This is a genomic window from Micromonospora sp. GCM10011542 (assembly GCF_042650685.1).
Classification (GTDB): Bacteria; Actinomycetota; Actinomycetes; order Mycobacteriales; family Micromonosporaceae; genus Micromonospora.
Map to the genome: position 1 here is coordinate 55,361 of NZ_JBHSBO010000050.1, position 56,053 is coordinate 111,413.

Annotated in this window: 53 protein-coding genes and 1 pseudogene (2 of these 54 cut by a window edge); 25 read left to right on the plus strand and 29 right to left on the minus strand. The window is 73.3% G+C overall.

Annotated features, from left to right (window positions below; all coding sequences use genetic code 11):
- Positions 1–349 carry the 3' portion of a hypothetical protein gene (locus tag ACFOW4_RS18605; RefSeq protein WP_377529360.1) on the plus strand. The gene continues 167 nt to the left of window position 1, outside the view, so only the last 349 of its 516 coding nucleotides appear in the window; its start codon lies beyond the left edge, outside the window; it ends in the stop codon at positions 347–349.
- A gap of 31 nt (positions 350–380) precedes the next feature.
- Here ACFOW4_RS18605 and ACFOW4_RS18610 read toward each other — a convergent pair whose 3' ends face one another.
- Positions 381–527, minus strand: coding sequence for a hypothetical protein (locus ACFOW4_RS18610; RefSeq protein WP_377529361.1), 147 nt, complete (start codon positions 525–527; stop codon positions 381–383).
- A gap of 26 nt (positions 528–553) precedes the next feature.
- Here ACFOW4_RS18610 and ACFOW4_RS18615 point away from each other — a divergent pair, with 26 nt between their 5' ends.
- Positions 554–811, plus strand: coding sequence for a hypothetical protein (locus ACFOW4_RS18615; RefSeq protein ID WP_377529363.1), 258 nt, complete (start codon positions 554–556; stop codon positions 809–811).
- 67 nt (positions 812–878) lie between these two features.
- Positions 879–1,589 carry an ANTAR domain-containing protein gene (locus ACFOW4_RS18620; protein ID WP_377529364.1) on the plus strand — a complete coding sequence of 237 codons (711 nt, stop codon included), beginning with the start codon at positions 879–881 and terminating at the stop codon, positions 1,587–1,589.
- Positions 1,590–1,601: 12 nt separating this feature from the next.
- On the opposite strand, the gene ACFOW4_RS18625 is transcribed toward ACFOW4_RS18620, so the two are convergent.
- From ACFOW4_RS18625 to ACFOW4_RS18640, 4 genes are all read right to left on the minus strand, one after another.
- Complete coding sequence (locus tag ACFOW4_RS18625) at positions 1,602–2,309, minus strand: ANTAR domain-containing protein (protein ID WP_377529366.1); 708 nt, start codon at positions 2,307–2,309, stop codon at positions 1,602–1,604.
- A gap of 262 nt (positions 2,310–2,571) precedes the next feature.
- Positions 2,572–4,872, minus strand: a complete 2,301-nt coding sequence (locus ACFOW4_RS18630; protein WP_377529367.1) for an FtsX-like permease family protein — start codon at positions 4,870–4,872, stop codon at positions 2,572–2,574.
- Complete coding sequence (locus tag ACFOW4_RS18635; RefSeq protein ID WP_377529369.1) at positions 4,869–5,570, minus strand: ABC transporter ATP-binding protein; 702 nt, start codon at positions 5,568–5,570, stop codon at positions 4,869–4,871. The genes ACFOW4_RS18630 and ACFOW4_RS18635 overlap by 4 nt, the downstream gene beginning before the upstream one ends.
- Entirely contained in the window at positions 5,567–6,091 is a 525-nt protein-coding gene (locus ACFOW4_RS18640) for a PadR family transcriptional regulator (RefSeq protein ID WP_377529370.1), read from the minus strand. Before ACFOW4_RS18640 ends, ACFOW4_RS18635 begins: the two co-directional genes overlap by 4 nt.
- A gap of 143 nt (positions 6,092–6,234) precedes the next feature.
- Here ACFOW4_RS18640 and ACFOW4_RS18645 point away from each other — a divergent pair, with 143 nt between their 5' ends.
- Positions 6,235–6,807 carry a GNAT family N-acetyltransferase gene (locus tag ACFOW4_RS18645; RefSeq protein ID WP_377529372.1) on the plus strand — a complete coding sequence of 191 codons (573 nt, stop codon included), beginning with the start codon at positions 6,235–6,237 and terminating at the stop codon, positions 6,805–6,807.
- Here the strand turns inward: ACFOW4_RS18645 and ACFOW4_RS18650 are convergent.
- Positions 6,778–7,353 carry a TOPRIM nucleotidyl transferase/hydrolase domain-containing protein gene (locus ACFOW4_RS18650; protein ID WP_377529375.1) on the minus strand — a complete coding sequence of 192 codons (576 nt, stop codon included), beginning with the start codon at positions 7,351–7,353 and terminating at the stop codon, positions 6,778–6,780. The two genes, ACFOW4_RS18645 and ACFOW4_RS18650, sit on opposite strands and share 30 nt — an antisense overlap.
- Before the next feature lie 105 nt (positions 7,354–7,458).
- On the opposite strand from ACFOW4_RS18650, the gene ACFOW4_RS18655 reads away from it, so the two are divergent.
- Positions 7,459–7,872 carry a type II toxin-antitoxin system Phd/YefM family antitoxin gene (locus ACFOW4_RS18655; RefSeq protein WP_377529377.1) on the plus strand — a complete coding sequence of 138 codons (414 nt, stop codon included), beginning with the start codon at positions 7,459–7,461 and terminating at the stop codon, positions 7,870–7,872.
- Between the two features lie 37 nt (positions 7,873–7,909).
- On the opposite strand, the gene ACFOW4_RS18660 is transcribed toward ACFOW4_RS18655, so the two are convergent.
- The 4 genes and pseudogenes from ACFOW4_RS18660 to ACFOW4_RS18675 form a co-directional block, all read right to left on the minus strand.
- Entirely contained in the window at positions 7,910–8,977 is a 1,068-nt protein-coding gene (locus ACFOW4_RS18660) for an ABC transporter ATP-binding protein (protein WP_377529379.1), read from the minus strand.
- Positions 8,974–9,799 (minus strand): annotated as a pseudogene (locus ACFOW4_RS18665) (ABC transporter permease); the annotation flags it as partial. The pseudogene ACFOW4_RS18665 and the gene ACFOW4_RS18660, both read right to left, overlap by 4 nt.
- 4 nt (positions 9,800–9,803) lie before the next feature.
- A complete protein-coding gene (gene modA / locus ACFOW4_RS18670; RefSeq protein ID WP_377529380.1) occupies positions 9,804–10,598 on the minus strand; it encodes a molybdate ABC transporter substrate-binding protein in 795 nt (264 codons plus the stop codon).
- Positions 10,595–11,011: a molybdopterin-binding protein gene (locus ACFOW4_RS18675; protein WP_377529382.1), complete on the minus strand. Its 417-nt coding sequence runs from the start codon at positions 11,009–11,011 to the stop codon at positions 10,595–10,597. Before ACFOW4_RS18675 ends, modA begins: the two co-directional genes overlap by 4 nt.
- A gap of 251 nt (positions 11,012–11,262) precedes the next feature.
- On the opposite strand from ACFOW4_RS18675, the gene ACFOW4_RS18680 reads away from it, so the two are divergent.
- A complete protein-coding gene (locus ACFOW4_RS18680; protein WP_377529384.1) occupies positions 11,263–12,306 on the plus strand; it encodes a zinc-dependent alcohol dehydrogenase family protein in 1,044 nt (347 codons plus the stop codon).
- Positions 12,307–12,417: 111 nt separating this feature from the next.
- On the opposite strand, the gene smpB is transcribed toward ACFOW4_RS18680, so the two are convergent.
- Positions 12,418–12,909 (minus strand): SsrA-binding protein SmpB, encoded by a 492-nt coding sequence (gene smpB, locus ACFOW4_RS18685; RefSeq protein ID WP_377529386.1) that lies wholly within the window; start codon positions 12,907–12,909, stop codon positions 12,418–12,420.
- Positions 12,910–12,992: 83 nt separating this feature from the next.
- On the opposite strand from smpB, the gene ACFOW4_RS18690 reads away from it, so the two are divergent.
- On the plus strand, positions 12,993–13,811 hold the full coding sequence (locus ACFOW4_RS18690) for an NAD(P)-dependent oxidoreductase (protein ID WP_377529388.1): 819 nt from the start codon (positions 12,993–12,995) through the stop codon (positions 13,809–13,811).
- Positions 13,812–13,833: 22 nt separating this feature from the next.
- Here the strand turns inward: ACFOW4_RS18690 and ACFOW4_RS18695 are convergent, their stop codons facing one another.
- Positions 13,834–14,211 (minus strand): DUF302 domain-containing protein, encoded by a 378-nt coding sequence (locus tag ACFOW4_RS18695; RefSeq protein WP_377529390.1) that lies wholly within the window; start codon positions 14,209–14,211, stop codon positions 13,834–13,836.
- A gap of 131 nt (positions 14,212–14,342) precedes the next feature.
- Entirely contained in the window at positions 14,343–16,580 is a 2,238-nt protein-coding gene (locus ACFOW4_RS18700) for a hypothetical protein (protein WP_377529393.1), read from the minus strand.
- Positions 16,581–16,724: 144 nt separating this feature from the next.
- On the opposite strand from ACFOW4_RS18700, the gene ACFOW4_RS18705 reads away from it, so the two are divergent.
- The 3 genes from ACFOW4_RS18705 to ACFOW4_RS18715 are packed head-to-tail and all read left to right on the plus strand — an operon-like array spanning position 16,725 to position 20,364.
- Complete coding sequence (locus tag ACFOW4_RS18705; protein WP_377529396.1) at positions 16,725–18,392, plus strand: FAD-dependent oxidoreductase; 1,668 nt, start codon at positions 16,725–16,727, stop codon at positions 18,390–18,392.
- Positions 18,389–19,828, plus strand: a complete 1,440-nt coding sequence (locus ACFOW4_RS18710; protein WP_377529398.1) for an ATP-binding protein — start codon at positions 18,389–18,391, stop codon at positions 19,826–19,828. Before ACFOW4_RS18705 ends, ACFOW4_RS18710 begins: the two co-directional genes overlap by 4 nt.
- Positions 19,825–20,364, plus strand: coding sequence for an RNA 2'-phosphotransferase (locus tag ACFOW4_RS18715; RefSeq protein ID WP_377529402.1), 540 nt, complete (start codon positions 19,825–19,827; stop codon positions 20,362–20,364). Before ACFOW4_RS18710 ends, ACFOW4_RS18715 begins: the two co-directional genes overlap by 4 nt.
- Before the next feature lie 9 nt (positions 20,365–20,373).
- On the opposite strand, the gene ACFOW4_RS18720 is transcribed toward ACFOW4_RS18715, so the two are convergent.
- The 6 genes from ACFOW4_RS18720 to ACFOW4_RS18745 form a co-directional block, all read right to left on the minus strand.
- Positions 20,374–20,892, minus strand: a complete 519-nt coding sequence (locus tag ACFOW4_RS18720; protein WP_377529404.1) for an NUDIX domain-containing protein — start codon at positions 20,890–20,892, stop codon at positions 20,374–20,376.
- A gap of 131 nt (positions 20,893–21,023) precedes the next feature.
- Positions 21,024–21,668, minus strand: coding sequence for an SRPBCC family protein (locus tag ACFOW4_RS18725; RefSeq protein ID WP_377529406.1), 645 nt, complete (start codon positions 21,666–21,668; stop codon positions 21,024–21,026).
- Positions 21,665–22,030 carry an ArsR/SmtB family transcription factor gene (locus ACFOW4_RS18730; RefSeq protein ID WP_377529407.1) on the minus strand — a complete coding sequence of 122 codons (366 nt, stop codon included), beginning with the start codon at positions 22,028–22,030 and terminating at the stop codon, positions 21,665–21,667. Before ACFOW4_RS18730 ends, ACFOW4_RS18725 begins: the two co-directional genes overlap by 4 nt.
- Positions 22,031–22,058: 28 nt before the next feature.
- Positions 22,059–24,152, minus strand: coding sequence for a xanthine dehydrogenase family protein molybdopterin-binding subunit (locus ACFOW4_RS18735; protein WP_377529409.1), 2,094 nt, complete (start codon positions 24,150–24,152; stop codon positions 22,059–22,061).
- Complete coding sequence (locus tag ACFOW4_RS18740; RefSeq protein ID WP_377529411.1) at positions 24,149–25,144, minus strand: FAD binding domain-containing protein; 996 nt, start codon at positions 25,142–25,144, stop codon at positions 24,149–24,151. The genes ACFOW4_RS18735 and ACFOW4_RS18740 overlap by 4 nt, the downstream gene beginning before the upstream one ends.
- Positions 25,141–25,638, minus strand: coding sequence for a 2Fe-2S iron-sulfur cluster-binding protein (locus ACFOW4_RS18745; RefSeq protein WP_377529728.1), 498 nt, complete (start codon positions 25,636–25,638; stop codon positions 25,141–25,143). Before ACFOW4_RS18745 ends, ACFOW4_RS18740 begins: the two co-directional genes overlap by 4 nt.
- A gap of 237 nt (positions 25,639–25,875) precedes the next feature.
- On the opposite strand from ACFOW4_RS18745, the gene ACFOW4_RS18750 reads away from it, so the two are divergent.
- Positions 25,876–26,454 carry an NTP transferase domain-containing protein gene (locus tag ACFOW4_RS18750; RefSeq protein ID WP_377529412.1) on the plus strand — a complete coding sequence of 193 codons (579 nt, stop codon included), beginning with the start codon at positions 25,876–25,878 and terminating at the stop codon, positions 26,452–26,454.
- Between the two features lie 74 nt (positions 26,455–26,528).
- On the opposite strand, the gene ACFOW4_RS18755 is transcribed toward ACFOW4_RS18750, so the two are convergent.
- A complete protein-coding gene (locus tag ACFOW4_RS18755; RefSeq protein WP_377529414.1) occupies positions 26,529–27,218 on the minus strand; it encodes a TMEM175 family protein in 690 nt (229 codons plus the stop codon).
- A 112-nt stretch (positions 27,219–27,330) separates the two neighbouring features.
- On the opposite strand from ACFOW4_RS18755, the gene ACFOW4_RS18760 reads away from it, so the two are divergent.
- From ACFOW4_RS18760 to ACFOW4_RS18770, 3 genes are read left to right on the plus strand one after another with little or no spacing between them, the layout of a single operon-like run.
- The gene (locus ACFOW4_RS18760) at positions 27,331–27,951 is read left to right on the plus strand and encodes a PadR family transcriptional regulator (RefSeq protein WP_377529416.1); all 621 of its coding nucleotides are present in this window, start codon (positions 27,331–27,333) and stop codon (positions 27,949–27,951) included.
- Positions 27,948–28,673, plus strand: a complete 726-nt coding sequence (locus tag ACFOW4_RS18765) for an ABC transporter ATP-binding protein (protein ID WP_377529418.1) — start codon at positions 27,948–27,950, stop codon at positions 28,671–28,673. Before ACFOW4_RS18760 ends, ACFOW4_RS18765 begins: the two co-directional genes overlap by 4 nt.
- Positions 28,670–31,147, plus strand: a complete 2,478-nt coding sequence (locus ACFOW4_RS18770) for an FtsX-like permease family protein (RefSeq protein ID WP_377529420.1) — start codon at positions 28,670–28,672, stop codon at positions 31,145–31,147. The genes ACFOW4_RS18765 and ACFOW4_RS18770 overlap by 4 nt, the downstream gene beginning before the upstream one ends.
- A gap of 116 nt (positions 31,148–31,263) precedes the next feature.
- Here the strand turns inward: ACFOW4_RS18770 and ACFOW4_RS18775 are convergent, their stop codons facing one another.
- The 6 genes from ACFOW4_RS18775 to ACFOW4_RS18800 all read right to left on the minus strand — a co-directional run bounded on the left by ACFOW4_RS18775 (position 31,264) and on the right by ACFOW4_RS18800 (position 39,325).
- Entirely contained in the window at positions 31,264–31,914 is a 651-nt protein-coding gene (locus tag ACFOW4_RS18775) for a C39 family peptidase (RefSeq protein WP_377529421.1), read from the minus strand.
- A 286-nt stretch (positions 31,915–32,200) separates the two neighbouring features.
- The gene (locus tag ACFOW4_RS18780; protein WP_377529424.1) at positions 32,201–33,256 is read right to left on the minus strand and encodes a C40 family peptidase; all 1,056 of its coding nucleotides are present in this window, start codon (positions 33,254–33,256) and stop codon (positions 32,201–32,203) included.
- A 37-nt stretch (positions 33,257–33,293) separates the two neighbouring features.
- Complete coding sequence (locus tag ACFOW4_RS18785) at positions 33,294–33,782, minus strand: poly-gamma-glutamate biosynthesis protein PgsC/CapC (protein ID WP_377529425.1); 489 nt, start codon at positions 33,780–33,782, stop codon at positions 33,294–33,296.
- Entirely contained in the window at positions 33,779–35,020 is a 1,242-nt protein-coding gene (gene pgsB / locus ACFOW4_RS18790; RefSeq protein WP_377529427.1) for a poly-gamma-glutamate synthase PgsB, read from the minus strand. The genes ACFOW4_RS18785 and pgsB overlap by 4 nt, the downstream gene beginning before the upstream one ends.
- Position 35,021: 1 nt before the next feature.
- Positions 35,022–37,211: a HAMP domain-containing protein gene (locus ACFOW4_RS18795; protein WP_377529429.1), complete on the minus strand. Its 2,190-nt coding sequence runs from the start codon at positions 37,209–37,211 to the stop codon at positions 35,022–35,024.
- Between the two features lie 233 nt (positions 37,212–37,444).
- Positions 37,445–39,325, minus strand: a complete 1,881-nt coding sequence (locus ACFOW4_RS18800; protein ID WP_377529430.1) for a gamma-glutamyltransferase family protein — start codon at positions 39,323–39,325, stop codon at positions 37,445–37,447.
- Positions 39,326–39,843: 518 nt separating this feature from the next.
- On the opposite strand from ACFOW4_RS18800, the gene ACFOW4_RS18805 reads away from it, so the two are divergent.
- From ACFOW4_RS18805 to ACFOW4_RS18830, 6 genes are all read left to right on the plus strand, one after another.
- Positions 39,844–40,455 (plus strand): DUF6230 family protein, encoded by a 612-nt coding sequence (locus ACFOW4_RS18805; protein WP_377529432.1) that lies wholly within the window; start codon positions 39,844–39,846, stop codon positions 40,453–40,455.
- A gap of 59 nt (positions 40,456–40,514) precedes the next feature.
- Positions 40,515–40,994, plus strand: a complete 480-nt coding sequence (locus tag ACFOW4_RS18810) for a DUF6114 domain-containing protein (protein WP_377529433.1) — start codon at positions 40,515–40,517, stop codon at positions 40,992–40,994.
- Positions 40,995–41,110: 116 nt separating this feature from the next.
- The gene (locus ACFOW4_RS18815; RefSeq protein ID WP_377529435.1) at positions 41,111–41,755 is read left to right on the plus strand and encodes a hypothetical protein; all 645 of its coding nucleotides are present in this window, start codon (positions 41,111–41,113) and stop codon (positions 41,753–41,755) included.
- 357 nt (positions 41,756–42,112) lie between these two features.
- A complete protein-coding gene (locus tag ACFOW4_RS18820; RefSeq protein WP_377529437.1) occupies positions 42,113–42,466 on the plus strand; it encodes a YciI family protein in 354 nt (117 codons plus the stop codon).
- 3 nt (positions 42,467–42,469) lie between these two features.
- Positions 42,470–43,678 (plus strand): RNA polymerase sigma factor, encoded by a 1,209-nt coding sequence (locus ACFOW4_RS18825; RefSeq protein ID WP_377529439.1) that lies wholly within the window; start codon positions 42,470–42,472, stop codon positions 43,676–43,678.
- A 150-nt stretch (positions 43,679–43,828) separates the two neighbouring features.
- Positions 43,829–44,959 carry a glutamate--cysteine ligase gene (locus tag ACFOW4_RS18830; protein ID WP_377529440.1) on the plus strand — a complete coding sequence of 377 codons (1,131 nt, stop codon included), beginning with the start codon at positions 43,829–43,831 and terminating at the stop codon, positions 44,957–44,959.
- 32 nt (positions 44,960–44,991) lie between these two features.
- On the opposite strand, the gene ACFOW4_RS18835 is transcribed toward ACFOW4_RS18830, so the two are convergent.
- Positions 44,992–46,776: an N-acetylglutaminylglutamine amidotransferase gene (locus ACFOW4_RS18835; RefSeq protein ID WP_377529442.1), complete on the minus strand. Its 1,785-nt coding sequence runs from the start codon at positions 46,774–46,776 to the stop codon at positions 44,992–44,994.
- Positions 46,777–47,021: 245 nt separating this feature from the next.
- Positions 47,022–47,459, minus strand: a complete 438-nt coding sequence (locus ACFOW4_RS18840) for a MarR family winged helix-turn-helix transcriptional regulator (RefSeq protein ID WP_377529443.1) — start codon at positions 47,457–47,459, stop codon at positions 47,022–47,024.
- 80 nt (positions 47,460–47,539) lie between these two features.
- Between ACFOW4_RS18840 and ACFOW4_RS18845 the strand changes: the two genes are divergently transcribed.
- The 5 genes from ACFOW4_RS18845 to ACFOW4_RS18865 all read left to right on the plus strand — a co-directional run bounded on the left by ACFOW4_RS18845 (position 47,540) and on the right by ACFOW4_RS18865 (position 55,193).
- Positions 47,540–49,333 carry an ABC transporter ATP-binding protein gene (locus tag ACFOW4_RS18845; RefSeq protein WP_377529445.1) on the plus strand — a complete coding sequence of 598 codons (1,794 nt, stop codon included), beginning with the start codon at positions 47,540–47,542 and terminating at the stop codon, positions 49,331–49,333.
- 85 nt (positions 49,334–49,418) lie between these two features.
- Positions 49,419–51,185 carry a hypothetical protein gene (locus tag ACFOW4_RS18850; RefSeq protein ID WP_377529446.1) on the plus strand — a complete coding sequence of 589 codons (1,767 nt, stop codon included), beginning with the start codon at positions 49,419–49,421 and terminating at the stop codon, positions 51,183–51,185.
- A complete protein-coding gene (locus tag ACFOW4_RS18855) occupies positions 51,185–53,203 on the plus strand; it encodes a hypothetical protein (protein WP_377529449.1) in 2,019 nt (672 codons plus the stop codon). Before ACFOW4_RS18850 ends, ACFOW4_RS18855 begins: the two co-directional genes overlap by 1 nt.
- Before the next feature lie 208 nt (positions 53,204–53,411).
- Positions 53,412–54,287: a hypothetical protein gene (locus ACFOW4_RS18860; protein WP_377529450.1), complete on the plus strand. Its 876-nt coding sequence runs from the start codon at positions 53,412–53,414 to the stop codon at positions 54,285–54,287.
- A 141-nt stretch (positions 54,288–54,428) separates the two neighbouring features.
- A complete protein-coding gene (locus ACFOW4_RS18865; RefSeq protein ID WP_377529452.1) occupies positions 54,429–55,193 on the plus strand; it encodes a hypothetical protein in 765 nt (254 codons plus the stop codon).
- Between the two features lie 115 nt (positions 55,194–55,308).
- On the opposite strand, the gene ACFOW4_RS18870 is transcribed toward ACFOW4_RS18865, so the two are convergent.
- On the minus strand, positions 55,309–56,053 hold the 3' portion of the coding sequence (locus ACFOW4_RS18870) for an ADP-ribosylglycohydrolase family protein (RefSeq protein WP_377529453.1). Its footprint extends 287 nt past the window's final position; the window shows 745 of its 1,032 coding nt (coding positions 288–1,032); its start codon lies off the right edge, out of view; its stop codon occupies positions 55,309–55,311.

Below are 56,053 nucleotides of genomic sequence, written 5' to 3' on the forward strand. Positions count from 1 at the left end.
GGCGCCCGATGGCAGTGTCCCCGCCGCCGCGCCGACGGTCGCCGGCGCCCAGCCCAGCAGCGGGGCACCCGCACCGAGCCGCTCGCCGGCACGCCCCGGTGCCCCGGCCGGTCCGGGCGCCGGCGCGGGCATCGGCGGGCCGACCTGGGCGGCCGGCGCGATGCCGCCCACCCAGGGCGGGCGCTACCTCCACGTCTCGCCCCGCGGCGACGACCGCGCCGACGGCCGCTCGCGGGCCACCGCGCTGCGGACCCTGCAACGCGCCGCCGACCTGACCGAGCCGGGGGACACCGTGCTGGTCGGCGGCGGGGAGTACCGGGCGCCGGGCCGGGCAACGTCCTGGGAGTGAGCCGCTCCGGCACCCCGCAGCGGTGGATCACCTATGCCGCGTACCCCGGTGAGCGGCCGGTGGTCCGGGCCACCGGCTGGCAGGGCATCAACGTGTGCGCCGCGTACATCACGGTGGCCGGCTTCACGGTGATCGGGTCCCGCGCCACGCTCACGCCGGCGCAGATCGCCAAGGCCAAGCGCAACGAGCATCTCCGACGTCGAGGTGACCAGCAACTGCATCGCCGTGGACGAGCAGGCCCAGGCCAACCCGCCGCGCCGGCCGCACCACGTGGTGGTCTGGGGCAACACGGTCACCGACTGCCCGCTGGTCGGCATCACCGTCGCAGTGGTGCTGCTGGCCGGACAGTCGAACGTGGTGGGCCGGGGCTGCGCCTGCGCGGTGCCCGGGCGGAGAGCAGGTGGTGACGCCGGCCGTACGACGCCAGGCGGCCGAGGCCCGGGTTCCGGCGGCAGGCGGTAGGTTGGCACGGTGGCCGCCCGCCCCGGCACGGGCGCCCGGTATACCGGCGTGAAGGGTTGATTGCCCCGTGGATGAGACACCGCTCGACCCCCGGCAGGCATTGGCCGAGCTGGGCCGGATCCGGTTGGCCGACACCGACCTGGACGCGGTGCTGTCCCGCATCGCCCACCTCGCCCGACGCGCCATCCCCGGCGGTAGGGAGGTCTCCCTGACCCTGGTCCGGGGTGGCACACCGTACAGCGTCGCGGTCACCGGTGAGTTGGCCCGCGAACTCGACGAGTGGCAGTACGAGCACGAGCGGGGCCCGTGCCTGGACGCCTCGGCCAGCGGCGACACCCTCAGCATCCCGGACATGGCCAGCGAGGACCGCTGGCCCCGCTGGGCGGCCCGGGCCCGCGACGCCGGGGTGCTCAGCTCACTGTCGGTGGGGCTGCCGATCCAGGACGCCGTGGTGGGCACGCTCAACGTGTACGCCGCCGCGCCGCGCGCCTTCGACGGCGAGGCGATCGAGCTGGCCCGGACCTTCTCCGCGTACGCGGCCGTGGCGCTGGCCAACGCCCACCTCTACGAGAGCACCGCCACCCTGGCCCGGCAGATGCAGTCGGCGATGGAGAGCCGCGCGGTCATCGAGCAGGCGAAGGGCATCATCATGGGCGAGCGGCGGTGCTCCGCCGAGGAGGCGTTCGCCCTGCTCTCCAAGCTCTCCCAGGATTCCAACCGCAAACTGCGCGAGGTCGCCGCCGCCCTGGTCGAGCGGGCGGCCGGCAACGCGCCCTGAGCCGCCGGAGGTTCAGCCGAGGCTCCCGGTGGCCCGGCGTACCAGCGCCTCGGCCACGTCGCGCAGCTTGCGGTTGGAGTCCTGCGAGACCTTGGCCAGGATGCCGAACGCCTCCTCCGCCGAACAGCGGCGCTGGCCCATGATGATGCCCTTGGCCTGCTCGATCACCGCGCGGCTCTCCATCGCGGTCCGCATCTGCTCGGCCAGGGTGGCGGTGCTCTCGTAGAGGTGGGCGTTGGCCAACGCGATCGCGGCGTAGCCGGCGAAGGTCTGTGCCATCGGCGTCACGTCCGCGAACGCGTCGTCGGAGGTCCGGTAGATGTTCAGCGCGCCCACCACGGCCTCCTGGATCGGCAGCCCGATGGAGATCGAGCCGGCCGCCCCGGCGGCGTGTGCCGCGCGGGCCCACTCCGGCCAGCGGCTCTCCGTCGCCATGTCCGGCACGACCATCGTGGTGCCGGTGGTCGCGGCGTCCAGGCACGGCCCCCGACCCTGCTCGTACTGCCATTCGTCGAGCCGCAGGGCCAGGTCACCGGTGTACGCGGCGGTGTGCGCCTCCGAGCCGTGCACCAGGGTCACCGACACCTCGTCGGCGCCCGGGATGCTCTCCTTGGCGATGTCGGCGATCCGGGCCAGGACGGTGTTCAGGTCGTTCTCGTCGTGGCGGATGCTGCCCAGGCGGATGAACGCGTCGGTGAGATCCAGTGGTGGCTGCGGCATGGCGTCAGACGTCCTCGCGAATGGCGCGGTGAATCTCCGGCGGAGCCGGACAGCGCGTGGTGGCGGTTCGTGCGTGCACGAACCGCTGTACCGGAGCCCGTGACCGGACCCGGGAACCGCGCCGCTGCTTGACGCTTGCCCGCGACGCCCCCTGTCGGCGTGCGCTACAGGCCCACCATTTTACGGCCCGGCCCGGACAACCGACGCCGGGCCTCACCGTGGCGGGACCCGGCCGGCGCGACGACGCCGGCCGGATCGCCGCTCATTCGGTGCGCAGCCCGTCGGGGCGGGTCAGCCGCCACAGCACGGGCAGACTCAGCCCGGTTACCAGCAGCACCACCGTCGCGCCGAGCCCGGTGGCGACCGCCAGCACCGGCCAGGCCACCGCCACCGGGGCCTGGACCATCCGCAGCAGCGCCACCCCGAGCCCCAGCCCGAAGACCACCGCCAGGGCGAGCCCGATCACCACCGGCACGGCGGTCTGCCAGAGCACCGACCAGCTCAGGGTGCCGCGCCGGGTGCCCACCGCGACCAGCATGGCCAGCAGGCGGCGCCGTTCCCGAAGCTGCTCCAGCATCCCCACGAGCATGCTGGCGCCGATCAGCAGCAGCGTGACGACGGCGCCGAGGTAGAGCCCGCGCTGGATGTTGACGAACTTGTTGGACTGCCTGGTTCCGTCGAGGGTGAGCACCGTGGCGAACAGGTCGACCTCGGCGGCGGTGCTGCGGACCAGGTCCTCCACGCCCGGCCGGTGCCGGTCGACCCGCAGGAACGCCTCCGCGCGCAGCGGCCCGAGCCGGGTGGTGTCGATGGCGCCGGGGGTCACCAGCAGCCCGCCGCTGGAGGCCCCGGAGGGGTCGGTCCGGGCCGGCACGGTACGCAGGCCCGCCGGCACCTGCCAGGTGTGCCGCTCGCCGACGGTGAGCCGCGCGCCGGAGCGGATGCCCGCGGTCGCCTCCGCGCCGTTGGGGTCGCGGGCCAGGAAGACGTCACCGTCGGCGCACCGGTCCAGGTCCGCGAATTCGGCAAGCGCCGCGCAGTCGGCGATCCGCAGGACGGCGTAGGAGTCGACGCGTCCGGGAAGGGTGGCGCCGGTCAGCAGGGAGTCGACGCTTCCGGTCACCCCCGGCACGGCGGCCAACCGGGCCAGCCCCGCCGGCGTGTCGGCGTCGGCGGGAAACTGCACCAGTACCCGCGCCCGGGAGGTGTCCTGGCCGGTGCGGAAGGTGAACTCGTCCGCCACGCCCGCGAACAGCATCTGCAGCCCGATCGTGCCGGCCACCGCGATGGCGATGCCGCTGACCAGCCGCGCCGAGCCGGCGCTGTTCTGCTGGAGCCGGCGCACCGCTAGCTGCACCGGCACCGGGCCGCCGCGCAGCCGGCGTACCACCAGATCGGTGAGCCAGGGCAGCACGGTGACCACGCCGACGAGCAGCAGCACCGCCCCGGCGGCCACCCGGTAGTCCGGTTGCCCGTCGGCGGCACCGGAGGCGCCCAGCGGCAGCAGCAGCACCAGGCCGACCGCCGGCAGCAGCAGCCGCCACCAGAGCCGGGGCCGCACCGCCACGGCGCGGCGGGTGACGCCCAGCGGCTCCACCACCACGGCGCGCAGCGCGACCATGGCGACCAGGACCGCGAGCGCCGGCACGGCCAGCGCGACGAGCGCGACCAGCGGCAGTGGCGGGCGCAGGTCCGCCGCGTACACGCTGAGATCGAGGAGGGTGACCAGCGGCACCAGCTGGCGGCCGAGGAGGAAGAACCCGCCGCCGACCGCGACGCCGAGCAGCGCGGCGGCGGCCGCCTCGCCGGCGGCGATCCGGCGGATCATGCCGGTGTCGGCGCCGACCAGCCGCAACGCGGCCAGCCGGCGGTCCCGGCGCTCGCCCCCGAAGCGCACGGCCGCGCCGAGGAAGACCGCGATCGGCAACAGCAGGACCACGAAGATGATCACTACGAGCAGCATCAGGACCGGGCCGAAGCCCTCGCCGGGCAGTCCGCCACCGAACGCGTCCAGGCGGCTCGCGCCGTCGTCCACGGAGAGCGTCTCAGCACCCAGGTAGAAGGCCAGCTCGCGGGGCCCGGCCAGGCCGTCCTCGGCGATCGTGCCGACCACCTGGGCGTTGCCCAGCCGTGGCCGCAACAGCGGGCCGTCGGCGGAGTCCAGCAGGTCACGCAGCGCGGGGGAGACCACCACCTCACCGGGGCGGGGCAGCGCGGCCAGACCCGGTGGCACCGGGGCGGCCGGGCCCTCGGGTTGCAGCACCCGGCCGCGGACGGGCTGCTCGTGGAACGTGGTGTCGGCGGTACGGACCAGCAGCGTGTTGGCCGCGGCCGGGATCTGGTCGCCCATCCGCAGGTCGTCGCGGGCGTCGCCACGAGCCTGCCGGGCATCCAGGGCGCCGGGCACGGACGCGGCCAGCAGCAGCATCGCCACCCCGATGCCCACCCCGAGCGCGGTGAGCACCGCCCGCAACCACCCGTCCCGGCCGCCGGTGACCACCAGTCGGGCACCCATCGTGAGATCCGCCGCGCCGCCACGCAGCCGTCGGGACACGCCGGTCACGCGGCCGGCTCCAGGTCCCGGGTACGCCCGTCGCGCACCACCACCTCCCGATCGGAGTACGCCGCCACCCGCGTCTCGTGGGTGACCAGCAGCACCGCGGCGCCACTCTCCCGGGCCGCGGCGGTGAACAGCCGCATCACCCGTTCGCCGTTGAGCGAGTCGAGGGCGCCGGTCGGCTCGTCGGCGAAGATTACCTGTGGGCGGGTGACCAGGGCGCGAGCCACCGCGACCCGCTGGCCCTGCCCGCCGGAGACCTCGCCGGGCCGCTTGCCGGCCACGTCGGCGACCTCCAGCCGCTCCAGCCACTCGGTGGCCCGACGTTCCGCCTCCCGGCGGGCGAGGCGGCCCAGCCGCAGCGGCAGCGCGACGTTCTCCAGACAGGTCAACTCGGGGACCAACTGGCCGAACTGGAAGACGAAGCCGAACGCCGAGCGGCGCAGTTCGCTGCGTTCCCCGTCGGAGAGAGCGGCCAGGTCGCGGCCCTGGAACAGCACCCGCCCCGAGTCGGGCCGGGTGATCCCGGCCAGACAGTGCAGCAGCGTCGACTTGCCGGAGCCCGAGGAGCCCATCACCGCCAGCACCTCGCCCGCCGAGACCCGCAGGCTGGCGCCGGCCAGTGCCCGCGTCGGGCCGAACGAGCGGTGCAGGTCCTCGGCGGCCAGCAGTGGCGTGCCGGCGCCGGTCGGCTGCCCGGTCATCGCCGCACCACCGAGGCCAGCTCGTCGAGGCGGGCCGCGGTCAGCTCCAGCCAGCGCAGGTCGGCCTCCAGGTGGAACAGCGCGTGGTCGCAGATCAACTGCTCGGCCAGGTCGCCGTCGGTCTTGCGCCTGGTCAGCTCGCGCATCAGCCGCAGATGCTCGGCCCGCTGGGTGTCCAGCAGGTCGGCCGCGCTGCGGCCGGTCAGCAGCGCCAGCACCACCTTGGTGTAGAGCGTGCTCTGCAGGTACGGCTCGGGCTTCTCCGGGCTGGCCAGCCAGCGCTGCACGTCGGTGACGCCGGCCTCGGTGATCGCGTACCGCTTGCGCTCCGGGCCCTCACCGGGCTCGACCGCCTCCACCTCGACCAGGCCACCGCGCAGCAGCCGGGAGAGGGTGGCGTACACCTGCCCGTACGCCAGTGGCCGGGCGTGGCCGAACCGCTCGTCGTAGAGCCGTTTGATGTCGTACCCGTGCCGGGGATTGGCCTCCAGGAGGCCGAGGAAGGTCTGTCCAATCGACATGCGGGGGACTATACACATCGCGTATACGCGGCATGTATACACCCGAATGCGCCTCGGTGTCCGCCTGGCCGCCCCGCCGGCACCGCGCAGCGGAGCTGCGCGAACCTGCTAGCCGACGTCCCGACCGCACCCGTGGAGGCCCGGTGTTCGCCCTGCCTTTGACCCCCGAGGTCGAGCTGCGCCCGTTGGAGCCCTGGCGGGCCGAGGAGTTCCTCGCCAACCTGGACCGGGCCCGCGAGCACATCGCCCCCTGGGTGTCGCCCTCCTTCGTCGCCGCCGACCTCGCCTCCGCCCGGGCGGTGCTGCAGCGCTACGCCGACCGGTGGGCCGCCGACGCCGGTGGGATCTGGGGGCTGTGGTGGCGTGGCACCCTGGTCGGCGGGGTCATGTTCGTCGCGTTCGACACCACGCTCGGCGTCTGCGAGGTGGGCTGCTGGGTCGAGCCCGCGGCCCAGGGCCGGGGCCTGGTCGCACCGGCGATCCGCCGGATCGTGGACTGGGCGGTGTACGAGCGCGGCATCCACCGCGTGGAGTGGCGCACCAACGCCGACAACACCCGCAGCATCGCGCTGGCCCGCCGGCTCGGGCTGCGCCACGACGGTACGCTCCGGCAGCTCTACCCGGGCCCGCGCGGGCGGGTCGACATCGAGGTGTGGTCGGTGCTGGCCGACGAGTGGCGGGCCGGCTCAGACGTGTGCGAGCACGGCGTCCAGTGACCGGGGCGCCCGCCCCAGGTCCAGCGCGTCGACCAGCAGCCGGGCGTACGCGCTCTTGCGACCCGACCGGGTGCCCATGAACCGGCGCAGCTGGGCCCGCTCGTCGCGCCCCTGCTGGGCCGGCTGCCGCTGGAAGACACGCAACGCACGCAGGTCGCCCGCGGCGGCGATCACCTCCCGTACCCCGGCCACGCCCACCGCCCGGATCAGCTCGTCCTTCAGGTCGGCGACGCAGACGTGGAAACCCAGGGTCGCCATCGCCGCGCGGGTCAGGTCGGCGCCGAACCCGGCCCGGGCCAGCGCGCGCCGGATGTAGCCCTCCTCGGCGTGGTCGTAGAGACCCGCCAGCCGCAGCCCCCGCCCGGCCGGGCCGAGCAGGTCGAGGAAGTGCCCGATGTTGGTGGCGCCACCCATCGGCACCACCCGTACCCGCTCTGCGGCCAGGTCCCGGCCGCGCCGCACGGCGAGCGCCTCGACCGCGGCCCGGTCACTCACCCCCTCGACGAGCACGACCGTCCGCACGTCCAGGTCGGCGTCGACGAGCACAGGGCACCTCCCAGCGTCCGCGTGCATCATCGCGCCCCGGGTCGACGAGGGCCACCCGATTCCATTGTCGAGGGTTCTGTCGTACCCGGGCGGCACCATGCATCCATGGCCGTACCCGCGCTCACCCCGCATCCCGACCCGCCGCGCTCCGTGCCGCTGCGCGAGGCGCGCACCCGGTTCACCCAGCTCGTCGCGCTGGCGGAGCTGACCGACGCCGTCACCGTGGTCACCCGTGACGGCGATCCGCGTCCGGTCGCCGCGATCGTGCCCGCCGCCGCCGCGCGCAGCGGCGCCCAGGCCCGCGCCGACGCCGATCGGCTCGCCGAGGTCACCGCCGGCTGGGCCCGCCGCCTCGACGAGCAGCACCGGCGCAGCAGCCGCCGGCACGCCGCCGAGCTGGGCGCGGTCCGGGCGGCACTGGCCGAGGTGTGGGCCGAGCTCGACAGCCGGGTCACGCCGGGAAGCGACCCGGCGCTGGCCCGGTTGCGCGCCGCGCACACCGACCTGCTGACTGGCTGAACACCACCCGACCCCGCCGGCCGTGGCGGCGGTGGAGTCAGGTCGTCGCCGGGTAGGCGTGCGTCTCGGTGGCCTTGACCGCCGCCCAGACCGGCTGGCCCGGGGCCAGGCGCAACTGGGCGGCGGCGGCCGGAGTGACGTCCGCCGCCGCTCCGATCGGCCCGTCGAGCTGCACGCGGATGTTGTCGCCGTGGCGCTGAAGACCGGCCACGGTCGCCGCCCACGCGTTGCGCGGGCTGCCCTGCGGCCGGGTCAGGTGCAGGGCCACGGCGGCGGGGCGGAAGGCGACGAACGCCTCGCCGTCGAGGCGCTCGGCGGCGGTGAGGGTGAGCCCGGGCGCCACCCGCACCCGGTGCCCCTCGGCCCGACCCCGGTGCAGGTTCAACCCGACCAGGCGGGCCACGTAGTCGGTGCGCGGGCGGGCGGTGACGCTCGGGCCGTCGCCCTCCTGCACCACCCGCCCGCCCTCCACGATGACGAGCCGGTCGGCGAGCGCCAGCGCGTCCAACGGGTCGTGGGTGACCAGCACCGTCGCCCCAGGGTGCGCGGCCAGGTGCCGATGCAGCTCCGCCCGGGTGTCCAGTCGGGTACGCGCGTCCAGCGCCGCGAGCGGCTCGTCCAGCAGCAGCAGCGCCGGCGCGACGGCCAGCGCGCGGGCCAGCGCCACGCGCTGCGCCTGCCCGCCGGAGAGCTGGCGGGGACGGTCCTGCGCCTGCCCGGCCAGGCCGACGCGGGTCAGCCACTGGAGCGCGGTGGACCGCGCCGCACGCCGGTCGACGCCGTGCCGCCGCGGCCCGAAGGCCACGTTGTCCAGTGCGCTCAGGTGCGGGAAGAGCAGATAGTCCTGGAAGACCACGCCGACCGGCCGGCGTTCGGTGGGCACCCAGGCGCGGCTCGCCGGCCGGTCCAGGTCGGCGCCGTCGAGGGTGACGTGCCCGTCGGTCAGCGGTTGCAGCCCGGCCAGCGCGCGCAGCGCAGTGGTCTTGCCCGCGCCGTTGGGGCCGAGCAGCGCCACGACCTCGCCGGGGGCGACCCGCAGCGGCACGTCGAGCCGGAAGGCGCCCCGGTCGACGACGAGCCGGGCGTCGAGCAGCGTCGCAGTCACGGGGCGGTCATCCAGCGGTCCCGCAACGCGGCCAGGATGCCCACCGAGACGGTGAGCAGCACCAGGCTCAGCACGATCGCCGACTCCAGGTCGGTCTCCAGCGCCAGGTAGACCGCCAGCGGCATGGTCTGGGTCCGGCCGGGATAGTTGCCGGCGAAGGTGATGGTGGCGCCGAACTCACCGAGCGCCCGGGCCCAGCAGAGCACCGCTCCGGCGGCCAGACCGGGCGCCACCAGGGGAAGCGTCACGTGGGTGAAGGTGGTCCACCGGCCGGCGCCCAGCGTGGCCGCGGCCTCCTCGTAGCGGTGGTCCGCGGCGCGCAGCGCGCCCTCCACGGCGATGACCAGGAACGGCATCGCGACGAACGCCTCGGCCAGCACGACCCCCGCCGTGCTGAACGGCAGGGTGATGCCGAAGGTGGCGTCGAGCCAACCGCCGATCAGACCGCGGCGGCCGAAGACCAGCAGCAGGGCGACCCCGCCGACCACCGGCGGCAGCACCAGCGGCACCGTGACCAGGGCGCGCACCAGCCGACGCCCGGGAAACTCGACCCGGGCCAGCAGCCAGGCCAGCGGGACGCCGAGCAGCAGGCACAGGACGGTGGCCAGGGTCGCGGTCTGCACCGACAGTCGCAGCGCGGTGAGTGCGCCCGGCGCCGTCAGCCGCTGCGGCAGGGTGCTCCAGGGCGCCCGGACCAGCAGCCCGGCCAGCGGCAGGACGAGGAAGAGCAGCCCCAGCCCGGCCGGGAGCAGCAGCGCGAGCGGCACCCGACCGCGACCGCGCCGGCCCGGGCGCCGTACGGCGGGGGCGGCGTCGAGGGCGGCACTCACGGGGCCTGGAACCCCGCGTCGGCCAGCACCGCCTGACCGGGCGCCGAGCTGACGTACGCGACGAACGCCCGCGCACCCGTCGGGTTGGGCGCGTCCCGCAACGCCACGATCGGGTAGTCGTTGATCGCCCGCGCCGACTCGGGGAACTCGACGCCGCTCACGTCGGCGCTCGCGGCCCGCGCGTCGCTGCGGTAGACCAGGGCCGCGTCGACCTCGCCGAGCTTCACCTTTGCCAGCGCGCCCTTGACGTCCTGCTCCAGGGTGACCGGGGTCAGCGCGACCCCGGCCGCGGTCAGGGCGGCCCGCGCCGCCGCGCCGCAGGGCACCTGGTCGGCGCAGAGCGCCACCTTCACCCCCGGTCGGGTGAGGTCGGCCAACCCGACCACGCCCTGCGGGTTGCCCCTCGGTACCGCGATGACCAACTGGTTGCGGGCGAAGACGCTCGGCGTGCCATCGGCGTTGCCGGCCCCGATCACCGAGGTCATGTTGCGGGGGGCGGCGGAGGCGAAGACGTCCGCCGGCGCACCCTGGTTGATCTGGTTGGCCAGGGCGGAGCTGCCGGCGAGGTTGAGGGTGACCGTGCTGCCCGGGTTCGCGGCCTCGAAGTCCCTGCCGATCCTGGTGAACGACTCGGTGAGCGACGCGGCGGCGAACACCGTCACGGTGCCGGTGACCAGGCCGCCCGCGCCGCCGTCGGCTGGCGACCCGCCGTCCGCACCGCAGCCGGCCACCGCCAGCCCGGCCAGCGTCAGCACGGCGGCCAGCGCCGCGCGTGTCCCTCGCCCGCTCATCCGCCGGCCCTTCCCCGCGCGGGCGCGGCCCGCTCCACCACCACCGTGGTCGATTTGATCACCGCGACGGCCACCGATCCCACGCGCAGATCCAGCTCGTCGACGGCCTCGCGGCTCATCAGCGACACGACCCGGAACGGCCCCGCCTGGATGTCGACCTGCGCCATCACCGTGTCCTTGCGGACGTCCACGACGATGCCGCGCAGCCGGTTGCGGGCCGAGGAGAACTCGGCGCCCGCGTCCGGGTCCGCCGCCTGGGCCCGCGCGAACCCGGCCAGGTCGACGCCGTCGATCACCCGGTGGCCGTGCTCGTCGCGGCCGGCCGCCAGCCGTCCGGCGTCCACCCAGCGGCGAACCGTGTCGGCGCTCACCCCGAGCAGGGTGGCCGCCTCGCCGATCCGGAAGCTCGTCACCGGTCCACCCTAGCGTCGGCATCTGCCAGGGCAGAAGGCCGGCCAACCATGCTGCTGCGATGCCGAGCCGGGCAGCGGCGCCGCAGGTGCGGTTCGCTGCGACGGCCACCGCCCGACGACCAGCAGCCGGCGGGTGAGCCGGGCCACCACGACCGCCCACGACGAAAGCCGGCGACCGTCGGCGGCGCTAGCCTTCCTGCGGCGGACCCGCTCCGCCGGCACACCCACCCCCGCCAGCAGTGAGGACCCCCATGCGCGCCACCGTCATCCACGGGCCGAACGACATCCGCGTCGAGCAGGTGCCCGACGCGACCGTCCGTCACCCCACCGACGCCGTCGTGCGGGTGGTGCTCGCCTGCATCTGCGGCAGCGACCTGTGGGCCTACCGGGGCGTGGCCGCGCGGCAGCCCGGCCAGCGCATCGGTCACGAGTTCCTCGGCGTGGTGGAGGAGATCGGCGCCGAGGTGACCTCGGTCCGCCGTGGCGACCTGGTGGTGGCACCGTTCGTCTGGTCCGACGGCACCTGCGACTTCTGCCGCGAGGGCCTGCACACCTCCTGCCCGCAGGGTGGGTTCTGGGGCGAGCCGGGCTCCGACGGCGGCCAGGGCGAGGCGGTGCGCGTGCCGTACGCCGACGGCACGCTGGTCGCACTGCCGGCCGAGGCCGCCGGGGACGACCGGCTGCTGACCGCACTGCTGGCGCTCTCCGACGTGCTGGCCACCGGACACCACGCCGCCCTGGCCGCCGGGGTCCGTCCGGGCGCCACCGTCGCGGTGGTCGGCGACGGCGCGGTGGGCCTGTGCGGAGTGCTCGCCGCCCGCCGCCTCGGCGCCGAGCAGATCATCGCGCTGGGCCGGCACACCGCCCGCACCGACATCGCCCGCACCTTCGGGGCGACCGACGTGGTGTCCGAGCGGGGTGACGCGGCGATCGCCGCGGTGCGGGAGCTGACCAAGGGGCAGGGCGCGCACGCGGTGCTGGAGGCGGTGGGCACCGAGGAGTCGATGCGTACCGCGATCTCCATCGCCCGTGACGGCGGCGCGGTCGGTTACGTCGGCGTGCCGCACGGCGGCAGCGCCGGGGTGGACATCCGGCAGATGTTCAACCGCAACGTCCGCGTCGGCGGTGGCGTGGCCCCGGCGCGCGCGTACCTGCCGGAACTGCTCGGCGACGTGCTGGCCGGTCGGATCGACCCGTCCCCGGTCTTCGACCGTTCCGTCTCCCTGGACGAGGTGCCGGACGGCTACCGGGCGATGGACGACCGGAGCGCGGTCAAGGTCCGGATCGCCTTCTGACGCCGCGCCGTGGACCCGCCGGCGTACCGGCGGGTCCGCGGCGTGCTCAGCAGTTGCGCAGCTCGGGCGACTGGTTGAGCAGTTGGCCGCTCGTCGACACGAAGGGGCCGGCTAGGCCCGGCGGGGGTGGCCCTTGAGGTGCCGGCCCAGCTCCCGGGCGATCTCCCGGTTGGCGTCCCGCTCGGCCAGCGTCTGTCGCTTGTCGTAGGAGCGCTTGCCCTTGGCCAGGGCCAGCTCGACCTTGGCCCACCCGTTGTCGAAGTACATCGACAGCGGCACCAGGGTCACTCCGCCCTCGCGGAGCTTGTCCAGGATGCGGTCGATCTCGACCCGGTGCAGCAGCAGCTTGCGGGTGCGGCGGGGCGCGTGGTTGGTCCAGCTGCCGAAGCCGTACTCCGCGATGTGCAGGCCGTACAGCATGATCTCGCCGTCGCTCTCCTGGGCGAACGCGTCCACCAGTGAGGCCCGGCCCTCCCGCAGCGACTTCACCTCGGTGCCGGCCAGCACGATGCCCGCCTCGTAGGTGCGCAGCACGGTGTAGTCGTGCCGGGCCTTCTTGTTCGAGGCGATCAGCCGGCGTTCGGGCTGCCTGGACGGAGTCACCCGGCGACGATATCCGGCCGCCGGTGGGGTGGTCACCGGGGTTCGGCGGGCGGACCGCCCGGCGGACGCCTACGGTTGCCGACATGACAGAGATCGCCGTACTCGGCCAGGGCCGGATGGGCACCGCGATCGCCCAGCGACTGCTCGCGGCCGGTCACCAGGTCACCGTCTGGAACCGCACAGCCTCCCGCACCGAACCGGCCCGCGCGGCCGGCGCCCGGGTGGCCGCCACGCCGGCGGATGCCGTGCGGGGCGTCGAGGTCGCCCTGACCATGCTGACCGCCGCCGACGCCGTGGGCTCCGTGCTCTTCGGCCCGGACGGCGCGGCGGCGGCCCTGGCCCCGGGCGCCACGCTGGTCGAGATGTCCACCATCGGGCCGCGAGCGGTGGGGGAACTCGTCTGCCGGCTGCCCGCCGGGCTCGCCCTGGTCGACGCGCCGGTGGCGGGCAGCGTCGACGCCGCGGCTGCCGGCACGCTGCGGGTGCTCGCCGGTGGGGAGAGCGCGACGGTCGCCCGGGTGGAACCGGTGCTGCGCGCGCTCGGCGTGGTCCGCCACTGCGGACCCACCGGCAGCGGCGCAGCGGCGAAGCTGGTCCTCAACGCCGCGCTGCTGGTCGCCGTGACCGGGGTCGCCGACGCGCTCGCGGTGGCTCGCGCGGTCGGTGTCGACCGGGAGACGGCGATCGAGCTGCTGGGCGACAGCCCGCTGGGTGCGGCGGTCGGCCGAGCCACCGCCGGCGGCGCCGCCTTCCCGGTGGCGCTGGCGGACAAGGATCTCGACCTGCTCCTCGGTGAGGTGGACGCCGCGTCCGTCCCCCTGGTCCGGGCGGCCCGCGCCGCACTGGCCACCGCCGACCCGGCCGACGACATCGCCGCCCTCGCGGCCGACCCGCGGGCCTGACGCCACCCGCCCGCTCGGAAAGTCAGCCGAGCGCGGCGTCGACGATCGCCGCCGGCGCCTGCAGCGGCTTCAGGTGGTCGGCCGCCAAACCGTACCGGTCGGCCACGTACGCCGGGTCCTGCCAGGTGACCACCGAGCCGTCACCCTCGGCCCGCACCATGATCCGCAGCGGCAGGTCGATGGCGATCTCCGGAGTGGCCTGCATCAGCGGCGTGCCGGCCGCCGGATTGCCAAAGATGATCACCTGGGTGGCCGGCAGGTCCTGTCCGGCCTTGCGGGCGGCGGCGGCGTGGTCCACCACGGCGATCACCATGGCGCCATGCCCCTCCGCCTGGGTCCGGATCGCGGCCATGGTCGAGTCGACGTCTCGGCTGCTGCGTACGGTGATGAGTCCGTCCACGGACCACTCCGATCTGCTCGCACGCTCCTGTCCGTGCTCCATCGTGCCGGGGCGGACCGCCGCCCGGGGCGGGTGCCGCGAAGCGCGGCCCGCGTCGACCCGGAGGGGCTACGCTGCGCCGCGCCGAGCGGTCACCCGGCCCGGCGGTCGGCGCCCAACCGCCCGGCCAGGTCCACCACTGCCGCCGAGAATGCCCCCTGCGACTCGCACGGCCAGTGCCCCAGGATCGGCGGCGGCACGCTGTCGCTGGGCGGCACCACCACGTCCGCAGGGTCGGTCAACCGCCGGTCCACGGCCGCGGCCGGTCCGGTCAGGGTCTCCGGCTCGCCCGGCCGGTGCGCGGCGAAGATCCAGCCGCCGATCGGGTCGGTGTCCCGCCACAGGTTCAGCCAGCGCCAACCGACCCGCTCGCCGATCTCGCACAGCACCTCGTCGTCGACGAACGCGGGAAACAACTGCGCGTACAGCCGCTGCAACGGCGACCCGTAGGTCAGCAGGGCGATCCGGTCGGTGACCCGGGGCGGTAGCTGCAGCACCGTGGCGGCGAGCAGCACCGAGCCATGGCTGTGCCCGCTGAGCAGCACCCCGTTGCCCTGTTCGACCAGGTAGGTGATCCGCCGGCTCAGCTCCGGTACGGCACGCTCGGCGTAGCAGGGCGGGGCGAAGGGGTGCGCGGCCCGGGGCCAGAAGGTGCCGAGGTCCCACAGCACACCCACGTACCGGCGGAACCCCGCCGTCCGGTACGCGAAGATGCCGCCGATCACCAGCCCGAGCACCACCCCGGCGATCGCGTAGCTGCCCATCCCGATGAAGAAGTTGACCATGTCGGCGGGCACCCCGACGTAGCGCTGGATCACGTCGCCGGGATAGAGCTGGAGCAGGCCGAGCACGCTGGTCGCCAGGCCGACCGCGGCCAGTCCGGCGTAGACCACGGTGAGCGGCGGCAGCCGCTCTGTGAACTGGGCCCGGGCCACCGTCTTCTCAACCTGACGCAGCCGCTCCGCCGCCTCCGGCGGCGCGTGCGGGAAGTCGGCAGCCACGATGGCCGCGGCGGCCCGCTGTCGTCGGCGCCGGGTCAGCACCGTGACCAGGGCGGCGACCAGCACCGCGGTCAGCACCGCGAGGAAGAACCCGAAGATCGCCCACTTGAACGCCAGCGGTGGGCTGGTGGCCAGCCGGTCGGCGGTCGTCCCGCCGCGGTCCAGCAGGTCCGCCACCCGGTAGACGAGTTCGGCGGAGAACGCCACGCCGAGACCGGCGCCCGCCGTGACGTAGACCGGCGCGCCCAGCGCGCGCAGCGGCGAGGCTCCCGGCGGCCCGCCCCGCCGCCAGATCACCAGCGCGGCGAGGACGACCAGCAGGGCGGTCTGGCTGACGAACAACCACGCCACGGTCGCGCCGTACCCCGGCAGCATGCCGTCCTGCGGCCACGGCATCGGACTTCCGATGGTGTGCACCACCACGAGGATGGTCAGGCCGCAGGCGAGCGTGCGCAGCCCCCGGGTGAGCGCGTCCACCGACGTTCCCCGGCCGGGCCGGTCGATGGTCTGAACCGTGGTGAGCAGGAGCAGGCAGGTGAGCAGCACCGCCCCGGTGGCCACCAGCAGCACCACCATCGTTGGGGAGGCGCCCTGGCTGGCTCGGGCGGCCAGCAGGCTGCCGTCCAGGGTGGCGAACGCCGCCGCGACGTGCACCGAGCGCAGCCGGCCCACCAGCGGCGCGGCGTCCCACTGGCCGACCGCGCTGAGCCGGTGCTCGGAGTTCGCCTCCGTCGGTGGCCGGAACGCCTCGAACGTGCGCCCCGGGCGGGCCCCCAACCACCAGACGATCCCGATGGCGGCGACCGGCACCAGCGACAGCACGCCCAGACGCAGGCCGGGCGAGCGCCCGCCGAGCCAGGACAGCCAGCTCCGCTCGTCCAGGCAGGACGGGTTGCCCATGCAGCGCCACGCGATCAGGTCCAGCGCCACACCGACGATGGTGAGCACGTAGAGCATGGTGAGGGTGAGCGCGAGCACCCGGCACAGCGCGACGATGCCGTGCTTCGAGGCGGGGCTGCTCGCCGGTTTCATCCAGAGCGCCACGTTGCAGAGCATGAAGGGCAGCAGGAACACCAGCGACAGCGTCCGCACGGCCGTGCCGGACGGCAGGTCGCTCCAGCGGTACGCCTCCAACGTCACGCCGCCCGCGCCGCCGGAGCCTGGGTAGATGTCACGCGGGCGGAAGAAGCCGCCGTTGCGGTCCCCGGCGACCTGGTGCACGTGTGGCCGGTCCAACACCTGGTCGGCCCCCGCGCCGGAGACGCCGTGCACCCGCAGCTCCACGACGTCGCCCGAGGTGGCCGGTCCGCTCGCCGGCGCGTCCGACATGGGCCCCCCCCGAGGTGTTCGCGGCAGCCGCCCGGGTCGGGTACGGCCACCCGGCTTACCCGTCCCGGACCCGGCCAACCGTGCGCGGCGGGGAACGCGTCCGCACGCCGGGCGTGGTGCGGTCGTGCCTGCCCGGGTGGTTACATGGGCGCCATGGCGAACCCGGTGATCCTGACCGTCGACGACGATCCGGCGGTGTCCCGGGCGGTGGCCCGCGACATCCGTCGTCGCTACGGCGACCGGTACCGGGTGGTGCGGGCCGCCTCGGGGCCGGAGGCCCTCGACGCGCTGCGGGAGGTCAAGCTGCGCGGCGAGCAGGTGGCGCTGTTGCTGGCCGACCACCGGATGCCGGAGATGACCGGCGTCGAGTTCCTCGAGGCGGCGATGGACATCTTTCCGGTCGCCCGTCGGGTGCTGCTCACCGCGTACGCCGACACCGACGCCGCCATCGAGGCGATCAATGTGGTGGACCTGGACCACTACCTGCTCAAGCCGTGGCACCCGCCGGAGGAGAAGCTGTACCCGGTGCTCGACGGCCTGCTGGAGGCGTGGGCGACCACCCCGGACGCGGCCACCCCCGAGATCCGGGTGGTCGGGCACCGCTGGTCGGCGCCGTCGTTCAAGGTCCGTGACTTCCTGGCCCGCAACCTCGTGCCGTACCGCTGGCTGCTCACCGACGACCCGGAGGGCGCCCGGCTGCTGGACGCCGCCGGCGCGACGGAGGCGGACGTGCCGCTGGTGGTGACCGCCGACGGCAAGGCGCTGACCGCGCCGAGCGAGGCCGAGCTGGCCGGCCTGGCCGGGCTCACCGTGGTGCCGGCCACCGACTTCTACGACCTGATCGTGGTCGGCGGTGGCCCGGCCGGGCTGGGCTCGGCGGTGTACGGCGCGTCGGAGGGTCTGCGTACCGTGCTGGTCGAGCGCCGGGCCACCGGCGGGCAGGCCGGGCAGAGCAGCCGCATCGAGAACTACCTCGGCTTTCCCGACGGTGTCTCCGGCGCGCAGCTCACCGACCGGGCCCGCCGGCAGGCGGTGAAGTTCGGCGCCGAGTTGCTGAGCGCCCGGGAGGTGGTCGGCCTGACCGAGGCCGGCACCGCCCGGCTGCTGCGCTTCGGCGACGGCACCGAGATCGCCGCGCACACCGTGGTGCTGGCCACCGGGGTGTCCTACCGGGTGCTCGACGCCCCCGGGCTGGCCGAGTTCACCGGCCGGGGGGTGTTCTACGGCTCCACGGCCACCGAGGCGCCGAGCTGCGTCGACCAGGACGTCTACATCGTCGGCGGGGCCAACTCCGCCGGCCAGGCCGCGGTGCACTTCGCCCGGTACGCGGCCCGGGTGCACCTGCTGATCCGGGGCGCGGACCTCACCGCGTCGATGTCGCGGTACCTGATCGACCAGTTGGACCAGATCGACCGGGTCACCGTGCACCCGCACACCACGGTGGTCGGCGGCGCCGGCGAGGGCCACCTGCAGCGGCTCACGCTCTGCGACACCCGCACCGGGCAGGCCCGCACGGTCGACACGTCCTGGCTGTTCATCTTCATCGGCGCCGAACCCCGCACCGACTGGCTGGACGGGGTGCTGGTCCGCGATGCGCGGGGTTTCATCGTCACCGGCCCGGACCTGCTCACCGGGGGCCAGCGCCCCGCCGGCTGGGCGCTGTCACGCGACCCGTACCACCTGGAGACCAGCCTGCCCGGCGTGTTCGCCGCCGGTGACGTGCGGGCCGAGTCGGTGAAACGGGTCGCGTCCGCGGTGGGCGAGGGCGCCATGGCCGTGTCGCTCGTGCACCGCTACCTGGAGGCCCAATGAGTATCGGGGCGGACCGGCTGACGCCGGCGCAGCTGCGTACCCTGTTCCTGTTCGAGGCCCTCGACGACGGGCAGCTCGACTGGCTGGCCGAGCACGGCCGGGTCGAGCAGCGCGCCGGCGGCACCGTCGTGTACGCCGAGGGTGAGGACGCGACCTGCTTCTTCGTGCTGCTCAGCGGCGCGGTGGCGCTGAGCCGACAGGTACGCGGCGACGACATCGAGATCAGCCGGACCGACCAGCGTGGGGTGTACGGCGGGGCCACGCAGGCGTACCTGGACGACCGGGTGGGGGAGACCTATCGCAACACACTGCGGGCGGTGAGCGACGCGGAGTTCTTCGTGCTGCCGGCGGAGAGCTTCGCGCACGCCGTCCGGTCCTGGTTCCCGATGGCCATGCACCTGTTGGAGGGCCTGGTCATCGGCATGCGCAACAGCCAGACCATCGTCGGTGAACGGGAGCGGCTGCTGGCCCTCGGCTCGCTGTCGGCGGGCCTGACCCACGAGCTGAACAACCCGGCCGCGGCGGCGGTGCGGGCCACCTCGGTGCTGCGCGACCGGGTCGCCGGCATGCGGCAGAAGCTCGCGATGATCGCCGACGGTCGGCTGGACGGCCGGGCGCTGCACGGGCTGGTCGAGTTGCAGGAGGAGGCGGTGGTCCGGGTCGCCGCCGCGCCGAAGCTCACGCCGATGGCCACCGCCGATGCCGAGGACACTCTCACCGACTGGCTGGAGGAGCACGGCGTCACCGGCGCGTGGGACCTGGCCCCCATCCTCGTCGGCGGCGGGCTCGACGCGGCCTGGCTGGCCCGGGTGCGGGAGGCGGTCGGCCCGGTGGACCTGGAGGCGGCGGTGCGCTGGCTGACCTACACCGTCGACACCGAGTTGCTGATGCGCGAGATCGGCGACGCGGTCACCCGCATCTCGGGCCTGGTCGGCGCGGCCAAGCAGTACTCGCAGCTGGACCGCGCCCCACATCAGGTGGTGGACGTGCACGAGCTGCTCGACGCCACGCTGGTGATGTTCAAGGCGAAGATCCCCGCCGGGGTCAAGCTGGTCCGCGAGTACGACCGGAGCCTGCCGGCCATCCCGGCGTACGCCGCCGAACTGAACCAGGTGTGGACGAACCTGATCGACAACGCGCTGGGCGCGATGGGGGAGCAGGGCGTGCTGACCGTGCGCACCGGCCGCTCCGGCGACCTGCTGGCCGTGGAGGTCGCCGACACCGGGCCGGGCATCCCGCCGGAGGTGCGTCCGCGCATCTTCGAGCCGTTCTTCACCACCAAGCCGGTCGGCGCGGGTACGGGGCTGGGGCTGGACATCTCGTACCGGATCGTGGCGCACAAGCACCACGGCGACATCCGGGTGCGGACCGCGCCCGGCGACACCACGTTCCAGGTGCTGCTGCCGCTCTCCGTCAGTACGGCGCCCACCCCGTGAACCGTTCGGATCTGGTCCGGTTGAGCAAGCGGATGTCGCTGGCCCTGCGGCACCAGCCGGAGCGGTTCGGTCTGACGCCGGACCGGGCGGGCTGGGTGCCGGTCGAGGTGTTCCTCGCCGCCCTGCGGATCGGCCGCGCCAATCTCGACGCCGTGGTGGCGGGCAACGACAAGCAGCGGTTCGCCGTCGAACGCGGCCCCGACGGCGCGGAGCGGATCCGCGCCAGCCAGGGCCACTCGATCCCGGTCGACCTCGGCCTGGCCCCGTCGTCGCCACCGCCGGTGCTATACCACGGCACCGGCGCCGAGGCGGCGGAGTCGATCCGGGTCACCGGCCTGCACCGCGGGGGCCGGCACCACGTGCACCTCTCCCCGGACGTGGCCACCGCGCGGCGGGTCGGTGCCCGTCGCGGTGCGGCTGTCGTGGTGTTCACCGTGCACGCGGCGGCGATGGCCCGCGACGGTCACCTCTTCTACCGCAGCGCCAACGGGGTCTGGCTGGTCGACGCGGTACCCGCCGGCTACCTCAGCGGCTGAGCGCGCCGGTCACTCCGGTCGCTGGGCGCCGGTCAGGAAGTCGGCGAGCACCCGGGTGTGGGTGGAGAACGCCAGCGTGGTCGGCTCGGTGAGCACCAGCCACTCGGTCGCCTCCTCGGTCGGCGCCGACGGTGGCAGTTCCTCGGCCCGCCGCTCGGGCAGCACGCCGAAGACCATCATCGTGTTGCCGGCCGGGGCGCTGTGCACCGCGAACAGCCGGGCGTCCTCGGCCGAGGCGAGCAGCCCGGTCTCCTCACGCAGTTCGCGGACCAGGGCGGTGGACCACTCCTCGCCGTACTCCACGAAGCCGCCGGGCAGCGCGAGCAGCCCGCGCGCCGGCTCGATGTCGCGGCGGACCACCACCACGCCCAGGCCGGTCGCCGTGCGGACCGGCAGCACCGCCACGGCGACCGGCAGCGGGTTGCGCCAGACCGTTTCGCCGCAGGCCGCGCAGACGCGCGGCCAGCCGGTGCCCGCCGGGTAGGAGGCCCCGCAGTAGGAGCAGTGGGAGTACGACGTGGCGGTCATGCCGCTGCACGTTACCCGGACCGGCCCGGCCGACCCCGCGATGTCGGGTCGCGGGGTCGGTGCGGGAGGCGGACCTCGGCGTGACCGCGCGGCCCGCTGTCGGTCCGCGCCCCCGGGGTGGCCGCTCGCGCTCAGGCGGCCGGGGCGCCGGTGTAGAAGGCGGTGGTGCCCGCCGCGGCGGCCCGCGCCTCGTCGGCGTCGGTGCCGGCGGCGATGCTCGCCTCGCCCCATCGCTCGCTGGCCAGCGCCATGAACCGCCGCCCCTCCTCGGTGGCCAACCACGCCTCGCTCTCCTCCGGGAGCACCCCGCTGCCGTCACCGGACAGGTACGAGGCGAGCCCGAGCAGGCCCAGGTCCCAGCCGACACCGACCGCGCCCGGCCCGAACTGGGCCCACCGGTCCTGGTCGACGTGCGCGATGTGGTCCAGCTCGAAGCGGGTCCGGTCGTCGTCGACGGGGGTGAGCCGCACCTCGATCCAGCTCACCTCGTCGCCGTACTCCCAGGTGGCGGTGAAGCGGTGCGGCGGGTCGCAGCTCTCGATGGTGCCACTGGCGTTGCCCTGGAGCTGGTAGCGGCCGTGCAGCCGCAGGTCGCCGGAGACCGGCAGGAACCAGCGGGGGATCCGCTCGGCGTTGGTGCACGCGTCCCAGAGGTCCTCGACGGTGGCGTGGTAGGTCTGGCTGATCGTGGTCACCCGGGCCTCGCCGGCCTCCAGGGTGCGGCTGCCGACCTGGCGGCGGACGGCGTTGATCTGCTCGGTCGCGTCGATCGTCATGTGTTGGTCTCCTCGGTCGGGTCGGTGGGCCCGCGCAGCCGACGTTCGCGTCGGCCCCGGGCCAGCTCGGTGGCGAGTGCCGCCAGGGGTGGGGTCCAGAAGCGGCGGAAGTGCTCCAGCCAGCCGTCGACCTCGCGCAGCGGGCGCGGGTCAACCGCGTACAGCCGCCGGGCGCCCTCGGGCCGGACGGTGGCGAAGCCGTTGTCGCGCAACACCTTGAGGTGCTGTGACACGGCGGGCTGGGAGATGCCGAACTCGTCGCGGATCACCGCGCTGACCGCGCCGGCGGTCTGCTCGCCGTCGGCGAGCAGCTCCAGGATGCGGCGCCGGACGGGATCGCCCAGCACGTCGAAGGCGTGCACGGCACCCTTTATATCACCAGCCGCTTATTTAAGCCAAGGGTGATAGTGCGATCAGCTTGTCCAGCCGGATCGGCAGGTCCCGTACGCGGACGCCGGTGGCGTGGTGCACCGCGTTGGCGATCGCCGCCGCGGTGCCGACGATGCCGATCTCGCCGATGCCCTTCACCCCGGCCGGGTTCAGCTCGGCGTCGGACTCGTCCACCCAGTACGCCTCGATCCGCTCCACGTCCGCGCAGCCGGTGATGTGGTACGTGGCCAGGTCGTGGTTGACCCAGTCGCCGTAGCGCTCGTCGAGCACGCCCTCCTCGTGCAGCGCCATCGACAGCCCCATCGTCATGCCGCCGATGAGCTGGCTGCGCGCGGTCGTCGGGTTGACCACCCGCCCGGCGGCGAACACCCCGAGCAGCCGGCTCACCCGCACCTCGCCGGTGTCCGCGTCCACCCGGACCTCGGCGAACTGCGCCCCGTACGCGTACCGGGGCAGCGTGCGCTGCGCGCGGACCTCGTCGGCGGTGCTCACCTCGGCGGTCACTTCCTCGTCGGCCGCGCCGGGGGCGTCCCGCAGCTTGCGGCGCAGCGCCTCGCAGGCCCGGATCACCGCCCAGCTCCACGAGGCGGTACCCATCGAGCCGCCGGCCACCCCGGCTGGCGGGAGGTCGCTGTCGCCGAGCCGCAGCTCCACCCGCTCCGGCGGCACCTCCAGCGCGTCCGCCGCCACCTGCCACAGCGCCGTCCGGGCGCCGGTGCCGATGTCGGTCGCGTCGATCCGTACCAGGAAGCCACCGTCGCGCCGGGCGGTGGCCGTCGCCGCGGCGGCCCGGGCCCGGACCGGGTAACTCGACCCGGCCACGCCGGTGCCGATCAGCCAGCGCCCCTCGTGCCGGGAGCGCGGCGTCGGGTCCCGGTCGGTCCAGCCGAACCGCCGGGCCCCCTCGCGCAGGCACGCCACCAGGTTGCGGCTGCTGAACGGCTGCCTCTGCTCGGGGTCGACCGCGGGGTCGTTGCGGACGCGCAGCTCCACCGGGTCGACGCCGGCGGCGATGGCCAGCTCGTCCATCGCCGACTCCAGGGCGTACGCGCCGGGGCACTCGCCCGGCGCCCGCATCCAGAACGGCGTCGGCACGTCGAGGCGGACCAGCCGGTGCGTCGTGCGGCGGTGCGGCGCCGCGTACATGCTGCGGGTGTAGACGGCGGTCTGCTCGGCGAACTCCCGCATGGTCGAGGTCTGGCTGATCGCGTCGTGGCAGATCGCGGTGAGCCGCCCGTCGGTGTCGGCGGCGAGGCGCACCCGCTGGATGGTGGGCGTGCGGTAGCCGACCGGGCCGAAGAGCTGCTGGCGGGTCAGCGCGAGCCGCACCGGCCGCTGCACCTGCCGGGCCGCGAGGGCGGCCAGCACCACCGCGGCCTTGGCGTACCCCTTGCCGCCGAAACCGCCGCCCACATGCTCGGCGATCACCCGGACCGCCTCCCGGGGCAGCTCGAACAGCTCGGCGAGGGCGGCCTGCACCGGCGCGGCGCCCTGGTTGGAGTCGTGCACCAGCAGCCGTCCGTCACGCCACTGTGCCGTGGTGGCGTGCGGCTCCATCGGGTTGTTGTGGTACGCCGGCGTCCGGTAGGTGACGTCCACCCGTACCGGCGAGGCCGCGTACCCGGCGTCGAAGTCGCCCTCGGCGGTGTCCGCGGGATAGCTGGGGTTGACCTGGTCCGGCCGGTACAGCCCGGGATGGTCGGCGGTCAGCACGGTGCTGTGCGGGCCGGCGTCGTAGTCGATCCGGACCAGCCGGGCGCCTTCGCGGGCCGCCTCCAGGCTGGTCGCCACCACCACCGCGATCAACTGCCCGCGGTAGCGCACCGCGGGCTCCTGCAACAGCCACAGGTCCGGCTCGGGGCCGGGCGCGAGCCGGGGCGCGTTGCCATGGTGCAGCACGGCCAGCACGCCCGGCAGCGCGAGGGCCGGAGCCGCGTCCACCCGGGTGATCCGGCCACGGACCACCGCCGCCGGCACCGCCCAGCCGTAGGTCACGTCGTCCACCGGGTACTCGACCGCGTACCGCGCCGCGCCGGTGACCTTCTCCGGACCCTCCAGCCGGGGGTACGCCCGGCCCACCGCGCCGGTGCTCATGGCGCTCGCGTCCCCTCGGCCAGCTCGGTCAACACGCGCACCGTGATCGCCCGGGTCAGCGGCAGCTTGAAGCCGTTGTGCCGCAACGGGCGCGCCTCGCTCAGCTCGGCGTCGGCGGCCCGCGCCGCCAGCTTCGGGGTGAACGGCCGGCCGCGCAGCTCCTCCTCGGCCCGGTAGGCCCGCCACGGTCGGTGCGCCACCGCCCCGTACGCCAACCGGACGTCGCGGACCACGTCGCCGTCGAGGTCCAGCACCGCCGCCACCGAGCCGACGGCGAAGGCGAACGAGGCCCGGTCGCGCACCTTGAGGTACGCCGAGCGACGCGCGGCCGGCAGCGCCGGCAACCGGACGGCGGTGATCAGCGCCCCCCGGGCCAGGGTGGTCTCCCGTTCCGGGTGCTGGCCGGGCGAGCGGTGCAGCGCGGCGAGCGGGACGTCGCGCGGGCCGTCGGCCTCGTGCACCTCCACCACCGCGTCGAGCGCGGCCAGCGCCACCGCCAGATCCGACGGGTTGGTGGCCACGCAGAGATCCGACCAGTCGAGCACGGCCAGGTCCCGGTTCTGGCCGTGGCGAGCGGCGCAGCCACTGCCCGGCTCGCGCTTGTTGCACGCCTTGCCGGTGTCCTGGAAGTAGACGCACCGGGTGCGCTGCAACAGGTTGCCGCCGGTAGTGGCCACGTTGCGCAGCTGCCCGGAGGCGGCGGCGAGCAGAGCGCGGGCCAGCACGGGATAGTCCCGGCGGACGACCGGGTGCGCGGCGAGGTCGCTGTTGCGTACCGTCGCGCCGATCCGCAGCCCGCCATCGGACAGCTCCTCGACGGCGTCCAGCGGCAGCCGGTTCACGTCCACCAGCAGGTCGGGCCGCTGCACGCCGAGCTTCATCAGGTCGACCAGGTTGGTACCGCCAGCCAGGTACGCCGCCTGCGGCTCGGCGGCCAGCACCCCGACCGCCTCGGCGACGTCGGCCGGCCGGTGGTAGCGGAACGCCCTCACGTCGTCGCCGCCGTCTCGCGTACGGCCGCGACGATGTGCGGGTACGCGGCACAGCGGCACAGGTTGCCGGCCATCCGCTCGCGGATCTCCGCGTCGGTCAGCTCGGCCGGCGCGGTGAGGTCGGCGGTGACCGCGCTGGGCCAACCCCGGGCCACCTCGTCGAGCATGCCGCGGGCGGAGCAGAGCTGCCCGGGGGTGCAGTAGCCGCACTGGAAGGCGTCGTGCGCGACGAACGCGGCCTGCATCGGGGAGAGTTCGTCCGGACCGGCCAGCCCCTCCACCGTGAGCACGGAGCAACCGTCCAGGGTGACCGCGAGGACCAGGCAGCTCTTCACCCGGCGGCCGTCCAGCAGGACGGTGCAGGAGCCGCACTGACCGTGGTCGCACCCCTTCTTGGCCCCGATGAGCCCGAGCCGCTCGCGCAGCGCGTCCAGCAGCGTGGTGCGGTTGTCCAGGGTCAGCTCCCGCCGCGCGTCGTTGACGTCGAAAACCACCCGCGACGAGTGCCGCTCGTCGGTGGTTGTCTCGCGCTCCGGCCCGCCCCGCACCGGCCCAGACTAGCGTTACCGGCACATAAGTGGGCGAATACCACAACACCCCTCATGCGCCCGGGCGATCGACTCGGTTTCCCGCAAGTCGGGGTGTCCGAGCCGCTCGGATGCCGCGGTTTGCAGGAAGTCGAGGGGATCAACCACTAGTGCCGGTCGAACCGGCAACGGGAGGTGGGCCGGATGACGGACGTGCCGATGACCGCGGGACTGCTGCTGGCGGCCGGTGCCGGGCGGCGGTACGGCCGGCCCAAGGCGCTGGTCGAGCTGGCCGGCGAGCCGCTGGTCCGGCGCGGAGTTCGGCTGCTGCGCGCCGGTGGCTGCGCACCGGTGCACGTGGTGCTCGGCGCGGGCGCCGACGACCTGCCCGAGCTGCCGGGCGCGGTGCCGGTGCGCCACGACCGCTGGCGCGACGGGCTCGGCTCGTCGCTGCGTCGGGGCCTGGCCTCGCTGCCGGCCACGGTGCCGGCGGCCGTGGTGGTCCTCGTCGACCAGCCGCTGCTCAGCCCGGTCGCGGTCCGCCGGGTGCGGGCCGTGCACGCTCGCGGCGCCGCCGTCGCGGTCGCCACCTACGCCGGCCGGCCGGGTCACCCGGTGCTGCTGGACCGGTCCACCTGGCCGTTGCTCGACGGGTACGCGGTCGGCGACCGGGGGGCCCGCGACCTGCTGCGCGCCCGCCCCGACCTGGTCGTCGAGGTGCCGTGTGACGACGCGGGCTCCCCGGCCGACGTGGACACCCCGGCCGACCTGCCGCTGGCCTGAGCCCTCGGTCGCGTTGCAGGGGTGGGTGCCCGGGTGACGGTGACGGCCGGGCGGCGATGCGGCCGCCGGCATGATCAGCGTCCGTGGCCGGCCGGGCGGCGCCGAGGCCACCCGCCGCGCAGCCCCTCGCTGGTCACCGCGTGGTAGACGATCATGACGATGATCCCGACCAGCCCGAGGATCGGGTCGACGAACCAGCCGAGCAGGCCGCTCAGTCCGTACAGGACCAGGCCGGTGAGCGGTCGCAGTCGCTGCGCCCGGACGTGCTCGCGGCTGACCTCGGGCTTGAGCAGGGCGGGATGGCGGTGCAGGTAGGCGAAGAACAGCAGCCAGGGCGCCGACATCAGCGCGGCGGACAGCGCGTACAGGGCGACGGCCGTCCGGCGGTCGTCGGTGTCGCCGTGGGTCAGCGCCGACGCCAGCACCGCGGTGGGAAACGGGATGATCACCGCTCCGAAGAGGATGGCCAGGTTGATCCAGCTCAGCGCCAGCGTGGTCGCGCGGACCAGCCGGACCAGGGCGTGGTGGTTGAGCCAGATCACCCCGACGTAGGTGAACGACACCACGAAGGCCAGGTAGGACGCGTTCTCGCCGCGCAGCGCCGCCAGCAGCCCGCCCTCGTGGTACTCCGGCACCCGCAGTTCGAGCACCAGCAGCGTGATGACGATGGCGAAGACGCCGTCGCTGAATGCCGTCAGCCGCTCCGTCCCGGACATCCGGGGCCCGCTGTCGGGCTGCTCGACCTCGTCGGCTGCTGCGGCCATTGGCGCAGGCTAACCGCGGCGACGACCGTCGGCGGCGCTTTCTCCGAACGGGCCCTCCGCCCCGGACAATACTGTGTATTATACCGAGTATGTTAACCGATGGTGACGGCTCATGAGCATCCGCCATGCCATGCTGGCGCTGCTCACCGAGGCACCGAAGTACGGTCTCCAGCTCCGGCAGGAGTTCGAGGCGCGCACCGGCGACGTGTGGCCGCTCAACGTCGGGCAGGTCTACACCACGCTGCAACGCCTCGAGCGCGAGGGGCACGTCGAGTCCGACGACGCCGGGCGCGACGGCGCGCAGAAGCGCTACCGGCTCACCGCCGGCGGCGAACGCGAGCTGCACGGCTGGCTGCGTACCCCGCCGCAGGCCGGGCCGCCGCCCCGCGACGAGCTGGTGATGAAGGTGCAGGTGGCGTCGCGGCTGCCCGGGGTGGACGTGCACGAGATCCTCCAGGCCCACCGGCGGCGCACCGTCGAGGAGATGCAGCGCTACACGCACCTCAAGGCCGACGCGGCACCCGAGGACGTCGGCCTCGGCCTCGTCGTCGACGCCGAACTGTTCCGGCTGGAGGCGGTCGTGCGCTGGCTCGACGCGGCGGACGCCCGCCTGCGCAGCAACCCGCCGACGCCCGCCGACGCCACCCGCGCACCGGATCCCGCGCCGAGCGGCCCGACCGTCGGCCACCGGAACGAACCGAGCCGCAACCGCCCGACGGAGGCCCGGCGATGAGCGCGGTGCTGAGCCTGCGACAGGTGTCCAAGGTGTACGGCGACGGACCCGCCGCCGTACACGCGCTACGCGCGGTCGACCTCGACGTCGCCGCCGGTGAACTCGTCGCGGTGATGGGCCCGAGCGGCTCGGGCAAGAGCACCCTGCTGACCATCGCCGGCAGCCTGGAGGAGCCGACCGGCGGTCAGGTGACGGTCTGCGGGTCCGACCTGGCCACGCTCTCCGCCGATGCCACCGCCCGGCTGCGTCGCCGCTCGCTCGGCTTCGTCTTCCAGGACCTGAACCTGCTGGCCGGCCTCTCCGCCGTCGAGAACGTGGCCCTGCCCCTGGAACTCGACGGCGTGCCCGCCCGTCGGGCGCGGGCCGCCGCCCTGCTGGTGCTCGACGAGCTCGGGCTCACCGACCGCGCCGGTCACTTCCCCGACGACCTGTCCGGCGGGGAACGACAACGGGTCGCCATCGCCCGCGCGGTGGTGGGGGAGCGGCGCCTGCTGCTCGCCGACGAGCCCACCGGCGCCCTCGACGCGGCCAACGGCGAGGCCGTCATGCGGATGCTCCGCTCGGCGTGCAAGCGGGGGATCGCCGGGGTGATGGTCACCCACGACGCGCAGCTGGCCTCCTGGGCCGACCGGGTGATCTTCATCCGCGACGGCCGGGTGGTCGACCAGACCGCCCCGTCGGCCGGCCCGGACGCCCTGCTCTCCCCGGACCCGGCGCCGTGACCCCCGCCCCGACCACAGCCGCGAGCCCGCACCGGGAGCGAATCCACCCCGGGCGAGCCGGCGGCGGCCTGCCGGCCCGGCGTGCGGTGATCCGTTGGGCGGTACGGCTGTTCCGCCGCGAGTGGCGCCAGCAGGTGCTGGCCATCGCCCTGCTCACCGTCGCGGTCGCCGGCGCCAGCTTCGGTGTGGCGGCGACCTGGAACGCGGCCCCGTCGAGCGACGCCACCTTCGGCAGCGCCGACCAGCTCATCCGGATCCCCGGTGACGACCCCGCCGCGCTGGACGCCCAGGTGGCCGCCGCCAGGGCGTGGTTCGGCACGATCGACGTGGTCGGCCACCGGCACGTGCCGGTGCCGGGGCGGTTCGACCCGGTCGACGTGCGGGCCCAGGATCCCGCCGGGGCGTACGGCGGGCCGATGCTCGCCCTGGGCCAGGGCCGCTATCCGCTCGGGCCCGGCGAGATCGCGGTGACCGACGGGGTGGCGCGGTTCCTACGTACCGGGCTCGGCGCCCGGGTCGGCCTGGGCGACGCCGACCGCCTGGTCGTCGGGATCGTGGAGAACCCGGCGGACCTGCACGACGAGTTCGCCCTCACCGACCCGGCGCACGCCGACCGGCCCCAGTCGGTGACCGTCCTGGTCGCCGGTGACCGCAGCACCCTGGAGGCCTTCCGGCAGACCATCGACGGCCCGTTGGCACGCGAGTCCCGGCCGGTGGCCGAGCGCACCGTGCTCACCATCGTCGCGCTGGCACTGGCCACCGTGGGGCTGCTGCTGGTGTCCCTGGTCGCCGCCGCCGGGTTCGTGGTGCTGGCGCACCGCCGACTGCGTCAGCTCGGCATGCTGGCGGCGATGGGCGCCACCCGCCGACACCTGCGGTTGGTGCTGCTGGTCAACGGCGCGGCGGTCGGGGCGGTCGCCGCGGTCGGCGGCACGTCCGTCGGCGTCACCGCCTGGCTGGTCGCCGCCGGCTTCGTCGAGACGGCCGCCGGGCACCGCATCGACCGGTTCGACCTGCCCTGGCCGATGCTCGGTGCCGGAGTGCTGCTGGCCGTGGCGACCGCGACCGTCGCGGCCTGGTGGCCGGCACGGGCGGTGGCGCGTACCCCGGTCATGAGCGCGCTGTCGGCCCGGCCACCGACGCCGCCGCCGGCGCGCCGGACCGCCGTGGCCGCGGCCGTGCTGCTCGCGGTCGGCCTGGCCGCGCTGGTGCTCTCCGACGGGTCGAACCCGCTGCTCATCGTCGTCGGCAGTGTCGGCACGGCGCTCGGGGTCCTGCTCGTCGGCCCGCTGACCATCCCGGCCCTGGCGGCGGCCCGGGGCGGCCTGCCGGTGGCCGTCCGGCTGGCCCTGGCCGACCTGGCCCGCTACCGCGCCCGCGCCGGTGCGGCGCTCGCCGCGATCAGTCTCGCGGTGGGCATCTCGGCGGCGATCGTGGTGGGCTCGGTGGCCGCCGAGCACCGTGCCCGGGAGGCCGCCGGGCTGGGCAACCTGGCGGACAGTCAGCTGCTGATCCGGATCGGCTCGGCCGATCCGGTGATCCCGCAACGCACGGCGGCCGAACTCGCCGCCCTCCAGGCCCGGGCCGACACCATCGCGTCCACCGTCGGCGCGTCCACGGTGATCCCGCTGGACATGGCGGTGGTCACCTCGTACACCGATCCGGGTCGCGAGGGGGGACCGACCGGCCACCCGGCCGTCGAAATCGGTGCCCCGGCCGTGGCCGGTGAGTCGACCACCTCGCATCCGCTCTACGTGGTCAACCCCGGGCTGCTCGGGCTGAACGGGGTGCCCGGTACGGCGGTCGACGCCCAGACCGACGTGCTCACCGCCCGCACCGGTGCGCAGGAACTGGTGAACATCCCGGCCCGTGGCGTCCGGCCCACGGTTCGGGCCCTGCCCCGGTCCGGCTACACCGGGCTGCCCGACTCGCTCATCACGCCCGCCGCCCTCGACCGGCACGGCTGGCAGCCGGCGCGGGTCGGCTGGTTCCTCACGGCCGACCACGCCCTCACCACGGCGGAGCTGGCCACCGCGCAGGACCTGGCCGCCTCGGCCGGGCTCACCATCGAGTCGCGCCGGGAGCAGAGTTCGCTTTCCGCGCTGCGTACCGGCGCGACCGCTGCCGGCGCGCTGCTCGCACTCGGGGTGCTGGCGACGACCGTGGGGCTGATCCGGGGGGAGTCGGCGGCGGACCTGCGCACGCTGACCGCGACCGGGGCGCCGAGGCGGGTACGCCGGACGCTGACCGCGACCACGGCCGGAGCGCTCGCCCTGCTCGGTGCCGTGCTGGGCGTCAGCGGCGCGTATCTCGCGCTGGCCGGTACGCTGCACCGCGACCTGGACCCGCTCGGCGCGGTGCCGCTGGTGCACCTCGCCGCGATCCTCGGCGGGCTGCCGTTGCTCGCCGCCGGTGCCGGGTGGCTGCTCGCCGGTCGGCTGCCGTCGTCGTTCTCCCGGCGCCTGCTGGACTGATCCTCCCGGGTGGGACTTCCCTGGATGCCGCCCCGACCGGGCGGCGAGGGGCAACCATCCGTAGCCCGCGGGCCGGGCTCCCGCTAGGGGAACCCGGCCCGTGGTGACGCGCGACGTCAGCTGGAGTAGCCGCGCTCGGCGATCCAGTCGGCGACGTCCTCGTCGTCCATCCAGTAGTCCTTGCTCCGGTCGTACGGGTCGGCGATCTTCAGCTTCTCACCGCCGTCCTCGTAACCGACGATGCTGAGGTAGTGCCCGCCCAGGTACGAGTACGTGTTGCCCTCGGTGTCCTCGGCGGTACCCATGATGTTGGCGACCACGGCACGGTTGGAGTCAAGGGCCTCCACCACGTCCGTACGCAGCTTCTGGACCTGTGGCGGCTGTGCCTCCTCGCCGGGGATCTCCGTGGTCTCGTAGCCGCCGCCGGTCATCTCGTTGAGCACCCGCGTCGTGTCCTCGACCGACTCGGTGCCGGCCGTGGTGGTACCGAGCTTGTTGGCGACCTCGCGCTGGCTGACGGACTTGCCCTGGGTGGACAGGGCGATGGCGGTCGCCGCCGGCGCGCAGTAGTACTCGGTCTTCTGCCGCTGGTAGTCGTAGTCGAGCAGATGCTCGTCGTCGCGCCCGGCGGGCGGCGGCTGCGCGGTGGCGGCCGGCGGATCCGTGACCGGCGGCGGATCGGCCGCGATCGCGGGACCGGCGGCAAAGCCACTCGTGATCAAGAAACCAGCAACCGACAGCGCGCTCCTGCGGACAATCGGGTTCATGGTGACGCTCCCCTCGGATCGGCTTCCCGGGTCGCACCCGCGTTCGCTTCCCGGGCCGTCGCCCACCGATTACCCGAGCCAGTTTTCGGATAACGCTGCCGGCGGGCCCGGATAGGAGGAGGATGAGCCCCCTCCCGGGGTCCCACCGTCGCCGGCGCCGGTGGGTGTCGACGCGAACGTCCCTTCCTGGGCACACGTGAGGGCCGCCCACCTGCGATGCGGAGACATCACAGGTGGACGGCCATCGCGGCCCACGTCGGGGCCCTGGGGACGCTTGGCGGGCGGCTCAGAGCCGGCGGGCGGTGAGCCACCGGTCCGGCCAGTAGCCGATACCGTCGAGCAGTGGCGCGCCGGAGAGGTCGCCCATGGTCGGACCGTCCGTCTGGGACCGGCTGGAGATGAACCGGTGGTGTCCGCCGTCGTCGACGCCCAGGTAGATGCCCGAGTGGTCGATCTGACCGCTGGGCACCGGCTGGGCGTTGAAGAACACCAGGTCACCGGGGAGCAGCCGTTCCATCCCTCGGGCACGCTGGCCGGAGTTGGGCATCAACTGGACCCCCGGCCCGAACTGTGCCATCGCGTACGCCCGGCGCGGCAGACCCTCCCCGGGGGTGTTGGTGCCCCGCAGGGGATAGTTGAGCCGATGGCCGTACACCATCCGCAGGTAGCCGGAGCAGTCCAGGGCCAGTGAGCGGCTCGGATCCGGCAGCACGGCCTTGCCGTCCGCGAAGGACCACGGCAGGCCCAGGTAGTCGTAGAAGTCGGAGCGCTCCGCACGGCCCTCGGGATCGTTCGGGTCGGGAGGCCCGAACGAGGCGTCACCCGAGTACTGCTGCCCCTGGTTGTCCCTCTTCACCGGCGCTCCGGCGACGTACTCGAAGGCGATAGCCAGCACGTCCGGTGAGCGGTCCGCCCGCGCCGCGGAGAGCCATTCGGTGAACCAGAGTTCCCGCTCGGCACCCGCGTGCCAGGTCTGCGGCGCGAGCCGGACCCACATGTCGGTCTCGATCTTCGCGTCGGTGAACTCCGGTTCCTCGAACGTCCGGGAGGGGCCGTAGAGGTGCGCGGTCCGCGCGCCGTCGGTCATGACGGCCACGGGGTGGCCGGAGGAGTCGGTGATCTCGGTACGGTCCGGTTTGGCCAGCCGCTGGTAGATGTAGCCGGAGGCACCGCGAGGCTGGTCGTCACCGGACGCCTTCGCGCCACCCAGGGTCAGCACCGGCTGGTCGGCCGGCGACGGCCGCACCACCACGTAGGTCAGCGTGCTGGCGGCGATCAGCAGCACGAATCCGGCGATGGTCAGCAGCACGGTCGGCCTGGGGAGGTACTTCCGGAACTTCATGCCCGCTTCTCCCTTCACGACGGGGGCTTCTGGGCGCTCACGTCACCGGGACGAAACCGGCGACGACACCGCTGAAGGCGATACCGAACGTGATCGCGGTGACCACGAGGGTCGCCAGGATGGTGGCCTTCGGCGGTTGACGCACGAGCTGGTACGCGATGAGCCCCGGGATGACGAATCCCAGTGTCTGATGGGCGAACAGCAGCGGCAGGTCGCGCTGGACGATGAGGAACAGGGTCAGCTGCAGGAGAACGCTGACCAGCACGATCGCCGCGAAGAGCCGCTTTCCGTAGAGGATGACCACCCGCTGGATCAGTTTGGCGATGAGGAAGGTGAGGATCGTCGCCCCCAGCACGACCACGGCCTGCAGCTGGTCCTCGATCAGCGTCAACGCGATCCAGCCCGGCGTGATCATTCCGCCGGGCGAGAGGTTGGTGGTCAGGTAGCACAGCAACGCGAACACCAGTCCGATGCCGAGGCTGGCGGTCGCGAGCTGAGCGCTGAATTCTCCGCCGAAGGTGGTCATCGTTGGATCCTTTCTCCGGTCGGCGTACGCAGGGTGGCGGCCGACGGTGAACCGTCGTCGCAGCTCCAGCCCGGCAGGCTCGCCAGTTGGTGGACCAGCACCTCGCCCTGGCCGTGGATGTTCCCCACCGCGACGATCGAGGAGTCGTTCGGTGTCGCCGCCGTCACGCTCTCCAGCAGGCCGGCCGGGTCGGGCTTGCCGCCGAGGTCGACGATCCGGTCCTGCAGTTCCGCCGGGACGGACGTGCGTGCGCTCTTGGTCACCTCGCCGATGAGGACGATGTTCTCCGGGCGTACCCGGCCGCTCAACTCGCCCATCTGACCGTTGCGTTCGATCCGGTCGGGTCGGCAGTTGATCACCATTGTGAGCGGACGCGTGATCAGGTGCTGGCTCTCCAGTTGCTCGATGTTCATGAAGGTGGACTCGGGATCGTTCGCGGCGAAGATGTTGGCGAACCGGAACCGCTTCGTCCCGTGCATCACCCGCGCCACGGAGAGCACACCCGGGTCCGCGGGCGCCTCCCACATGCCCTTCAGGGCACTGCGCCGGTCGACGCCCAGCAGTTCGGCGACGGCCAGCGCGATGGCGACGTTCTCCTTGAAGGTGATCCAGCCGAAGCCCTCCATCTCCTGGTCGGTCACCGACTCCGGATCGACCGGGACGAGGCGGCAGTCGCGCCGGTCCGCCTCCTCCTGCAGGATCGCCAGCCGTTCCCGTTCGGCGGTGACGCAGACGCCTCCGTGCGGCATCGACCGGCTCAGCGACCGGGCGACGTCGTCCAGGGTCGGCCCCATCTCCATGAGGTGGTCCTCGCGGACGTTGCAGAGCACTCCGATGTTGGAGCGGATCAGCTTGCTCTGGTTGATCTCCTGCAACGCCGGCATCACCGCCATGCACTCCATCACCAGGACGTCCGGGTGGTACATGGCGGCCCGGCGGACGATGCCGATCTGCTCGGCCACGTTCGCGATGCCGAACTTGCGGTGCACCGGTTCCTCGCTGGCGTCCGGGAAGATGAACCGGGCGGCGGTTCCGGTGGTCTTCCCCACCACCAGCCGGCCGCCGCCGCGCAGGGCGCCGGCGCAGAGCCGGGTGATCGAGCTCTTGCCCCGGATGCCGTTGACCAGCACCCGGTCCGGGATCCTGTCCAGGTTCCGGTAGTGGTTGCGCTGCTCGACGACCCCGGCGACGAGCAGGGCCGAACAGCAGAGAACGAGGACGATATACAGGTATGTCACGTCAACCTCTACCTTCCCGATCATCGGTCTGATCGTCGGCTCGGCCGGTGGCTGGCGGCGCCGGCGCGTCGGCGTCGGACGGCGGGACCTCGGGAAGCACCACGGTGCGGTCCTCCTCCGTGCCGCGCAGCCGACTGGCACCGCCCAGGCGGTCGGAGCCGGTGTGCCGAACCTGGCGGCAGATTTCCAGGCACATGGCCAACGCCCCGATGTCGTCGTGCCGTTGCGGCGAGATCGGCTCCTCGACCGACCCGTCGCTGATCCGGTCGGCCGCGGTGGCGAGTCGACGCAGCGGCCGGGCGAACACGTAGTACTGCCACATCTGCGCCAGCAGCACGACGCCCGTCACGGCGCCGGCGACCAGCAGGGTCCACCGCCGCCCGTCGCTCTCGGGCAGCCGCAACCCGGCCAGATCCTGCTCCACCACGATCGACCACTTCAGCGGCGTGACGGTGTTGGGCTTGTTCAGACCGGCGGCGGCGACGAGCGCCGGCTCCCCGTCGGGTGTCTCCGCCATGCCCACGGTGCCGCCCTTGAGCGCCTCGCTGGCGGCGACCCGGGCGTTGCCCTGCAACGCCTCGAAGGCGCGGAACCCCTCCGAGTCGAACACCGTGCGCAGATCCTCGTCCACGATCCGGGCCTGTCCGTCCACCGAGCGCAGGACGTCCAGCAGATAGTCGATGTCGAACTCGCCGACGGTGGCGACACCGTTGTCCGCCACCCGGAACGCGTACACCACCGGGACGCGGGTGGTCTCGCCGTCCAGCGCGATTCCGGTCTCGCCGCGCAGCGGCTCCTTGCGCAGCGGTTCACGACCCGCCGAACTCAGCACGGACCCGCCGGGGTCCATCAGGTAGAAGGCGCGGAACCGGTTCTTGTCCGCCAACTCCTGCTCGAGGGCCGGTTTCATCTGGCTCGGATCCGTCGCCTCGGCGGCCTGGGAGGTACGGGTGACCGTCTGCAGACCGTTGTTGAGGATCTTCCCCAGCACGGTGCTCGCCGCCTCCGCCTTGCTCTCCTCGTCACTGACGAGCTGGTCGGGCAGGGGCGCCTCGGGCTCGCGCAGCGTGTACCCCACGGCTGCCGCCGGCCACAGCAGCGCGACCACGGTCGCCAGGGCCATCCCCTGGACCACGGTCGGCCGCCATCGCCATCGCCACCGGCGGGCGGCGGGTGGCGAGCGGTCCCCGGACGTGAGGGCCAGTGCCCGGGCGATGCGGTGCGCCTCCGCGACCCGCAGCGGATACCGCTTGGTCGGTACGGCGCCGCAGGCGTTGTCCTTGGCCTGCTTGAGCAGCGACCGCACCGGGCCGACGAGCGACATCCGCATCAGCAGGAAGCTGGGTACGGCCAGCGCGAGCAGGCTCAGGCCCAGCACGAAACCCTGCAGCGTGGACGTGCCGCCGGTCTCGTCGGCCACGATGAGGGTGGCGACCGTCGCGCCGGTCTCCCCGACCGGGGCGGAGGAGACCACCAGCTGCCTGTTCACCCACTCGGTCACCCGGATCGGGTGACCCTCGTTCGACGTCGACCCACCCAGCCCCTGGAAGACCACGGGCAGGTGCACCTCGGGTACGGCGCTGACGCCCTGCATCAGGGTGCTCTTGCCGTCCGGCGTGATGACGAAGACGCCCTGCCGGGCCTTGGGGTTGAGCCGCAGCTCGTCCATGTCGAGCGGTTGCGTCGCGAGCAGGGTCCGCGAGGGGTCCAGGGCGAGGCTGCGGACCAGCGCCGGCCCGTTGGGCGTGGTGATCGGGAAGGTGTCCTTCGCCGGCAGCGCCGGCGGCAGCAGCTCCAGGGGTACGCCGGAGCCAGCCGTCGCCAACGGTCGGCGGGTGGCCGTCTCCACGATCGTGGCGCCGGTCCATTCCGTCCCGTTGGCCACCACCTGTTTCAGCAGTTCGGGATCCGGCGTCGTCGGGGACCGGCCGGCGATCCGCTGGTCGAGGTCCTCGACGGAGTGGTTGATGGTCAGCCGCATGCTGGAGGCGACCTTGGCCACGTTGTCGCGCTGCGACTCGACGACCGCCGGGGGCACACCTCGTTGGTTGTTGACGGCGAAACCGAGCACGATGGCGGCAGCCAGCACCATGGTCGCCCAGAGGTAGACCAGTGACGGCTTGTTGGATCCGGCGGGGAACCCGGCGGCCGGCAGCTGCTGGTCGAGCGCCCGGCGCCGCCAGGGGACCACCTGTTCCGGGGGTGGGGTGGGGCCCGGCACTGGAGCGCTTGCGCGGAACCGCCCCCGCCCTGCGTTTCGGTCCGGTGCGGACTCGTCGCCTCTGTTCTCGCTCGTCATGGCCACCCCTTCCTTCCGAGGAGATGTGGCGTGGCAGGACCCATCTCCATGGTCGAACCGGGTGGGGTGAGGCGGCCTCACCCCACCCAGATGAACCGAGCGCGAGGCCGGCCGCGGGCGGGGCGTCAGCCCCCGGCCGCGGTGCCGTCCCTGCGGCGGTCCGCCGCGCCGAGGAGTTGCTTGCCACGGACCTGGATCGCGGTGAGGCCGCTGTCCAGTGCCACGAGCCTCGGGCAGGGGTGCTGGAGCGTCACGAAGTCGGCGAGGCGGGTGGCCACTCCCCGGTCCGCCTCGAGTTCGGAGGGCGGGCCCACGTTCCTGCCGCAGTTGCGGGTGATGTCCTGCCCGCTGAAGTGCCCCTGGTCGAGTGCCTTGGCCGGGGTCATCCCGTCCACCACCACGCCCACCAGTGCCTGGACGACGTAGTCGGGGATGTGGGAGCCGCCGGCGGCGCCGACCACCAGCCGCAACTTCCGGCCGTCCGGGTCCAGCACGATGGTGGGCGCCATCGAGGCGGTGGGCCGCTTCTGCGACTGCAGGACGTTCACCGGCTTGCCTGGCGAGACGGACGACGTGTCGGTGAAGTTGTTCAGCGCGTTGTTGAGGATCATTCCCCGCGCTTCCAGGTGCGATCCGAAGTGGGTGTTGTTGGTCGTGGTCATGGCCATGGCGTTGCCGTCCGAGTCCACGATGCTGACGTGGCTCGTCGGGTCGCCCACGTCCACCGTGCTGGGGACGCCGTCCTTCGGAGGTGCGGCGGGAGCGACGACACCCGGAGGATCCCCCGCCGTGACCGGGTTGATCGCCTTGTCCGCGTCGAAGAGCGAGAAGCGCCGGTCGAGGTAGCCCTTGTCGAGCAACCCGTCCACGGGCACGTCGTGGAACTTCGGGTCGCCCACGTACGCCCGGCGGTCGAAGTTCGCCAGCCGGCTGACCTCGACCGAGAGATGCAGCCGTTCGCCCGAACCCGGTTTCGTCTTGGCCACCTGGCCACGTTCGAGCATGCCGAGCATCTCCAGGACCGTCACCCCGCCGAACGCCGCCGGTGCGGACGTGCACACCTTCACGCCGAAGACGTTGCGACAGAGCGGGTCGCGCTCGATGGCCCGGTAGTCGGCGAAGTCGTTCGCCGTCATGAGACTGGGGACCACCACCGGGCCCGCCGTGTTGCCCTTGAGCTTGATCGGGCCCTTCGCCGCGTGCTGGGCGATCGCGGGCGCGATCGTGCCGTTCGGGTCGTAGAACGCGTCCGCGCCGCCGTCGCGGACCTCGCGCAGCACCTGCGCGATGTCCGGGTTCTTCAGCATCGTCCCCGGCGACTTGGGTCGGTCGCCGTTGCAGTACCGGGGCCGCAGGTCGGGATAGTTGCACCGCTTACGGCCGTTGAAGCGCTCGTCGAGACCGCTGCTGAGGGACTCGGACATCGGAAAGCCATTGGCGGCCAACCGGATGGCGTCGTCGAAGAGTTTGTTCCAGGCGAGGGTGCCGTACACGTCGTGCACCTCGTCGAGCACTCTCAGTGTCCCGGGAACGCCGAAGGCGCGCCCGGTCCCCGACACGTCCCACGGAAAGCGGTCGACGTTGAGCTTTCTGCTCTCCTCCGCGCTGGGGCTCATCAGGTTCTGCGTCACGGTCTTCGGCGCTATGGCCATTCCGTCGAAGAGCCGCACCGTGCGTTTGTCCGGATCCCAGTAGTTGATGATCGTGCCACCCGCCAGACCGGAGGCGTGCGGCTCCACCACGGCGAGAACGGCCTGGACCGCCACCGCGGCATCGGCGGCGTTGCCGCCCCTGGCCAGGATCCGGCAGCCGGCCTGGGTCGCGAGCGGGTTGGCCGTCGCCACCATGAACTTCTTTCCGACCGCGTCCGAATCCCGCCCGGCGGTGAGATTCGCGCAGGGGTCCGCCGGCGCGGCCCGCGTGTTCCCCGGCTCGTTCACCAGGACCGTCAACCCGAGCGCCAGTACCACAGCGACAGCCAGGAAACGCAGCTTACGTGCGTGCATATGACAACTCCGGTTCGATGTGGAAACGGGTGCGTCATGCTCGACCTGCGTTGCTCGTAGGGGCCGGCACGCGGTCGGATTCCGTGGGAACGCAGCGTCGGTGGGGCCGGCAGACCCGACATCGGCATCATGTTCGGCGCTGGGATGACGGCGCAGGAGATCACGAAAAGTCGTGGCCCTCGGGGCTGCCGTGTCGGGGGTGGCGCGCGGAGTTCGACGGCCCCGGCGGCATTATGTTCGCTGTTCACGACGAATCTGTCGGCCTAAAGGGAATGCGGCTGGGGCGTCCCGATCAGCGTCTTTGTCCGCACCGTCCGGTGCCGTTCTCGCGCGGATATCGTCGACCGACAATGAACAGATAGGTGGGCGCCGCGCCGTGTTAGCGTCGGAAAAAGAGGGCGCTGTGATCTGCCCGCGCACGGTCTCCCGGTCGTCCTGAATGGGCGACGGTGACGACCCGCGGTTCGAACCGTCACATCTGTCCGGAACCGGCGCGACGTCCACCCCGAGGAGGAATCGTGCAGCAACGGTTCGACAACCCGGGTCGTACCCGATGGCGGCGCTCCGCCGCCCTGCTGGTGCCGATGGCGGTGGTCGCGGGCGCCATCGTGCTCGGCATGGCCAACGGCGCCGTCGCGGCCTCGTTCGCCGTCTCCGGTCAGACGTTCAAGGTGTCCGCGTCGGAGCTGCAGGGCACCGGCTTCGTCCAGTACGGCGGCGTCGCCCGCGAGGTGGACGGCACGGAGCACCCGGTCGCGGTCACCGGCATCCGCGAGGCGCGGCTCTACGACCTCTGTCAGTCGGCGAAGACGCCCGGCATGCCCGTGGTGCTCACCATCACCGCCGGCGGCGGTGGCAGACCCGCCACGGCCAGCGACCTCCTGATCGACGTCGAGTCGCTCGAGGGTGACGTGACGTTCAAGAACGTCAACATCGGGCAGGACGCGTCGACCCTGGAAGGCGGCCCGGACGGTGCACGGGGCGCCCGTAAGGGCTTCGGCCAGCAGGCCGACGCCGTGACGATCAAGAACCTTCGTCAGGTGGCCCGCTCCACCCAGGCCGGGACGTTCAACCTGACGGGTCTGCGGCTCAAGGTCAACGTGGGCGCCGCCGCGAAGGAATGCTTCTGAGCTGGACCAGCCGAGTCCGCGGGGCGCGCAGCCCTTTCCTTTCCGGCAGGAGGCCATGCGTGGCGACCGCTGAACCGCACACTGCCGGGTCCACCCGGTTCCGCGACACGCTGGGCGGTTTCCGATTCTGGCGGCGGACCCGTCCGTTCTGGGGTGGCCTGCTCACCGCACTGGCCGGTCTGGAGATCTTCGGCACCACCCAGATGTCGCTCGGCGCGCTGGCCTTCCAGTTGGGGCCGACCGGCTTCCTGTCCTGGTTGATTCCCGCCATCCTGGTGACCTGCGGCCTGCTGACGTGGTTCAAACCGCAACACCGGATCCTCTACGCGGTGGTCGCGGCCGTGGCCGCGCTCTTCTCGCTGATCGGGGTCAACCTCGGTGGCTTCTTCCTCGGGCTGCTGCTGGGCGCGTTCGGCAGCGCCCTCGGCTTCGGCTGGATGCCGGACGACCACCTGATCGTCCGGTCGGATGACGAGCAGGCCGGGGACCCCGCCCGCACGCCGCCGAGCGCGGGTGACCGGCGCTCCTCGACGAGTTGATGTCCGGCCGGGACGGCACCGGGCCGGATGGGCCGCGACCGGCGTCCGCGGGGTACGGGGTGTGCGATGCGCGCCATGGTGGTCCGCGGTCCGGGCGGCCGAAGGCGACCGAGCCGGTGCCCTGGCACGCCGACCCGCGGATCGTCACGGTCCTGCTGGGCCTCTCCGCCGCCGTCGCCCTGGCGGCGCCCGGCCCGGCCCGGGCGTCTGCTCCCGGGACCCCCAGGCTGGACGGACCCACCTGTCCGACCAGCGACCGCACCGCGGGACCGACGCGGACCCCCACCGGCGGCGACGCGGCCAGAAAGCCGTTGCACCTGGTCCCTCCTGAGCCGGGACAGCCGGTGGTGGCGGCCACGCCGTCACACTGGACCGGGTCGCGGATGACGCTGACCGGGCTCCGCGTCGAGGGGGTCGTGCAACTGCCCACGGTGGATGGCACGGTCACCACGTTGAAGTTCAAACTGGACCGCGCGGTCACCGACGATCTCCGGCTGGACGTGCCCGCCCCGGCGGGCCGGACGCCGCACCTGCGCACCGGCGAGCTGACGCTCAGCGGAAACGTCGCCCTCTATGCCACCAGACTGGTCGGAAAGCTGCTCGACGACACGATCACCCTCGCCCCGGACCTGCCGTTGCCGGACGGCGTCCCGCTCGCGTCCGCCGCCCCGATCACGCTCACCGAGCCGGCGATCGACATGGTCTTCGTCGACAGCGACACACTGACCGCGCGGTCGACGCTGAAGCTCACGCCGAGCTGACCGCGAGGACGCCGTCGGAGCGCGGCGAGCACCTCGGCCGATGCCCGCTCCTCGGCCAGCACCGCGCCTCGTTAACCGGCCGCCGACCACGACCACCCGGATGCCGTCGGCCACGACCCGCTTTCTACACCATCGCGCCGGCCCGGGACCGTGCGACACCGCAGCCCGCACCCGCTGCCCGCCCGGGCGTCACCCGGCGTACCGCCGGGCCACCCCGTGGGTCGTCGCGCGCCGCGCGAACCCGCCCGGCGCCGACCCCGGCGAGTCTTTTCCGGCGGCCTGTCGATCCGGGCGCCGGCCGAACGTGTAGAGGATGAGAGGTCGGCGACGGGCCGGCCGATCCGCGAGGAGGAACCGATGGCGCAGTACCTGCTTAGCATCCAGCAGCCCGTGGGCGACCAGCCGCCGGACCCGGAGTTCCTGACCGGGGTGATGCGCCAGCTCGCCGAGTTCCGCGACGAGCTGGTGGCCTCCGGATCGTGGGTCTTCGGGCAGGGCCTGTACGGGCCGGAGACGGCCACCGTGCTGCGTCCCCGCGACGGTGACGTGCTCGTCACCGACGGGCCGTACGTCGAGGGCAAGGAGCATGTGGGCGGCCTCATGATCATCGACGTGCCGGACCTGGACGTGGCCCTGGACTGGGGTCGCCGCTACGCGCTGGCCACCACGCTGCCCATCGAGGTCCGTCCCTTCCAGGGTGGCGGAGTCTGAGCGGTGCCCGACGTGGAGGCGGTGTTCCGCGCGGAGTACGGCCGCGCGGTCGCCGTCCTGGTCCGCCTCCTCTGCGACATCGACCTCGCCGAGGAGGCTGTCCAGGAGGCGTTCGCCATCGCCGTGGCCCGCTGGCCGCGGACCGGCCCACCACCGAGCCCGGCCGGCTGGATCATCACCACCGCCCGGAACCGCGCCGTCGACCGGCTGCGCCGGGAGGCGTCCCGGTCCGACCGGCACGCCCAGGCGGCCCTGCTGTACGCCGCTGACGCACCCGCCGAGGAGGGACCGGTGCGCGACGACCGGTTACGCCTGATCTTCACCTGCTGCCACCCGGCGCTGGCACCGGCGGCCCGGGTCGCGCTGACCCTGCGCCTGCTCGGCGGGTTGAGCACCGCCGAGATCGCCCGCGCCTTCCTGGTGCCGGAGCCGACCATGGCGCAGCGCCTGGTCCGCGCCAAGTCGAAGATCCGCGACGCCGGCATCCCCTACCGGGTGCCGCGCGACGCCGACCTGCCCGACCGGCTGGACGCCGTACTCGCGGTGCTCTACCTCGTCTTCAACGAGGGGTACACGGCCAGCGCGGGGGAGCGGCTGGTCCGCACGGAACTCTGCGCCGAGGCCATCCGGCTCGCCCGGCTGCTGGTCGAGCTGATGCCGGACGAGCCGGAGGCGCTCGGCCTGCTCGCGCTGATGCTGCTCACCGAGGCCCGCCGGGCCGCCCGCACCGCCGACGACGGCGAACTCGTACCCCTGCCCCACCAGGACCGCGACCGGTGGGACACGGTCCTGGTCGCCGAGGGGCAGGCGCTGGTGAGGCGCTGCCTGCGCCGTAACCGGCCGGGCCCGTACCAGATCCAGGCCGCGATCGCCGCCGTGCACAGCGCCGCGGCGCGCGCCGCCGACACCGACTGGCACCAGATCCTCCAGCTGTACGACCACCTGCTGGTGCTCGCCCCCGGCCCGGTGGTGGCGCTGAACCGGGCGGTCGCGCTCGCCGAGGTGGCCGGCCCGGAGGTGGCGCTGGCCGCGGTCGACCGGCTCGACCTCGACGGCTACCACGTGTGGCACGCGGTCCGTGCCGACCTGCTGGCCCGGCTGAGCCGCAGCGGTGCGGCCGCCGTCGCGTACCGGACGGCCGCCGCGCGGACGGACAACGCGACCGAACGGGCCTTCCTCACCGGCCGCGCGACGGCCGTCTCGCCGCCCTGACCGGTGTGACGCCGCTTCGCAGCCCGGCGGTCCCGGCGCCTGCCGCACGAGGTCGGAACAGAGCGGCGTTTGCCGGCGGACCGCGACGGGAACGCCAGGCACCCGCGTTGCGGCATCCCGCCCGCGACCGAGGAACGGACGGAGATGGCCATGACGTACCGTCCGGCAACCGCCGCCGTGCCCGACCTCGGCGTTCTCACCCTGGGGGTCGAGGAGGAGTACCTGCTGCTCGACCCGGACACCGGGGAGAACCTGGCGGTGGCCGACCAGGTGCTGACCACCCTGCGCGGGCCGGCCCGGGAGCAGAGCCGCCAGGAGTTCCGGCACAGCATGGTCGAGATGGTCACCCCCGTCTGCGCCGACCTGACCGAGCTGCGCGACAACCTGGTGGCGCTGCGCCGCTCCGCCGCCGAGGCCGCCGCGGCGGCCGGCGCCCGGCTGGTGGCGATCGGGGCCACCCCCATCGCCGAGCCGCACCGATCGGTGCCGGACAAACCGCGCTACCACGCGATGTCCCGCCGGTACGGGCCGGTGGCGCACGACCCGGCCGTCTGCGGCTGCCACGTGCACGTCGGGCTGCCGGACCGGGAACTGGCCGTGCAGGTCTGCAACCACCTGCGGGTGTGGCTGCCGGTGGTGCAGGCGCTCACCACCAACTCGCCGCTGCACGACGGGCGCGACACCGGCCACGCCAGCTGGCGTTCCATGCAACTGGAACGCTGGCCCAGCATCGGGCCCACCCCGCACTTCGAATCCGCCGCCGACTACGACCGGACGGTCGACGAGCTGATCGCCGCCGGCATCATGCTGGACGCGGCGATGGTCTACTGGTACGCCCGGCCGTCCGCCGCGTACCCCACGGTGGAGGTTCGGGTGGGTGACGTCTGCCCGGAGGTGGACGACGCGGTGCTGGTCGCCGCGCTGTCGCGGGCCCTGGTCGCCACCCTCGCCGACGACGTGCGCGTCGGCGTGCTCGCCCCGGCCATCCGGGACTGCCTGGTCTCGGCGGCGCACTGGCGGGCCGCCCACGACGGTCTCGACGGCGAGCTGATCGACCTGCGCCGCGGCGGTACCCGGCCGGCCTGGGTGCTCGTCAACGAGCTGTTCGCGACCGTCACCCCGGCGCTGGCCCGGCACGGTGACCTGGAGTACGTGCGGACGCAGCTCGACCGGCTGCGCGACGAGGGCACCGGCGCCACCCGGCAACGGCGGATCCTGGAGCGCACCGGCGACGTCCACGCCGTCCTCGACGACCTGGCCGCCCGCAGCCGCGCCGGCTGAGCCTCCCGCAGCCGCGCCGGCCGGGCCCGGCTTCAACGGATGTCGTGCGACTGGAGCCAAAGTTCGAGCAGCCCGAGCTGCCACAGCTTGTTGCTGCCGGCCGCCGCCTGCGCCCGGTCCGGCTCGGCGAGCAGCTCCGCCACGTACTCCGGGCGGAACAGCCCGCGCTCCCGCGCGGCCGGCGCCTGCAACGCCTCGGCGACCAGTTCGCGGACCGGCCCGTCGACGTTGCGCAGCGCCGGCACCGGGAAGTAGCCCTTCGGGCGGTCGATCACCTCGGTCGGCAGCACCTCCCGGGCCACCTCCTTGAGCACCCCCTTGCCGCCCTGGGCCACCTTGTGTTCCGGCGGGCAGTGCGCCGCGAGGGTGACCAGGTCCTGGTCGAGGAAGGGCGTACGCACCTCCAGCCCCCAGGCCATGCTCATGTTGTCCACCCGTTTGACCGGGTCGTCGGGCAGCATCAGGTGGGTGTCCAGACGCAGCACCGCGTCCAGCGCGGTCTGCGCGCCGGGCGCGGCCAGGTGCGCGGCGAGCAGGTCGCGGCTGGCGTCGTCCTCCAGCGCGTACTCGGGGCCCACGAGCTGGCACAGCTCGCCGTGGTCGCGGTCGAAGAACGCGGCGGCGAACGTCTCCTCCGCACCGTGCCGGGGCGCGCCGGTGAGCGGCTGGTGGTAGCCGTAGCCGGCGAACACCTCGTCGGCGCCCTGCCCGGACTGTGCCACCTTGACGTGCCGGGCGACCTGCTCGGAGAGCTGGTGGAAGGCGACGACGTCGTGGCTGCCCATCGGCTCGGCCATGGCCAGCACGGCGCTGCGCACCGCCGGCACGAGGTCGTCGTTCGCCAGCCGGATCCGGTGGTGGTCGGTGCCGTACGCGCGGGCGACCAGGTCGGAGTAGTGGAACTCGTCGCCGGACTCGCCGCCGCGGCTGTCGAAGCCGATGCTGAAGGTCTGCAGGTGCCGCTGACCGGCCTCGGCGAGCAGCGCCACGATGAGGCTGGAGTCCAGCCCGCCGGAGAGCAGCACGCCCACCGGCACGTCGGCGACCAGCCGCCGCCGTACGGCGGTGCGGAGCGCGTCCCCGACGGCGGCCCGCCAGTCGGCGGCGTCCATCCCCTCGTCGGCGGGTTCCCGGACGTAGTCGGGCTGCCAGTACACCTCGTCCCGGCTGCGACCGTCCGCCTCAATCACCCGCAGGGTGGCCGGCGGCAGCTTGCGGACGCCCCGCAGCACGGTGCGCGGCGCGGGCACGATCGAGTGCCAGGACAGGTAGTGGTGCAGCGCCACCGGGTCGATGTCGGTGTCCACGTCGCCGGCGCGCAGCAGCGCGGGCAGGGTGGAGGCGAAGCGCAGGCGCCCCGGGGTCTCGGCGAGGTAGAGCGGCTTGATGCCGAGCCGGTCGCGGGCCAGCACCAGCCGGCGGCGGCCCCGGTCCACCAGGCCGATGGCGAACATCCCGACCAGGTGGTCGACGAACCGTTCCCCCCAGTGCGCGTACGCCACCAGGATCACCTCGGTGTCGCTGGTGGAGTGGAAGTCGTACCCCGCGTGCCGCAGCTCCTCGCGCAGCTCCGGGTAGTTGTAGATGCAGCCGTTGAAGACCAGCCCCAGGCCCAGGTCCTCGCGCACCATGGGTTGGCCGCCCGCGTCGGAGAGGTCGATGATGGTCAGCCGGCGGTGTCCCAGGGTCACCCAGCCGGCGGTCCACAGCCCCTCGCCGTCCGGGCCGCGCGAGAGCATCGCCTCGGTCATCCGGGTGACCGCCTCGGCGTCGGGCGGCGACCCGTCGAAGCGGGCCTCGCCGCTGATACCGCACATCAGCCGCGCCCAGGCCGTGATCCGGACAGCAGACGCACCGCACCCCTCCAGTTCCCGACCAGCTGTCGAGTTCGGTCCCGCCCATCGGACGGGCGGCTCGGCTACCCGGCGGTCAGGTGCGCAAACGCCGCCCGGCGGCCCGCCCGCCCGCCGACGTGTAAGGAAGGGCCCCCTGTTAACGCCTGTGGTAGAGCAGGGACCCCCTACTAACAGCCAGGCGTTAACAGGGGGCCCCTCCTTACACCTCAGCCGAGCAGGGTGCGCATGATGCGGGCGAGCTGATCGCGGTCGTTGGGGTCGAGGTGGCCGAAGAAGCGGTCCGCCTCGGCGCGCCGGGCGGCCCGGATGGCGGCGCTGACCCGCGTACCCTCCTCGGTCAGCGCGACCAAGGTGGCGCGGCGATCGGCCGGGTCGGGCCGGCGCTCGACGAGCCCCCGGGCCTGCAGGTCGTCGATCACCTCGGTGGCCGAGCGGGGCGCGATGCGCAGGTGCTCGGCGAGCGTGCCGGGGCGCACCAGCCCGTGCCGGGCCAGTACGCCGAGCGCCCGCGACTGGCTCGGCGTGACGTCCCACGGCTCCAACGACTCCCGCGCCTGCCGGCGCAGCCGGCCGGCAACCGCCCAGAACGTCTCGGCCAGGCCCTCGCCGCCGTCGTCGTCGCTGGTGCTCGTGTGCTCGGTCACCGGAATACGGTAGCAGGGGATACGGTTGTTCCCTCATGATGAGGTAACCTCAGCATATCCCGACCGAGAGGCAGTACCCCTTGGAACCCACCCCCACCCGCCGCGACCGCGGCCCCCGCACGGTCAGCGCCGCCGAGAAGGCGCAGGCCAGCCAGGTGTCGCTGCGCCGCATCGGCCGGCTCTTCACCGGCCACCGCGCCGCCCTGGCCGTCGTCACCGCGATCATCGTGGCCTCCTCGATCATCGCGATGGCCACCCCGTTCCTGCTCCGCGCCGTGATCGACCAGGCCCTGCCGCAGGCCGACCTGACCCTGCTGGTCTGGCTGGTCCTCGGCATGGTCGCGGTGGCCGCGGTGACCTCCGTGCTCGGTGTGGTGCAGACCTGGATCTCCACCCGGGTCGGGCAGCAGATCATGCACCGGCTGCGCACCGACGTCTTCAGCCACCTCCAGCGCCAGTCGCTGGGCTTCTTCACCCGCACCCGCACCGGCGAGGTGCAGTCGCGCATCACCAACGACATCGGCGGCATGCAGTCGGTGGTCACGTCCACCGCCACCTCCGTGGCGTCCAACCTGACCACCGTGGTCGCCACCGTCGTGGCCATGGTCGCGCTCTCCTGGCAGCTCTCCCTGGTCTCCCTGGTGGTGCTGCCGCCGGCGATCTGGCTGACCCGCCGGGTCGCCCGGATGCGCCGCGAGGTCACCGCGCAGCGCCAACGCGAACTCGCCGACCTCAACGTCACCATCGAGGAGGGCCTGTCGATCAGCGGCGTGCAACTGGCCAAGACCCTCGGCACCGGCCCCACCCTGGTGGAGCGCTTCACCACCTCCTCGGCCCGCCTGGTCGACCTGGAACTGCGCAGTGAGCTCGCCGGCCGCTGGCGGATGGCCTCGATGAGCATCATCTTCGCCGCCGTACCGGCCGTCATCTACCTCAGCGCCGGCCTGCCCGGCACCGCCGGCACGCTGAGCATCGGCACCCTGGTCGCCTTCACCGCCCTGCAGAACGGCCTGTTCCGGCCCCTGATGGGCCTGCTCAACGTGGGCGTCTCGCTGACCGCCTCGCTGGCGCTGTTCGCCCGGATCTTCGAATACCTTGACCTGCCGGTCGACGTCGCCGACCCCGCCGAACCCGTACGCGTCGACCCCCGCCGCGTCCGCGGCGACCTGCGCCTGGAGGACGTCACCTTCAGCTACCCGGGCAGCGACACCGCCGCGCTCGCCGGGATCAGCCTCGACGTGCCCGCCGGCACCAGCCTCGCGCTGGTCGGCGAGACCGGCTCCGGCAAGAGCACCCTCGCCGGACTGTTCAGCCGACTGCACGACCCGATCAGCGGCCGGATCACCGTCGACGGCGTCGACCTGCGCGACCTGCGCCTGGCCGACCTCGCCGCCATCGTCGGCGTGGTCAGCCAGGAGACCTACCTGCTGCACACCACCGTCCGGGAGAACCTGCGCTACGCCCGCCCGGACGCCACCGACGCGGAGATCGAGGACGCCGCCCGCGCCGCGCAGATCCACGACCTGATCGCCAACCTGCCCGACGGGTACGACACCATGGTCGGCTCGCGGGGTCACCGGTTCTCCGGCGGCGAGAAGCAGCGGCTGGCCATCGCCCGCACCCTGCTGCGCAACCCACGCATCCTGGTCCTCGACGAGGCGACCAGCGCGCTGGACACCGAAACCGAGCGGGCCGTGCAGCGGGCGTTCGACGTGCTCGCCCAGGGGCGAACCACCATCACCATCGCGCACCGGCTCTCCACCGTCCGCGACGCCGACCAGATCGCGGTGCTCGACCACGGCCGCATCGTCGAGGCCGGCACCCACGACAGCCTGCTGGCGCGCTCCGGCCGATACGCCACCCTGGCCGCCTGACCGGTTGTCCGATGTCCCGGACCGGGTTGTCCACGATCCGACTGAGTCGCAGGTCAGGCGGCGTTAGCGTCCTCGACATGAATAGTTGCAGGTTGATGTGAGCGGCCCGGCCAGTGAGCGGGACCGCGCCCCACTGGTGGCCCTGGAGACCGGTGGGCAGGCCACCGTCCTGAGCTACAACGTGCCCGAGCCGACCGCGTACCCCGGTCGGAACTTCATCGACCTGCCCTTCGACGCCAGCTACTTCACCTCAGCCGTTACGCAGGCACCCGACCGGGAGGTCCTCGCCGGCCGACCGCTCGGCGAGGTGGTCGGCATCGTGCAGGACTCGCTGACCACCGGCTACCTCGACCCGCGCGTGTTCCCGCTCGCCCAGGGCGGTGGCCACGCGCTCTCCGGCGCCGCCCGGGTCCGCCGGACCGGTGCGCGCATCCGCAGCCTCGGCAGCGCCAAGCAGTGGAACCCGCAGACCGGCGAGGTGGACGAGCCCGACATCCCGGTGGAGGACGAACCCGGCCATTCCGGTGGTGGCTCCGGTGCTGGCTCTGGTGGCTCCGGCGGTGACGCCCCGGCGGACGACAGCGTCTGGGAGATCGCCGGTCACATCCAGGCCGGGATGAGCGTCGCCGTCTACACCGACCTGTGGGGCAACCAGGTCCCGGTCTTCGTGCCGCAGCCCGCGGCGCCCGAGCCCCGGCTGATGCTGGTGGAGGAGTACCGGCTCTCCACCTACCTGGGCGCGTACGGGGCGGGTCGGGTGGTGCAGACCACGACGCTGCTGCCCGGTGAGCGGACCACCGCCAGCGTCAAGACGTACACCCGGTCGAGCAGCACCCAGGCCGAGGCGTCCAGCATCCTCGACTCCTTCTCGGAGGAGAGCGCCACCGACTTCGAGACGGCGGTGCAGTCCGAACAGTCCGACCAGAGCGACTACGCCAAGAGCTTCGAGTACAACGCCGAGGCGGAGGCGTCGGCGAGCTGGGGCTTCGGCTCGGTCAAGGTGTCCGGCGGGGTAGCCGGCTCGACCAACTCCTCCCGCCAGGAGTTCGCCAAGAACGTCTCCTCGGCCACCGAGACGCACGCCGCCAGCGCCTCGTCCAAACGCGACGTCCAGGTCAACACCAGCTCCGAGGTGTCCACCGAGGTCGGCGAGGAAACCTCGATCACCCGGGAGATCGCCAACATCAACCTGTCCGCGCCGCTCAACTACGTCTTCCGGCAGATGAACCAGGAATTCGTCACGTTCCTGCACCTGGTGGACGTGCGGGTGGCCTTCTTCAACAACTTCGCCGAGTCGAAGCGGGAGCGCACCCTACCCGAACTCGACGCCCTGCTCGACGAGGTGATGGTCGACGACGAGGCGAAGAAGACCGAGGTACGCGATGAGATCCTGCACTCGCTGCGTACCCTGGCGGACTGGCGCGGCGAGCCGGTCACCGACGCGCTCAAGCGCAGCCGGTACCCGGAGCGGGACGGGTCGGTCACCACCGTCTGGCAGTTCAACCGGGAGCGCGTCAGCGAGTACCGGGACGCGGTCACCGGCACCTCGTTCACCGTGCCCGGCGTGATCCTGTCGGTGCAGAAGAACGTGATGCGGACCGAGGGCATCATCGTGGAGGCCGTGCTGGGGCAGGCCCTCGCGCTGGACCGGTACAACAGTGACCTGCAGGACGAGGCGCTGCGCGAGCGGCGCATCGCCAACGAGGCCGCCGAACTGGCCAACAGCCGCGAGCGCCTGGCGCAGCAGGTGGTGGGCACGGGCTCGACCGAGCAGGCCGACCGGTACGCCAGCGTCTTCCCACCGGCCGGTCCGGTGTCCCCGAGCCCGGCGTCGTCCACGCCGAGCACCTGATGGCCGCGAGCGTCCGGGCCGCCGACACGCTGGTCACCGCGCCCGCCGCGGTCAGCGGGCCGGTCCAGGTCGCCGACGTCACCGCGCCACCCGCGCCCGGAGTCGACGTGACCGCCCCGGGCGCACTGCGGCCACCCGCGTCGCTGCCCCCGGGCGCGCTGGACCACGCCGCTCGGATCAGCGTCGACGACCTCGCCGACCCGATCGCCCGCACGCTGCGCGATGTCGCCGCGGCCCGGCCCGACCTGTCACCGCTGCTGACCGCGCTGCGTACCGGACTGTCGCCCGACCCGGTGGCGTTGGCCGCGGTGCTGCAATCGGTCTGGGACCAGATCGTGGAACTGGCCACCGAGCTCAGCGACCAGGCGATGTCCGGCCGGCTCTGGTCCGAGGCCGGTGCGCTGGCGCTGGGCCTGGCGCCGTTCGGCCTGCTCGCGCCGGTGCTCGCCGACGTCGCCACCGCGTTGCTGGACGAGTACGGGCCCGCCCTTCCGCCGATCACCGAGTATCCGACCGAGCTGCAGGTGGCGTGGGCGGCGCTGGAGTCTTTCGCCGGCGGCATGACCGACGAGCTGACCGGGGCCGGGCTGCTCAGCGCCGGCTTCTACGCGGAGATCTACGACAAGTTCTCCGCCAGCATGCTCGAGCACGCGCTGATCGCCACCACCGTGGTCCAGGCCGGCATGGTGGTGGGCATCGTCGAGTCCGTGGTCGGCGACCTCGTCGGCCTGGTCGCCCTGGTGCTGCTGCTCTCCTCCGGCCCGGTCCTGATCGCGCTGCTGACGTACGTGCTCTGGTCGGCCTGGCAGGCCGGCGCGGTCCAGTTGGCCGAGGATCTCGGGCGCGGGCTGGCCGGCCTCGTCACCGAGCCACTGGGCAAGCTGCACGACGCCGAGACCGGCGTGCCGTTCCTCTATCTGCTCGGCCGGCTGATCGGCCCGGCCTTCCTGGAGGCCGTCCTGGTCGCCACCGGCGCGTCACCACTGAGCATGGCGGCCAAGGGCGGTCCGCGGGTAGCCAGCGCGCTCGTCCTCGTGGAGAAGATGAAACCAGCGCTGCCGCCCACGGACGGTGCCCGGAAGCTGGTCCGGCTGATCGAAGACCGGGCCGGCGACGCGCTGCGCTATTTCCAGCCGCTGCTCGACGAGATCGGCGGGGACGCACTCGGGCAGTTCACCCGGCTGATGGCGCGCGAGCGCACCCCGGAGCTGTTCGAGGACCTGCGCGACCTGATCGAATCCGATCTGGACGGCGCTGCCGCCACCCTGGCCAAGGTGCTGGCCACCGTAGACGGGTACACCGACCAGCAGTACCGGGGTCTGCTGCTGCTCTCCCAGCATCCGCCGCACTCTCCGGTACGCGGCGGAGGCCCGTACTCGCAGTTCACCTGGGCTGAGTTCCTGGCCGAGGAGGGGCTGGAGGACACCGTGAAACTCCTGGTGGACCTGCTCGGCGCGGTGGGACAACGCATCCAGTACTCCGACGGAGGGCTGACGACCGTCATCTCGGAGTTCTTCTCCGGCGGCGGTCGGACCACCGGCGCGGCCGGCGCGCTCATGGCGGCGAAGAGCATCCTCGACACCAACCCCGGCACCTGGCTCCGGTTCGAGGTCGGCGAGCTGCGCCGGGTCGTCGACATCGTGGCGTACGAGATCCAGGCGACCGTGGCCAACGGCCGGGTGGTGCGCCGGCTGGTGGTGAAGCTGGAGGCGGAGATCAAGACGTACCCGAGCGGCGTGCTGGACCCGGAGCGCCGGGCGAAGCTCCTCGTACAGATGCGCAAGGATCTCGTCCGGCACGCCACCGGCGGCGATCCGACGCTCGATGAACTGGTGTGGCTTCTCGACCCACAGGGTTACGAGGCGCTCGCCGAGGAGTTCAAGGTGATGTTCCTGGAGGCGTTCGACAAGGAGGCGGGGACCATCGCAAAGGCCGGGGTCGACGTCGACGTGGTCCGGGAGGCGCTGCTGGACAAGCTCACGTTCGACGTGCTGGTGAACTTCTACCAGACGCCCTGACCGAGCGCCCGCCGGCTCACGGGGTCACCGGCAACGCCGAGAACGATCACAATCATCGGGGTGCACCGTCGAGTGTGGAAGCGGGTCCTGCTGGCCGTCGTCGCCGTGCTGGGGGCGGGCGGGACCGCCTGGGTCTGGCTGCGCTACGACTTCGAGAAGGCCAACTGGGCCTGGGGGCGTCGTCGCCGGGTTCATCGCCGTCTACGTCGTGCTGGACCAGGTCTTCGCCAACCGGCCGGCGCTGCCGAGCGCGGTCGTCACGCACCGGCGCGCCGCCGCCGACCAGCTCGCCGAACTCATCCGCCGCGACCCGACCGACGAGACGCTGCTGCGCGCCGTCGACGAGCCGTGCCCGCTGCCGGTGCGCTGGCCCCGGAGCGCTTCTTCCCGTCGTGGCGGGCGATCGAACAATCTTCTCTGTCGGCACAGCAGCCGCGACAACGGGGCGGCCACGAGTCGGAGCGTGGTTCTACCCTGCCGGGTGACAGCAATCCGCCTCGGGAGAAGAGAAACGTTCGTGCGACGGGGATATTGGCGAGAGTCCGGGGACGCGGTCACTGCTGAGGAGGCCTACGACATCTGGGCACCACACGCGTACGACGTCCTGCGGGAGGTGGCGCGGCGATATCACGCCATCATCACCTACGGTGACGTTGGCAAGGAGGTGCAGGACAGGTCGGGCGTCCGGACCTCCGCGCTCCTGCACAACTGGATTGGTGCCGTCCTGGGGCGAGTGGTCCGGCGTGCACACGACCAAGGTCACCCACCGCTGACGGCGCTGGTCGTACACAAGGACGACGGGAAGGTCGGCGCCGGATACGCCGAGGTGTTGCAGATCGCCGGACAGCCGCCGGTCGAGGACGACCTGCAACGCGAGCGGCATGCCGCGTCGGCGCGGCTGGACTGCTACCGGTACTTCGAGGCGTCAGGGCTTCCAGCGGACGGCGGCCAGCCGGCCCTCGCACCGAGACTGGAGGAGGCCGTGCGGCGCCAGCGCCGGAGCGCTCCACAACCTCGCCGCCCCAGCTGTCCCCGGTGCAGCATCCAGCTTCCGGTGAGCGGAGCCTGCGGCTACTGCGACTGATGCCTGTCCGGGGCGTCGCGGCCTCCTGCGCGGCAGCCCCGAGCAACCGCCACCGGCACACGCTCCGACCTGAACTGATCATGGTCATATGATCATCTGCCGCCCGGACCGGGTTGGTCCCGCGGATGGAGGGGTTGGCTGATGGCGAAGCACGACAGGGAATCAATGGCCGATCGCTTCGATGCGGCCTGGAAGGCGCTCGAATCGGAGCTGAAGCATCGCTGGAGGGAGCGGACCGGACGCGACCCGGGGCAGCAGCAGACCGTAGTCAGCCTGCTGACCTGGGCCCGGGACCAGAAGCTGCTCACCACCGATCAGGAACGGTTCCTGGACCGGTGCCGCAGCGTGCGCAACGCCTACACGCACGTGTCGTTCGACGGCTACTCCGGGCCGATCGCGTCCCCGCCACGGGAGATCGTGGAGCGCCTGGAGAAGATCCTGGGCGGCCTTCGGCATCCGCGGAAGGTCGGGGACATCGCCACCAAGGCCAGCACCTGCCTCCCGACCACGCCACTGCGCGAGGCGCTCCAGACGATGCACCGGGGTGACTTCTCCCAACTGCCCTACCGGGACGAGCAGCGCGGCTGGCTCCTCGTGACCCGGGAACAGGTCGGACGCTGGGCGGAGGCCAAGGCTGAAGCCGACGGCATGGTGCTGCTCGACCTGAGCGCCGCGGTGTCGGAACTCGCGGACCACCCAGAGGTCGGCCCGGTGCGTCCGACTCGACTCGACCCGTCGGCCACGCTCGCGAGCGCCGTGGCCGCGCTCGAGTCGGCCCTGCACCGGCCGGACGATGCTGACGGCGGTTACCCCCTGGTTCTGGTGACGGGCAAGGGCGACAAGGCCCCGGTGCAGGTGCTCGCTGTGGACGATCTGCCGCGGGCGTACCGCGAACTTGGCCGCTGATTCGACGAGGCTGACCGATGCGAGAGCTCAAGGCCGCTTACCAGGTGGTGACGGGACGGGGCGCGTCAACCAGCAGGGTCGTTCAGCCGCAACGGAGACCAGCGGTCGTCGATCGTCAGCCGCCGAGGTAGCGGCCCCACCAGTGGGGGTCGGTCGCCTCGACGTACTCGGCGCCGGACGGGCTGTGCTCGACCTGCGCCACGTAGTCCCGGGCGAGAGTGTCGGCGACCCAGGCCAGTTCCAGCCGGGACAACCAGTCGACGGGGAGGGCATCGGGGCCGTGCGCGGCACCCAGGAGCGCACCGGCCACGGTCGCCGCGTGCTTGGCCCCAGCGGACGACGCGAACAGCAACGCTTCCCGCACCTGGTCCCGCTTCCGGAAGGAAACCGCCACGTAGACGCCCCCGAGTAGCGCGCCGTGCGCGGTGTCGCCAGCGGCGAGCCGGGCCAGCTCCCCCGCCTGAGCGGGCTTGGCTTCGGCTGCGGCGAGCGCCGGCGCGAGTGTGTCTGCGGTGGTGCCGGGCCAACTACCGTGCGGCATGTGATGAGCCCTCATGGCGGCTCCAGCGACATCGTTGCCCAGCTGGATCAGGTGGATCATGTTGGCGCCCAGCGCCGCCGCTGCCAATGCCGAGCCACCGTGACTGAGGGCTGCCAGGCTGGCGCCCAACGCACCGGGCGACTGCCACCAGGTGCAGAGCCCCGCCGGGAGGACGCGCGTCAGGCCGTGTGCCCCCATGCTGGCGCCGCCCGGGCGCTCCAGCGTGCCAGCCTTTCCTCCCTGCAGGGCGGCGACCGTGGCGGGCGCGGAGCCACGCCGCTCCCGCAACACCGGGACCTTCCCGAGCCAGCCAGTCATC

What these genes read in the sequence shown, in the direction of transcription:
- ACFOW4_RS18765 (WP_377529418.1), top strand. Translation starts at nt 27,948, where the DNA reads ATGAGCGCGGTGCTGAGCCTGCGACAGGTGTCCAAGGTGTACGGCGAC.
- ACFOW4_RS18780 (WP_377529424.1), bottom strand. Translation starts at nt 33,256, where the DNA reads ATGAAGTTCCGGAAGTACCTCCCCAGGCCGACCGTGCTGCTGACCATC.
- ACFOW4_RS18725 (WP_377529406.1), bottom strand. Translation starts at nt 21,668, where the DNA reads ATGACGATCGACGCGACCGAGCAGATCAACGCCGTCCGCCGCCAGGTC.
- ACFOW4_RS18710 (WP_377529398.1), top strand. Translation starts at nt 18,389, where the DNA reads ATGAGTATCGGGGCGGACCGGCTGACGCCGGCGCAGCTGCGTACCCTG.
- ACFOW4_RS18755 (WP_377529414.1), bottom strand. Translation starts at nt 27,218, where the DNA reads ATGGCCGCAGCAGCCGACGAGGTCGAGCAGCCCGACAGCGGGCCCCGG.
- ACFOW4_RS18800 (WP_377529430.1), bottom strand. Translation starts at nt 39,325, where the DNA reads ATGCACGCACGTAAGCTGCGTTTCCTGGCTGTCGCTGTGGTACTGGCG.
- ACFOW4_RS18785 (WP_377529425.1), bottom strand. Translation starts at nt 33,782, where the DNA reads ATGACCACCTTCGGCGGAGAATTCAGCGCTCAGCTCGCGACCGCCAGC.
- ACFOW4_RS18690 (WP_377529388.1), top strand. Translation starts at nt 12,993, where the DNA reads ATGACAGAGATCGCCGTACTCGGCCAGGGCCGGATGGGCACCGCGATC.
- ACFOW4_RS18680 (WP_377529384.1), top strand. Translation starts at nt 11,263, where the DNA reads ATGCGCGCCACCGTCATCCACGGGCCGAACGACATCCGCGTCGAGCAG.
- ACFOW4_RS18760 (WP_377529416.1), top strand. Translation starts at nt 27,331, where the DNA reads ATGAGCATCCGCCATGCCATGCTGGCGCTGCTCACCGAGGCACCGAAG.
- ACFOW4_RS18835 (WP_377529442.1), bottom strand. Translation starts at nt 46,776, where the DNA reads ATGTGCGGTATCAGCGGCGAGGCCCGCTTCGACGGGTCGCCGCCCGAC.
- ACFOW4_RS18705 (WP_377529396.1), top strand. Translation starts at nt 16,725, where the DNA reads ATGGGCGCCATGGCGAACCCGGTGATCCTGACCGTCGACGACGATCCG.
- ACFOW4_RS18820 (WP_377529437.1), top strand. Translation starts at nt 42,113, where the DNA reads ATGGCGCAGTACCTGCTTAGCATCCAGCAGCCCGTGGGCGACCAGCCG.
- ACFOW4_RS18700 (WP_377529393.1), bottom strand. Translation starts at nt 16,580, where the DNA reads ATGTCGGACGCGCCGGCGAGCGGACCGGCCACCTCGGGCGACGTCGTG.
- ACFOW4_RS18635 (WP_377529369.1), bottom strand. Translation starts at nt 5,570, where the DNA reads ATGACCGGGCAGCCGACCGGCGCCGGCACGCCACTGCTGGCCGCCGAG.
- ACFOW4_RS18640 (WP_377529370.1), bottom strand. Translation starts at nt 6,091, where the DNA reads ATGTCGATTGGACAGACCTTCCTCGGCCTCCTGGAGGCCAATCCCCGG.
- ACFOW4_RS18865 (WP_377529452.1), top strand. Translation starts at nt 54,429, where the DNA reads ATGGCGAAGCACGACAGGGAATCAATGGCCGATCGCTTCGATGCGGCC.
- ACFOW4_RS18720 (WP_377529404.1), bottom strand. Translation starts at nt 20,892, where the DNA reads ATGACCGCCACGTCGTACTCCCACTGCTCCTACTGCGGGGCCTCCTAC.
- ACFOW4_RS18735 (WP_377529409.1), bottom strand. Translation starts at nt 24,152, where the DNA reads ATGAGCACCGGCGCGGTGGGCCGGGCGTACCCCCGGCTGGAGGGTCCG.
- modA (WP_377529380.1), bottom strand. Translation starts at nt 10,598, where the DNA reads ATGAGCGGGCGAGGGACACGCGCGGCGCTGGCCGCCGTGCTGACGCTG.
- ACFOW4_RS18830 (WP_377529440.1), top strand. Translation starts at nt 43,829, where the DNA reads ATGACGTACCGTCCGGCAACCGCCGCCGTGCCCGACCTCGGCGTTCTC.
- ACFOW4_RS18625 (WP_377529366.1), bottom strand. Translation starts at nt 2,309, where the DNA reads ATGCCGCAGCCACCACTGGATCTCACCGACGCGTTCATCCGCCTGGGC.
- ACFOW4_RS18855 (WP_377529449.1), top strand. Translation starts at nt 51,185, where the DNA reads ATGGCCGCGAGCGTCCGGGCCGCCGACACGCTGGTCACCGCGCCCGCC.
- ACFOW4_RS18655 (WP_377529377.1), top strand. Translation starts at nt 7,459, where the DNA reads ATGGCCGTACCCGCGCTCACCCCGCATCCCGACCCGCCGCGCTCCGTG.
- ACFOW4_RS18775 (WP_377529421.1), bottom strand. Translation starts at nt 31,914, where the DNA reads ATGAACCCGATTGTCCGCAGGAGCGCGCTGTCGGTTGCTGGTTTCTTG.
- ACFOW4_RS18750 (WP_377529412.1), top strand. Translation starts at nt 25,876, where the DNA reads ATGACGGACGTGCCGATGACCGCGGGACTGCTGCTGGCGGCCGGTGCC.